At 50.7% G+C, this 57,671-nt stretch carries 56 protein-coding genes and 1 pseudogene (1 of these 57 running past the window's edge); 7 read left to right on the top strand and 50 right to left on the bottom strand.

Features of this window, described 5'->3' with window-relative positions:
* Positions 1-349: 349 nt before the first annotated feature.
* Complete coding sequence (locus tag WMO20_RS05575; RefSeq protein WP_349186079.1) at positions 350-3,055, bottom strand: restriction endonuclease; 2,706 nt, start codon at positions 3,053-3,055, stop codon at positions 350-352.
* A 175-nt stretch (positions 3,056-3,230) separates the two neighbouring features.
* On the opposite strand from WMO20_RS05575, the gene WMO20_RS05580 reads away from it, so the two are divergent.
* Positions 3,231-3,533 carry a helix-turn-helix domain-containing protein gene (locus tag WMO20_RS05580; protein ID WP_015538063.1) on the top strand — a complete coding sequence of 101 codons (303 nt, stop codon included), beginning with the start codon at positions 3,231-3,233 and terminating at the stop codon, positions 3,531-3,533.
* Between the two features lie 53 nt (positions 3,534-3,586).
* On the opposite strand, the gene WMO20_RS05585 is transcribed toward WMO20_RS05580, so the two are convergent.
* From WMO20_RS05585 to WMO20_RS05615, 7 genes are all read right to left on the bottom strand, one after another.
* Positions 3,587-4,825, bottom strand: a complete 1,239-nt coding sequence (locus tag WMO20_RS05585) for an abortive infection system toxin AbiGii family protein (protein ID WP_349186080.1) — start codon at positions 4,823-4,825, stop codon at positions 3,587-3,589.
* A complete protein-coding gene (locus WMO20_RS05590; protein WP_349186081.1) occupies positions 4,825-5,160 on the bottom strand; it encodes a hypothetical protein in 336 nt (111 codons plus the stop codon). The genes WMO20_RS05585 and WMO20_RS05590 overlap by 1 nt, the downstream gene beginning before the upstream one ends.
* Before the next feature lie 87 nt (positions 5,161-5,247).
* Complete coding sequence (locus WMO20_RS05595) at positions 5,248-6,759, bottom strand: recombinase family protein (protein WP_349186082.1); 1,512 nt, start codon at positions 6,757-6,759, stop codon at positions 5,248-5,250.
* A gap of 94 nt (positions 6,760-6,853) precedes the next feature.
* Positions 6,854-7,045 carry a hypothetical protein gene (locus WMO20_RS05600; protein WP_020225665.1) on the bottom strand — a complete coding sequence of 64 codons (192 nt, stop codon included), beginning with the start codon at positions 7,043-7,045 and terminating at the stop codon, positions 6,854-6,856.
* Positions 7,046-7,114: 69 nt separating this feature from the next.
* Positions 7,115-8,056 (bottom strand): MobV family relaxase, encoded by a 942-nt coding sequence (gene mobV, locus WMO20_RS05605; RefSeq protein ID WP_349186083.1) that lies wholly within the window; start codon positions 8,054-8,056, stop codon positions 7,115-7,117.
* A 182-nt stretch (positions 8,057-8,238) separates the two neighbouring features.
* Positions 8,239-8,634 carry a replication initiator protein A gene (locus WMO20_RS05610; protein ID WP_118731271.1) on the bottom strand — a complete coding sequence of 132 codons (396 nt, stop codon included), beginning with the start codon at positions 8,632-8,634 and terminating at the stop codon, positions 8,239-8,241.
* A 111-nt stretch (positions 8,635-8,745) separates the two neighbouring features.
* Entirely contained in the window at positions 8,746-9,159 is a 414-nt protein-coding gene (locus WMO20_RS05615; RefSeq protein ID WP_349186084.1) for a cysteine-rich VLP domain-containing protein, read from the bottom strand.
* A gap of 377 nt (positions 9,160-9,536) precedes the next feature.
* Between WMO20_RS05615 and WMO20_RS05620 the strand changes: the two genes are divergently transcribed.
* Genes WMO20_RS05620 through WMO20_RS05630 form a run of 3 tightly spaced genes read left to right on the top strand, consistent with a single transcriptional unit; the run spans position 9,537 to position 11,622 of the window.
* Positions 9,537-10,016, top strand: coding sequence for an imm68 putative immunity domain-containing protein (locus tag WMO20_RS05620; protein WP_020225661.1), 480 nt, complete (start codon positions 9,537-9,539; stop codon positions 10,014-10,016).
* Between the two features lie 34 nt (positions 10,017-10,050).
* Positions 10,051-10,851: a helix-turn-helix domain-containing protein gene (locus WMO20_RS05625; RefSeq protein WP_349186085.1), complete on the top strand. Its 801-nt coding sequence runs from the start codon at positions 10,051-10,053 to the stop codon at positions 10,849-10,851.
* A gap of 27 nt (positions 10,852-10,878) precedes the next feature.
* On the top strand, positions 10,879-11,622 hold the full coding sequence (locus WMO20_RS05630) for a DUF6882 domain-containing protein (protein ID WP_349186086.1): 744 nt from the start codon (positions 10,879-10,881) through the stop codon (positions 11,620-11,622).
* 460 nt (positions 11,623-12,082) lie between these two features.
* Here WMO20_RS05630 and WMO20_RS05635 read toward each other — a convergent pair whose 3' ends face one another.
* From WMO20_RS05635 to WMO20_RS05670, 8 genes are all read right to left on the bottom strand, one after another.
* Positions 12,083-12,613, bottom strand: a complete 531-nt coding sequence (locus WMO20_RS05635; RefSeq protein WP_349186087.1) for an abortive infection system antitoxin AbiGi family protein — start codon at positions 12,611-12,613, stop codon at positions 12,083-12,085.
* A 68-nt stretch (positions 12,614-12,681) separates the two neighbouring features.
* On the bottom strand, positions 12,682-12,906 hold the full coding sequence (locus WMO20_RS05640; RefSeq protein WP_349186088.1) for a hypothetical protein: 225 nt from the start codon (positions 12,904-12,906) through the stop codon (positions 12,682-12,684).
* Between the two features lie 288 nt (positions 12,907-13,194).
* On the bottom strand, positions 13,195-14,829 hold the full coding sequence (gene groL / locus WMO20_RS05645; protein ID WP_112091084.1) for a chaperonin GroEL: 1,635 nt from the start codon (positions 14,827-14,829) through the stop codon (positions 13,195-13,197).
* A 52-nt stretch (positions 14,830-14,881) separates the two neighbouring features.
* A complete protein-coding gene (locus WMO20_RS05650; protein WP_005923585.1) occupies positions 14,882-15,169 on the bottom strand; it encodes a co-chaperone GroES in 288 nt (95 codons plus the stop codon).
* Positions 15,170-16,129: 960 nt separating this feature from the next.
* Positions 16,130-16,606 carry a hypothetical protein gene (locus tag WMO20_RS05655; protein WP_349186089.1) on the bottom strand — a complete coding sequence of 159 codons (477 nt, stop codon included), beginning with the start codon at positions 16,604-16,606 and terminating at the stop codon, positions 16,130-16,132.
* A 56-nt stretch (positions 16,607-16,662) separates the two neighbouring features.
* On the bottom strand, positions 16,663-17,355 hold the full coding sequence (locus WMO20_RS05660) for a hypothetical protein (RefSeq protein ID WP_349186090.1): 693 nt from the start codon (positions 17,353-17,355) through the stop codon (positions 16,663-16,665).
* Positions 17,348-19,180, bottom strand: a complete 1,833-nt coding sequence (locus WMO20_RS05665) for a recombinase family protein (protein ID WP_349186091.1) — start codon at positions 19,178-19,180, stop codon at positions 17,348-17,350. Before WMO20_RS05665 ends, WMO20_RS05660 begins: the two co-directional genes overlap by 8 nt.
* A 10-nt stretch (positions 19,181-19,190) precedes the next feature.
* Entirely contained in the window at positions 19,191-20,171 is a 981-nt protein-coding gene (locus WMO20_RS05670; protein ID WP_173886587.1) for an AAA family ATPase, read from the bottom strand.
* A gap of 249 nt (positions 20,172-20,420) precedes the next feature.
* On the opposite strand from WMO20_RS05670, the gene WMO20_RS05675 reads away from it, so the two are divergent.
* Positions 20,421-20,762 carry a helix-turn-helix domain-containing protein gene (locus WMO20_RS05675; RefSeq protein ID WP_173702816.1) on the top strand — a complete coding sequence of 114 codons (342 nt, stop codon included), beginning with the start codon at positions 20,421-20,423 and terminating at the stop codon, positions 20,760-20,762.
* A 165-nt stretch (positions 20,763-20,927) separates the two neighbouring features.
* Here WMO20_RS05675 and WMO20_RS05680 read toward each other — a convergent pair whose 3' ends face one another.
* The 16 genes from WMO20_RS05680 to WMO20_RS05755 form a co-directional block, all read right to left on the bottom strand.
* Positions 20,928-21,104, bottom strand: a complete 177-nt coding sequence (locus WMO20_RS05680) for a hypothetical protein (protein WP_173702815.1) — start codon at positions 21,102-21,104, stop codon at positions 20,928-20,930.
* A gap of 114 nt (positions 21,105-21,218) precedes the next feature.
* Positions 21,219-22,025 (bottom strand): PD-(D/E)XK nuclease family transposase, encoded by an 807-nt coding sequence (locus WMO20_RS05685; RefSeq protein ID WP_173702814.1) that lies wholly within the window; start codon positions 22,023-22,025, stop codon positions 21,219-21,221.
* Positions 22,026-22,177: 152 nt separating this feature from the next.
* Complete coding sequence (locus WMO20_RS05690) at positions 22,178-22,573, bottom strand: hypothetical protein (RefSeq protein ID WP_173886588.1); 396 nt, start codon at positions 22,571-22,573, stop codon at positions 22,178-22,180.
* A gap of 215 nt (positions 22,574-22,788) precedes the next feature.
* Entirely contained in the window at positions 22,789-25,089 is a 2,301-nt protein-coding gene (locus WMO20_RS05695; protein ID WP_349186092.1) for a recombinase family protein, read from the bottom strand.
* A 34-nt stretch (positions 25,090-25,123) separates the two neighbouring features.
* Positions 25,124-27,340: a recombinase family protein gene (locus WMO20_RS05700; RefSeq protein WP_349186093.1), complete on the bottom strand. Its 2,217-nt coding sequence runs from the start codon at positions 27,338-27,340 to the stop codon at positions 25,124-25,126.
* Positions 27,341-27,654: 314 nt separating this feature from the next.
* Positions 27,655-29,124, bottom strand: coding sequence for a glucosaminidase domain-containing protein (locus WMO20_RS05705; protein ID WP_349186094.1), 1,470 nt, complete (start codon positions 29,122-29,124; stop codon positions 27,655-27,657).
* A 70-nt stretch (positions 29,125-29,194) separates the two neighbouring features.
* Entirely contained in the window at positions 29,195-29,899 is a 705-nt protein-coding gene (locus tag WMO20_RS05710) for a LysM peptidoglycan-binding domain-containing protein (RefSeq protein WP_349186095.1), read from the bottom strand.
* Positions 29,900-29,952: 53 nt separating this feature from the next.
* Positions 29,953-30,366, bottom strand: coding sequence for a phage holin family protein (locus WMO20_RS05715; RefSeq protein ID WP_227200431.1), 414 nt, complete (start codon positions 30,364-30,366; stop codon positions 29,953-29,955).
* A 128-nt stretch (positions 30,367-30,494) separates the two neighbouring features.
* Complete coding sequence (locus tag WMO20_RS05720; RefSeq protein WP_227200429.1) at positions 30,495-32,777, bottom strand: SGNH/GDSL hydrolase family protein; 2,283 nt, start codon at positions 32,775-32,777, stop codon at positions 30,495-30,497.
* Positions 32,778-32,939: 162 nt separating this feature from the next.
* Positions 32,940-34,730 (bottom strand): SGNH/GDSL hydrolase family protein, encoded by a 1,791-nt coding sequence (locus WMO20_RS05725; protein WP_349186096.1) that lies wholly within the window; start codon positions 34,728-34,730, stop codon positions 32,940-32,942.
* Positions 34,691-36,244, bottom strand: a complete 1,554-nt coding sequence (locus tag WMO20_RS05730; RefSeq protein ID WP_349186097.1) for a hypothetical protein — start codon at positions 36,242-36,244, stop codon at positions 34,691-34,693. Before WMO20_RS05730 ends, WMO20_RS05725 begins: the two co-directional genes overlap by 40 nt.
* A 22-nt stretch (positions 36,245-36,266) precedes the next feature.
* Entirely contained in the window at positions 36,267-36,935 is a 669-nt protein-coding gene (locus WMO20_RS05735; RefSeq protein WP_349186098.1) for a hypothetical protein, read from the bottom strand.
* Positions 36,935-38,890, bottom strand: coding sequence for a phage tail spike protein (locus WMO20_RS05740; protein ID WP_349186099.1), 1,956 nt, complete (start codon positions 38,888-38,890; stop codon positions 36,935-36,937). The genes WMO20_RS05735 and WMO20_RS05740 overlap by 1 nt, the downstream gene beginning before the upstream one ends.
* Positions 38,891-38,906: 16 nt before the next feature.
* A complete protein-coding gene (locus tag WMO20_RS05745; RefSeq protein ID WP_118524264.1) occupies positions 38,907-39,683 on the bottom strand; it encodes a hypothetical protein in 777 nt (258 codons plus the stop codon).
* Positions 39,684-39,697: 14 nt separating this feature from the next.
* Entirely contained in the window at positions 39,698-41,380 is a 1,683-nt protein-coding gene (locus WMO20_RS05750) for a phage tail family protein (RefSeq protein WP_349186100.1), read from the bottom strand.
* Positions 41,381-41,406: 26 nt separating this feature from the next.
* Positions 41,407-45,606 carry a phage tail tape measure protein gene (locus tag WMO20_RS05755; protein WP_349186101.1) on the bottom strand — a complete coding sequence of 1,400 codons (4,200 nt, stop codon included), beginning with the start codon at positions 45,604-45,606 and terminating at the stop codon, positions 41,407-41,409.
* A 198-nt stretch (positions 45,607-45,804) separates the two neighbouring features.
* Here WMO20_RS05755 and WMO20_RS05760 point away from each other — a divergent pair, with 198 nt between their 5' ends.
* Positions 45,805-46,128 carry a type II toxin-antitoxin system Phd/YefM family antitoxin gene (locus WMO20_RS05760; RefSeq protein WP_118574005.1) on the top strand — a complete coding sequence of 108 codons (324 nt, stop codon included), beginning with the start codon at positions 45,805-45,807 and terminating at the stop codon, positions 46,126-46,128.
* Positions 46,125-46,460 carry a type II toxin-antitoxin system RelE family toxin gene (locus tag WMO20_RS05765; protein WP_118574007.1) on the top strand — a complete coding sequence of 112 codons (336 nt, stop codon included), beginning with the start codon at positions 46,125-46,127 and terminating at the stop codon, positions 46,458-46,460. The genes WMO20_RS05760 and WMO20_RS05765 overlap by 4 nt, the downstream gene beginning before the upstream one ends.
* 197 nt (positions 46,461-46,657) lie before the next feature.
* On the opposite strand, the gene WMO20_RS05770 is transcribed toward WMO20_RS05765, so the two are convergent.
* From WMO20_RS05770 to WMO20_RS05855, 18 genes and pseudogenes are all read right to left on the bottom strand, one after another.
* Complete coding sequence (locus WMO20_RS05770; protein ID WP_173886593.1) at positions 46,658-46,822, bottom strand: hypothetical protein; 165 nt, start codon at positions 46,820-46,822, stop codon at positions 46,658-46,660.
* Positions 46,819-47,199 (bottom strand): hypothetical protein, encoded by a 381-nt coding sequence (locus WMO20_RS05775; protein ID WP_173886594.1) that lies wholly within the window; start codon positions 47,197-47,199, stop codon positions 46,819-46,821. Before WMO20_RS05775 ends, WMO20_RS05770 begins: the two co-directional genes overlap by 4 nt.
* Before the next feature lie 66 nt (positions 47,200-47,265).
* Positions 47,266-48,093, bottom strand: coding sequence for an SPFH domain-containing protein (locus WMO20_RS05780; protein WP_227200418.1), 828 nt, complete (start codon positions 48,091-48,093; stop codon positions 47,266-47,268).
* Positions 48,094-48,155: 62 nt separating this feature from the next.
* Complete coding sequence (locus WMO20_RS05785; RefSeq protein ID WP_118524258.1) at positions 48,156-48,770, bottom strand: major tail protein; 615 nt, start codon at positions 48,768-48,770, stop codon at positions 48,156-48,158.
* A 34-nt stretch (positions 48,771-48,804) separates the two neighbouring features.
* On the bottom strand, positions 48,805-49,122 hold the full coding sequence (locus WMO20_RS05790) for a hypothetical protein (protein ID WP_112483370.1): 318 nt from the start codon (positions 49,120-49,122) through the stop codon (positions 48,805-48,807).
* Between the two features lie 10 nt (positions 49,123-49,132).
* A complete protein-coding gene (locus WMO20_RS05795) occupies positions 49,133-49,510 on the bottom strand; it encodes an HK97 gp10 family phage protein (RefSeq protein ID WP_195455167.1) in 378 nt (125 codons plus the stop codon).
* Entirely contained in the window at positions 49,485-49,841 is a 357-nt protein-coding gene (locus WMO20_RS05800; RefSeq protein WP_227200416.1) for a phage head closure protein, read from the bottom strand. Before WMO20_RS05800 ends, WMO20_RS05795 begins: the two co-directional genes overlap by 26 nt.
* Positions 49,841-50,179 carry a head-tail connector protein gene (locus WMO20_RS05805; protein ID WP_107000219.1) on the bottom strand — a complete coding sequence of 113 codons (339 nt, stop codon included), beginning with the start codon at positions 50,177-50,179 and terminating at the stop codon, positions 49,841-49,843. Before WMO20_RS05805 ends, WMO20_RS05800 begins: the two co-directional genes overlap by 1 nt.
* 26 nt (positions 50,180-50,205) lie before the next feature.
* Positions 50,206-51,411, bottom strand: coding sequence for a phage major capsid protein (locus tag WMO20_RS05810; protein ID WP_270388925.1), 1,206 nt, complete (start codon positions 51,409-51,411; stop codon positions 50,206-50,208).
* A gap of 421 nt (positions 51,412-51,832) precedes the next feature.
* A pseudogene (locus tag WMO20_RS05815) lies at positions 51,833-52,384 on the bottom strand (head maturation protease, ClpP-related); the annotation flags it as partial.
* Positions 52,381-53,778: a phage portal protein gene (locus tag WMO20_RS05820; RefSeq protein WP_349186102.1), complete on the bottom strand. Its 1,398-nt coding sequence runs from the start codon at positions 53,776-53,778 to the stop codon at positions 52,381-52,383. The pseudogene WMO20_RS05815 and the gene WMO20_RS05820, both read right to left, overlap by 4 nt.
* Positions 53,778-53,993 (bottom strand): holin, encoded by a 216-nt coding sequence (locus WMO20_RS05825; protein ID WP_270203392.1) that lies wholly within the window; start codon positions 53,991-53,993, stop codon positions 53,778-53,780. The genes WMO20_RS05820 and WMO20_RS05825 overlap by 1 nt, the downstream gene beginning before the upstream one ends.
* 24 nt (positions 53,994-54,017) lie before the next feature.
* Positions 54,018-55,583, bottom strand: a complete 1,566-nt coding sequence (locus WMO20_RS05830) for a terminase large subunit (RefSeq protein ID WP_435387758.1) — start codon at positions 55,581-55,583, stop codon at positions 54,018-54,020.
* A gap of 59 nt (positions 55,584-55,642) precedes the next feature.
* Positions 55,643-56,122: a phage terminase small subunit P27 family gene (locus WMO20_RS05835; RefSeq protein WP_107000223.1), complete on the bottom strand. Its 480-nt coding sequence runs from the start codon at positions 56,120-56,122 to the stop codon at positions 55,643-55,645.
* A gap of 191 nt (positions 56,123-56,313) precedes the next feature.
* A complete protein-coding gene (locus tag WMO20_RS05840) occupies positions 56,314-56,691 on the bottom strand; it encodes a hypothetical protein (RefSeq protein ID WP_349186104.1) in 378 nt (125 codons plus the stop codon).
* 199 nt (positions 56,692-56,890) lie between these two features.
* Positions 56,891-57,175, bottom strand: coding sequence for an Nmad4 family putative nucleotide modification protein (locus tag WMO20_RS05845; protein ID WP_349186105.1), 285 nt, complete (start codon positions 57,173-57,175; stop codon positions 56,891-56,893).
* A 135-nt stretch (positions 57,176-57,310) separates the two neighbouring features.
* Positions 57,311-57,517 (bottom strand): hypothetical protein, encoded by a 207-nt coding sequence (locus WMO20_RS05850; RefSeq protein WP_349186106.1) that lies wholly within the window; start codon positions 57,515-57,517, stop codon positions 57,311-57,313.
* 128 nt (positions 57,518-57,645) lie between these two features.
* Positions 57,646-57,671, bottom strand: partial view of a DUF6900 domain-containing protein gene (locus tag WMO20_RS05855; protein WP_278543963.1) — the end only. It continues 166 nt past the right edge of the window; only the last 26 of its 192 coding nucleotides appear in the window; the start codon falls outside the window, past its right edge; its stop codon occupies positions 57,646-57,648.

The following is a 57,671-nucleotide window of genomic DNA, read 5'->3' on the forward strand; positions in this document are numbered from 1 at the left end:
CGGAGCTGCTGGATCTGCCGCCATTTTGCGCCAGATAATACCCAGTAGGATATGACGCACAGCATCATATCACTGGGCAAGGCGTTCCCCCTTGACTCCCTTCAAAGAGCTGGTCTCGCTTGTCGGCTCGGTCGGTGCTTCAAAAGGCCAGTGGCCTTTTGAGGTCGCCGCAGGCGACCCGCACCTCTCTGCACTCTTGCTCCGGGCAAGCTGTCCTGGAATGGACAGCTCGTCCTGTTCAATATGATGTATCCAACAGCTTTCATTTTTGTAACAGGCATAGCACAAAAAGGCAGCCATCTGCACCCATGCAGACAGCCGCCTTTGGTTTTATGCTGTATTCTATTTGTCAGTCTCTGAAAATCTTATCCAGTTCCCTTTCCATGGTGCCCGCCTTGGCAAATTCCAGCGTATCCGCCTGACGGATATGGTGGGCGGTGATGCCGTGACCCTTTGCAAAGCCCAGAATGTAGCTGATGGCAATGCGGTAGATGATCTCGGTCGGGGCAAGCCCATAGACCTGTTTAGCAAAGATATGTTCCAGCCGGGCGTTATCGTCCGGGAAGGCTTGCCGCATCTTCTCGCTGCGGTAAAGGCGCTTGACGATCTCCGTAATGTACAGGCCGGACTTCATGTAGGGGTCCAGGAAGGTCTTGCCGGGGTCATCGAAGCAGCCGGGGTTTTCCTGTTCCAGCAGGTCCACCATCTTTTTCACCACCCATTTGGGGGTAAAGATCTGGTTGGTTTTCTGGGGTGGGATGTAATCGAAGATATCCTCGGTGCGGCTCTCGTCAAAGTAATCCGCCAGCTTGACCTTCAGGTTCAAAAACTCCTTCACCGAATCGTCAAACACCACCGGATCGAACAGGTGGCCTGCAAAGTGCTCCTCCTGTCCGGTGGCTTGGTTGATGTACGGCCCGCCGTCCCGCAAAAAGCGGAACTGTTCCAGCGTGATGCTGGTGACCTCCTGAAAGACCTTGTCCGGGATAATCTGGTCAAAGTTTGCCAGTGTCACACTCTCGTCGCCGTAGGCCATGAGGAAGGACGGGATGGTGCGGGAGAAGCCCCGGAGATGGTCACGGACGGTGTCCTCGTAGCCCTTTTTCTCCTGCTCCTTCTGGTTGGTCTCCACAGTGCGCACGATGGTCTGCTGCATTTCCTGCGCCGTCTGCTGGATGGTGGATTGCAACGTCTCCATCAGGGCGGCGGTGCTCTGCTGCTGCTTTGCGTCAAACTCCCGGTTCACCTGCTGGCGCTGCTGGGCGGTGGTGCAGCCTTGCAGCTGCTGGGTGCGCTGGGTCTCCAGCTGGCTCTGGTCGATGCGGTAGTTGTCTACCACCTTGTTCACCGCCACGTCCATCTTGGCTTTGGCAGCGCTCTCAAACCGCTTCTGGTCGGACAGCTTCAGGTCGCGGCCATACTCCTGCTTTGCCTGCTCCACCATGGGGGTGATGATTTCTTTGGTGATGCTCTTTTTCAGGGGTTCCAGATGCTCTTCTTTGGCAGGAGCCGGGGCATCGGTCAGGTCTTGCAGGGCGGTGTCCAGCGCCGGGGTGCTTTCGTAGATCTTTGCCCCGAACACATCCGCTGCCTTGCCGATGACGTAGCCCTCGTCCAGATCCACCTCGCCCTTGTCGTTCAGGGAGAGGTCTGCGCCGGTCTCCGGGGTGATCTGGATGGGCTTTGCCTTTGCCTCACTGATGGGCTGGAAGTTTTGCAGAATGTCCAGCACCTCCTGCGGCGCACTGAACACGTTGGAAATATTCTGGAACAGGAAATTGCTCTGGAAGCCCATCCGCACCACTTCTTTGGACTTGATCTTCCGGGGGATGCTGAGGACTTTTTCTGCATCCAGCGGGATCATCTCCCCTTCCTCGTCCTCACCGATGACCGGGAAGAAGTTGAGCAGATTCTGGATGTGCGCCTTGCGCTCCTCGGTGTCGCCCTTGCCGCTGGCGGTGTCCTGTGAAAGGTCGTTGGCGAACTGCTCGTAGATCAGCAGAGTGCGGGCGGGGTCAAAGTCGAACACATAGGCGTTCTCTTTGCGGCGGAAGGTGCCGTTTTCGTGGAAAAGACAGGGGTTCTGGGCACGGAACGCCGCCTGCATATACAGTGCCGGGCTTTTCAGGTTGGAGAGCATCAGCACCGCCGACCACTCCGGGATGGTGACACCGGTGGTCAGCTGCCCCACCGACAGGGTGATGGTCTTTTCGTGGTGGGCAATGGCAGCTTTTACCCGGTCAAAACTCTTCTGGTTCTCGTCCGTGTCGTCCAGCTTGCCGTCACCGGCGGCAAGGATCACCTCATAGTCCCGGAATACCGGGTGTGCCTGCAGCTTTTTCGCCAGCGCTCTGGCACTGTCCACCCGGTTCAGCAGCCAGAAGGTGTGCTTCAGCTCGGCACGCAGTTCCGGGGTGGAAAACGGAAATTTGTTCTGGGTGGTCATGGCATCCAGAAAGCGGTCCACCTCGGCGTCGTGCTCAAAGCTGCCGCTGGGCTTCACCTTAAAGAACTCGTTCAGGTCAAAGGCAAATTCCTGCGTTTCGCCGTCGATCTCTACACCCTGCTGGATCTCGTCCCGGATGATTTCGGACATCTGGTAGGTGTAGAGGTTGAGCATGGGGATGTTTGCGTAGGGGTTACAAACCGGAAACTGCACCGGCGTTTCCACCGTCTGCCAGCCTTGGGGCAGCTCCACCGTGAATTGCCCGGCGCTCTCCTCTGCCCCCAGCCCACGGAACCAGTCGGCGTCCAGTGCGTTGTTCATCTTGTTGCAGACCCATGCGGGGCTGAACACCTCACCTTTTTTGCGGGTGCGCTGCTGCTGGGTGTCGGTCTGCTTCATCATCCGGGGCAGCACCACCTCGTAGTGGGTCAGCCCGAGCTGCTGGGTGGTGATCTGGGATCTATCCGTCACCGGCTCGTACATCACGGTTTGCAGCTCCTCCGGCGGGTCGGTAGCCCAGATGATGTTTTTACCGGTGGAGCGGTCTTTTAGAAGTGTATCCAGCACCGCCTGCACTTCCGGTGCGTGAAAGTCGATCAGTTGTTCCAACGGGGATTCCCTCGCTTTGCCTTAGCGTTGCGGCGGAAGTAGCATTTTTGTACTAGTTCTGCCCTATACTAGCATTATAACTACTTATTTGTACTATATCAAGCACTTTAAATGCGGCTTTCGTCAAAAACTAGTAGAATTCCCTATACTAGTAACAGGAAAGGTGGTATTGATAATGCTTGGAGAGCGACTGGCAGAGATTCGAAAGAACTATCATGACACCCAAAAGAGCCTTGCGGACAAGCTGGGGCTTACCGTTTGGGCTGTCAGCGCTTGGGAGCAGGGACGCAATTCGCCGCCCAGCGATGTGCTACTTGCCATCTGCAAGCTCTACGGCACCTCCGCCGACTACCTGCTGGGTCTGACCGACATCGACCCCTCGGACGAAGCCCGCAAACAGCGCCAGCGCCTGACCGAAGAAGAACAAAACGAGATGCACCGCTACGAAGAATATCTGTTGTGGAAACGCAAAAAATAAGCCGCCCAGCGAGACCGTAAGGTCGCTGGGCGGTTGTTTTTGCTATATCAATATCAGTTTTTACTTAAAATGGTCTGAATCGTCTGTGCATCTTTCAAGTCGTTTGCATGATTATATTTTTCCACATGTCCATATGCATCTAGCTCTTTCTCAGTCGCAAATGATAACACCGATGTGTACCCCGTTTTATCATCTGATTCATCGGCAAAAAACAATGTAGTTGTGCCATCCGCTACCTTTACATCCGCTAGCTTGCAGTTAAACATACCAAAAATAGAGGGACACTTAAACTCTTGTCCCATAATATTAAATTTCAGATCTCCTGTATACTGAAAATACCTTGGTTTTCCGATTGCATTTTTTATTCGATCCATGCTCTCAGCATTCCATTCAGATGATAGTGAGGTTATTTTATGCTCTTCACGTATAGGTTTTTTCAATATAATTGTTTGGTATAGTTTTTCAATATTATATATTGTTTCCATTTCGGGAACATCTTTCGTTGGCTTAAATGTAAGGCCTAATGCATTTTCTACTTTTAGCACTTTTTCCCAAAATTCCAAAGTTTTTTTATCGAATTTGTCTTTCGGTTCATCGGGCACCATATTCGATGGTATTTTTTCACCCATCAAATATCCTTTTCCATCTATAAAGGCATTAAAAATTTCCACGCTTTCTACGATTTCCTGAACAGATTTTGCACAATTCAAATTGTACGTTAGCTGAATGTGACTACTTTCTTTTTTGTCATCCATAGTTAATTTTAATTTCAGAGACTTTCCATCTTCACTTTCAAAATGTTTCTCGGTTAAACTTGCATAAGGATATCGTTTCATTTTCAATATGCGAGTGTATTTATCCGATGCAATTTTGATATCGGGCACTTCCGGAAACGGCTCTGGCATCAAGAAAAATTGCATATTCTTTTGCTTTATTGGATTATATATATTGCGGTGCAAGGCTTCTACTGGCAGTTCTTCACCATTAATAATAATATACCCATCTTTATTTAGGTTGACTTTTAACTCCATCTGCGCATTATAAACAAATTGATTAAACTCATCTTTGCTAAAACTTTCAACCTGTTTTTTTATTGATTTGGGGATTTCAAGTGTAAATCCACTGATGGTAAATGGCTTTCCATCTGCTATTAACGTTATGCCACCATCTTTGTCTTGAATATATCTTGTTCCTGTCGGAGCAGTTGAATTCAAATATTCCATCACAGCCTTGGGTATTGTTTTTTCTGCCGTGGGAGTGTTTTTAAAAGCTTTATTAAAATTTGGAATCATCAGAAATCCTCCTGCTTATCCGGCCAAATAATCACTTTTGATAAAATTTCGGATTTGTCTTCAAATTTCCACGAATCGATAGCCCTGCTCAATTCCTGATATTCTTCTTTTGTCTGAAGAACGATGTGCTTTATATCCGAATACTCAAAATGCAGGGAAACTTCTTCTCTAAAATTCATCGAGTTGCTGGCCAATTGAACATATCCTGCATTTTCCACGCCGGGATTTACTATCACTTGTTCAAGCTCAAGGGTAGCTACATCTGGAATATACCTCCATTCGCATTCATCCATAAGGCATTTGACCGCTATTTTCTTGGTTTTTCTGTTTTTCATTTTTCCTTGATATGGTTTATAATACATTAAAGTACAGTTTACAAGGGACTACACAGGGTAACGGTCTGACGGGAGGTGCGCCGCCCGTCAGATTTTCCATGTGATGTTCAAGCTGTCGCTTGTAGCGGCAACGTTGGTAATCATCAAATCTACCACCCGCCGCTTGTCGTCAAAGGATACATTGTCCCATGTGTCGAGGTAGCCGGAAATCTGGCTGACCTGTTCCGGGCTGATGGCTTCCACTGTCAACTCGGCTATCTGCTTCACAAGTTCCTGTTTGCGCCCGTCCAGTTCCGCTATCTTCACATTCACATAGGAGAGCAGAACATTGTTTGCACCCGTCAGACTGTCCACCAGCTTTTCAATCTCGCTGTCCACATGGAGAAGTTCCACTTGCAGGGCGGCAATTTTCGGGTTTGCCTTTGCCGCTTTCTTCCTGCCCGTCAGCGTCTTGTAGCTTGCCAGTTTCTTCACCATCTGCTGATAAACAACCGTTTCCAGCTCTGAAGTGATGATTTTCCCGCACCCGGCACAGCTTTTATTGTCCAGCCGCTTTGTGCAGCGGAGATATTGCTTTCCCACAGGATTGTTAATGCTCATAAGGGCATACCCGCAGTTTCCGCACTTGATTTTTCCCGCCAGCCATGTATGGGTGGCTTTCCGGGCAGACTGGATTTTCATGTTGTTCATCAGCTTCTTGCGGCAGGTCAGCCAGATGTCGGAGGGGACAATGCCCTCATGGGGAGCCAGCACCAGCATTTGGTCTTTCAAGTCGTTCTTTTTGCTGGGCTTCACATCCCGCCCTTGATACAGATAGCAGCCATTCATGCCGGTAAAATCGGCAGCGTCATTGACAATGATTGTCCCTTGACTTTTGAAAAATTCGTACACATCAAGGTCTGCCTGCACATAGACAGGATTGCGTAACATCTGCGCCAACGTGGGGCGTATTAGTTCCTTGCCGTTGAATAAAATTCCCTGTTCGGCAAAGTACCGGGTAATGTCCCCGTAGGAGGTTGTGGGCTGGGCGTACATCTCGAACATCAGCCGGATATTTGCCGCTTCGTCTGGGTTTACCACCAGCTTCTTTGTGTTGATACCGTCCATCTTGATTGGCTCTGTATGGAAGCCGTAAGGGGCTTTCCCGCCCATCTTGAAGCCCCGCTGACTGCGGGAGTAGTAAGCGTCCGTCACCCGCTTCTGTATCGTTTCCCGTTCAAGCTGGGCGAACACGATACAGATATTTAACATCGCCCGCCCCATCGGGGTGGAGGTATCAAACTTTTCCGTAGAGGACACAAACTCCACATTGTACTGCTGGAACAGCTCCATCATGTTGGCAAAGTCCAGAATGGAACGGCTGATACGGTCGAGCTTGTAAACCACGACTTTTGCAATCAAGCCCCGCTTAATGTCCCGCACCAGTTCTTGAAACTTTGGACGGTCTGTGTTCTTGCCGCTGTACCCTTTGTCTGTGTATTCCTTACAGTTCCCGCCTTTCAATTCGTATTTGCAAAACTCAATCTGGCTTTCAATGGAAATGCTGTCCTTTTTGTCTACCGATTGCCTTGCATAGATTGCGTCTATTCTGTTATTCATTTTGTCGCTCCTTTTCTTAAAAAAGAAACGGAGCTGCTGACAGTTCTATTATACCGCCAGCAGCCCCGTAAATCAACGATGGCTTCGGAAAACCTTACGCCCCGGCTTCCTCTTTCTGCCGTTTGTCGGCATACTTGCGGAACACCTCATAAAGCTGCTGCTCCAGTTCCCGGCGTTTGGCCACTTCCTGTTCCGGCGTGAACACCGGGGAGAGGTTTTCCAGCGTGATTTCTTTTCCCTGAAAAGTCACGACCTCTGTTTCTTTTTTGTATCTGATATGCTCCATAGAACCTCCTGTATTCAATTTTCAAGGTACAATGCCGCACAGGGACGGCGTAAAAATCTGCTTATAAAATCACCTTTCCTTTGTGTGCCGCTGTTGCCGCTTCAACTCCGCCAGCACTTCCGGCGGGATACGGTCAACCAGCCGCTGTAAATTGTCCAGTTCGCTTTTCAGCTTTGCCCGTTCCATCGTATCTTTCATCTTGCCTTTTTCACTGGCTTTTGCCCTTGCTTCCAGCTTTTCATTTTCCGCTAACAGGTCATTGATTGTGACCTTGTATTTTTTCAACTGCCCGGAGAAATTCCCCATCTGTGGGAACCACTTTTTCAGCATGGAGAGGGCTTCCTCTTTTTTCTTTCCGGCATTCAGCGGGTTAATGCCGTCCAGCGTGGCTTCAATGGCTCTTGCCTGTTTGGATAGATTGACCGCCTGCTTGAACAGACGGGTGGGGATATGCTTCCTGCCTGTCTTGCTGGCACTTTCCCCACGCTCCAAGTCAGGATATTTCTCCACCATATAGGCGTGAAAATCGTCCTGCCACTTTGTCAGGTTTGCCCGGTTGCCGATAATCTCCTTTGCACACAGGCGGTTGTCCTTTGTCAGCGGAACAAAGGTCAAATGCAGGTGGGGCGTTTTCTCGTCCATGTGTACCACCGCCGACACGATATTTTCCCGGCCTACCCGCCCGATTAAGAAATCAGCCGCCCTCTGGAAAAATTCCTGTATCTCCTTTGGCGACTTCTTCTTGAAAAACTCTGGGCTGGCGGTAATCAGCGTATCGACAAACCGGGTGCTGTCTTTCCTTGTACGGCAACCGGCCTGTTCGATACGGTTTTGAATAAAATGATAGTACCTGCCCTCTGGCTTGATGATGTGGAAATTGTATTTGCTTCGGCTGGTATCAATGTCGGGGTTGCTGGCGTATTGCTCTTTCTGCCGTTCGTGATGGGCTTCCAGCGGTCTTGCCGGGTTGCCCTTGTGCTTTTCAAATCGCAAAATTGCGTGTTGTGCCATTCTGCTCCTTTCCCCATCCCTTTCCTATCCGGGGTTTTCCACAGGGAAAATCTCACAGGAATTAGCTCGGATAGGATTGGACTGGATAGAATATAAATCAATCTTTTTATCTTTGTATTTCTATATACCGTCCGGTTTTCGTACTTCCGGGGAGTGATTTCCATACTTCATGAGTGCGGTTTTCAGTCCTCCGGCGTTCCATAACCGGATTTCTTGAAGTCGGTGTTTGGAGCCGCTTCATAGGATTTTGGGTAAATACAGTTGGGTTTTCCACAGCCCTGCTTCTTAATCTCAATCAACTCCGCATACTGCAATTCCCGCAGGGTGTTGACGGCTTTCTGCCGCCCACAGTGGAGCAGGGCGACTACCTCACAGATTGGATAGTACAGGTAAATGCGCCCGTATTCGTCCGCCCAGCCGTTCTTGCGGGATAGCTCCGTCCGGCGCAGGATAAAGGCGTACAGAACCTTTGCTTCGTTGGACAGGGGTGTGAATGTGGGGGCTTCAAAAAGGAAATTGGGAAGCCGGGTAAAGCTGACCGCCTTTTCCGGCTGATGAATATAAATGGTGTTTGTCATGGTGTGTTTTGTGGACGGTTAGAAGCCTGTTTCCGGGGGCAGACGGTAGTTTCTATTGCCTGCCCCTGTTCTGTGCTTGCAAAGCCTTGAAAATCAAGGACTTTTCAGCCCCTAACTGTCCACAGTAGACCTCCTTTTCCGTTCACTTTCTGTTTTCTGCCGCCTGTGAACTCTGGCGGCGCAGTCGGGACAGTATTTCGCCCGGTTGGATTTAGGGACGAACACTCTGCCGCAGACCGCACAGCGTTTCAAGTCCTTATCCCGGAAAATCTCTGCTTCCAGCGTCCCGATTTGCGGTAAGACCGACCAGCGGAACCACTTACAGCAGACCGAGAAAGAAATGGTCTGGGGGCAGGTGTGGGTATCCCCATCGTCAAGGAGCATACAGTTCCCGTCCTCGCAGTTGCAGCACTCCCGGCGGATCAGGGCGTTTGCCTGTTTCCTCTGTGCCGGTGTCATGTGGTAAAGGGAACCGTCCTGCTTGCGCTCTATGGGCGGCAGTCGTTTATATGGGTTCTCTCTCATGTGTTTCCTCCATTTTGCTTTCCGTTGCCGTTCTCCCCGAAAAGGCTTCCTGCCCCATTCCTGCGGCGTGTTCCGGCGTTGGCACGCTCCCCACAGCTTCGGGACAAGTTGTCCCGAAGTGACCTCTGGACAAAGTGTCCAGAAGTTGGCTCCTTGCGGTGCTTCCCCTGCCGGGGTATTCCTTTTCGGACGGTCATTCATTTTTCAAGGTGCAGCTCATCGATGAACTACCACAAGTCTACACTTTTTCGACCGCCTGTGCCGTATATCCGAAAGGTAGGAAATCAGCCCGGAAAACTCCCTATTTCCACGCTCTCGGAATTGTGATATAATAAAAAAACAGAACGACAAAGCGGAAGTGATAAGGAGGAGATAAAATGTATATTAAAAAATATTGGTATAACTATATCGGTGGCACAGACGATAGCCTGACCTTGGTGGACTACCTCTATGACAAAGGCAAAACTGAAATACCTCTGAGTGAGATATTCAATGATACTGGCCTTAGCAAACTAAACTGGAATTTCCATATCTCACCCAATTTAGAATACATTGATTCGGAGGGCCAATGTCACGAATTTTATTATGCTATTGATTTGGCAACTGATTTGGCAGCACTTATTCTTGAGAGTAAGAAAAGTGGTGGGTTCAATATAAAAAATCTGTTTGATGGGGAAAAACGAGATAGGTTTGTAAAAATCATAACTACGCCAGAGGAGGATCAAGCAATGAATCGGGCTTTAGCAGAGTTCTGTGCTTCTCCGCTCGAATATGATCTTCATGAAATGGTAGATGATGAAGATATGCTGGAAATGGCGAAAGACTGCGAAAATATCCGTAAGGAATTGTGCGAATAACTTCCAAATTATCAAGCAGACAAGGAGGGAGTGCATGGAACTATCCATACAAGAACGATTGAAAGACCTGCGTGTGGAACGAGGGCTGACGCTGGAACAGCTTGCGGAGGAAACTCACCTTTCCAAATCTGCTTTAGGCAGTTATGAGGGAGACAATCTCAAAGACATCAGCCACCATGCCCTTATCCAGCTGGCAAAGGTTTATGAAGTGACCGTTGATTACCTGCTGGGACGCTCTAAAACAAAAAATCACCCAAACGCCGATCTTGCAGACCTGTGTTTGAGTGATGATATGATTGAGCTGCTGAAAAGCGGGCTGATGGACAATTCTCTCTTGTGTGAACTGGCGACACACCCGGATTTTCCCCGGCTCATGGCTGACCTTGAAATCTATGTGAACGGCGTGGCGGTGAAGCAGGTGCAGGCCGCAAACGCCATAGTAGATACCATGAGCGCAACGATTATGAAGCAGCACAATCCCGGCCTGACCGACCCGCAGTTAAGGCAGCTTATCGCCGCCCATATTGACGATGACAGCTTTTGTCGCTATGTGATACAGCAGGACATAAACAAGATAGCCCTCGACCTGCGGGAAACACATAAGGACGATTTTTTCAGCGTCCCGGAGGATAACCCACTGGAAGATTTTTTGCAGACCGCCGAGGAAACCGCCAAAGAGGGCAGCGACCCGGAGCAAGCGTCTTTGGCATTTATCTGTAAGCGGCTTAAATTGAATTTGAAGAAGTTGTCCGAGGAAGAAAAGAAGTGGCTGAAAAAGATTGCACAGAAGTCGGACTTGCTGAAAAATCCAAACCCGCAGCGGGGGAGGAAATAAAAGAAATATATTACGGGGGAAATACAGATGAGATTTTGGGGCAAAGACAGAAAACAGGATAACAGAAAAAATATTTGGATTGAGCATCTCAATATTGATACAGAAAATTGGTTTCAAGTGTTTTCAGCTTGCTTAGGTAAAATGATAGCAATACAGACTGCTTGTAGTGAGCAGGTGGTAAAGGGGCAGGACTGGAATGTTGATTTTTCAGAGGGCGTAATACTTTTTGGAAATCAAAAGTATCCGCTTCAATTCATCGGAAGCGAGGCAACATCAAGTAACACATGGCTGTGGGGGTGGGAAAATATCAATGGATTTTCCGAGAAAATTATTCAGGTAGCCACACACGCAAAAGTAGTGGGGGAACGCTGGAATTTAGAGCCACTAACGACAGCAGAATTTACATTGGACGATACATTCAACGGGCATAACCTGTCTATCGTAACTTGCGGCTTAGTTGATAAGTATTGTTATTACAGAGGTCCACATTCTGGTGGAGCAATTTTTGTTGCATTTTCAGGTGTTCCTGATAGTGTGTTTGCCTCCGTCGATGTTCAAAAATTCGTATCTATAACGACGCAATGTATTCAACAATTTCAAGTTGATCACAAAATTTTTGTGGAGGGATTTCTCTCGTGGAACAATACGAAATATGAATGGGACAATCAAACATTACTCGCTCATTTTCAGCAAGATTTGAAAATTGAGTTTGAACAAGTAAATGATTTTTGGCGTATTTGCGCTATGAATACCATTTTATCTGGAAAATAGCAAAGCCAGCCGAGCCAGTCAACGGTCAAGATGAACGGCACATTTTATGTGCCGCCGTTGACAGTCCCGCCCGTCTTTGCTGATGGGCAATCAAGGCGGGAAAGCCCTAAAATGGCTTCCCGCCCATTTCAATTTTTGCGGGAGTATGTCCACAAGTTCGAAACATTTTGTCCCGAAGTCCGGCATGGGAAGAAGGACGGGAGTTTTCATATACGCCCTGTCTGCTGAGGAAACCAGCCTTGCGCTTGCGGCTCCACGCCACGCAATCACAGCCCTGTTTTCCTGCCGTTTCAAATGCCCTTGCCCTCCCCGGCGGCAACGGCATTTTCGCAGCAACGCCGACAGAGCGTATAACACACTACACTTTGCAAGCAAAGTCGTGTGCCAAAGGGAAAGCCCCTTTGGAAACCCCGGACAACAAAACAGGCTGAATATCTCGCACTTCCCCGGTGCTTGATATTCAGCCTTTATTTGTTGTCAGCAGCCCCCGTTTCGTGGTCTGCGTGTAGTTCCTTGTAAACTGACCTAACTCATGCAACAAATAGTTTTTAAGCATTTCATGGGTTTTAGAACCGGCCTTTTCCTCATTCAGGGCAGCTTTTAATACTTCTGTAATATCCTTTCTTAAATCGGATTCTTCATTTAAATAGTGCACTGGCTGGATATTATGCCGCATTCCCCATTCTTTGCTAAACGCAATTCCATAGTCACCATACCAGTCCATGTGAACTTTTAGCTTTTTTAGACTGATATCACAAAAACATTTCATTGGATAGGCTAAAGATTTTACTCTTCTAAGATTTAAGTATCGTACATCTTCTTCACAATACCGTGGAGAAAGCATTTTATGTTCTAAGCATCCCAAAAGAAATCCGAAATCTGTCATAAAAGTAAACAATGTATCTGGATGAACCTTAGATGGAATATGTTTTGGGACTTTGTTTCTTTGCTCATTCGGGTTAATTTTGCCTAAGTTAAGCGTATCCTTCATTATAGTTGTCCTTTGCTGCCACTTTCCTAGTATCTATCACTTTATATCATCGATTCGATATACTCCCACTATCCATCCAGTGCTCGAAAGCTACGATACTGCTCGTCGATTTCCTTCATGTTGTAGTCCATCAGGCCGGGAATCCCCATTTCGCCGCCGCATTCGTTGCAGAAAGCAGCCGTGATCTCAAAAGTGTATTTCTTTTCCCGGATGGTCTGGTTGATTTTGATTTTCTTCAGGGTGTAGCTCGTTTCTCTGCGGCATTTTGTGCAGAAGTCTCTCTGGTTTTCCACAGCGGCACACTCCCTTCCGGTTTTACATTCTTTTTTATTATTGTATCCCTACCTTTGTTTTTCGTCAACAATAAAGCCGCTGACAGTCTGCCGCTCGCAGAATCCATCAGTGGGTTTCATGAGTCTTCAAATCCCCTAGACACAAAAATCGGCACCCGCTTTTCAGCGAGTGCCGATTTTGTTACCCTATAGTGCGCTTTGATTTTTGGCGTAAGTGGCGTAAGTTTGGCGTAAATCCGCTTTTGCACGCTCCAAAAATCAAGCATTCATGCGGTTTTCAGGCAGTTATTAGTACATACCGCCCATGTCACCGCCGGCAGGTGCGGCGGGAGCCGGGGGTTCCGGCAGGTCGGCAACCAGGCTCTCGGTGGTCAGCACCATCTCAGCAACGGAAGCTGCATTCTCCAGAGCGGAACGGGTGACCTTGGTCGGGTCCACGATGCCAGCGGCGATCATATCCTCGACAAAGACCTCGTTCTGGGCATCGAAGCCGTAGTTGGGCTTGTTGGCAGAAACGATCTTGTCGATGATGACGCTGCCCTCCAGACCGGCGTTCTTGGCGATCTGGCGCAGAGGAGCTTCCAGAGCCTTCAGCACGATCTTGGCACCGGTGCGCTCGTCGCCTTCCAGCGTGTCGCACAGAGCGCGCACAGCGGGGATGGCATTGATGGGAGCGGTACCGCCGCCGGCCACAACACCCTCCTGCACAGCTGCCTTGGTAGCGTTCAGAGCATCCTCGATGCGCAGCTTCTTGTCCTTCATCTCAACTTCGGTAGCAGCACCGACCTTGATGACAGCCACGCCGCCGGCCAGCTTAGCCAGACGCTCCTGCAGCTTCTCGCGGTCAAAGTCGCTGGTAGCGGCCTCGATCTGGCTGCGGATCTGGGCAATGCGGGCTGCAATAGCGTCCTTGTCGCCTGCGCCGCCCACGATGGTGGTGTTTTCCTTGGTCACCTTGACCTGACGGGCATGACCCAGCAGCTGGACGGTAGCGTCCTTCAGCTCATAGCCCAGATCAGAGGAGATCACGGTGCCGCCGGTCAGGGTAGCGATATCCTGCAGCATCTCCTTGCGGCGGTCGCCGAAGCCGGGAGCCTTGACAGCCACGACATTCAGGGTGCCGCGCAGACGGTTGACGATCAGGGTGGACAGAGCCTCGCCCTCGATATCCTCAGCTACGATCAGCAGCTTCATACCGTTCTGCATCACCTGCTCCAGCAGGGGAACCAGATCCTGAATGACGCTGATCTTCTTATCGGTGATCAGAATTGCAGCGTTGTCCAGATCGGCCACCATCTTGTCGGTATCAGTGACCATATAGGGGGTCAGGTAGCCGCGGTCGAACTGCATACCTTCCACGATCTCGTTGTAGGTCTCGGCGGTGGTCTTGTTCTCCTCGATGGTGATAACGCCGTCAGAGGTGACCTTCTCCATAGCCTCGGCGATCAAACGGCCGATCTCGGGGTCACCGGCAGAGATGGTGCCGACGCGGGCGATATCGTTGCTGTCCTTCACCTTCTGGCTGTGTGCCTTGATGGTCTCCACGGCGGTGGCAACGGCCTTGCTCATGCCGCGGCGGATATCCATGGGATTTGCACCGGCGGTAACGTTCTTCATGCCCTCATTGACCATAGCCTGTGCCAGCACGGTAGCGGTGGTAGTACCATCGCCTGCGGCATCGTTGGTCTTGGTTGCGACCTCACGCACCAGCTGTGCGCCCATGTTCTCGAACTCGTCCTTCAGCTCGATCTCTTTTGCGATGGTCACGCCATCGTTGGTGATGACCGGTGCGCCGAACTTTTTGCCCAGCACCACGTTGCGACCCTTGGGGCCGAGGGTGATCTTAACGGTGTTAGCCAGGGTATCAATACCGGCACACAGTGCCTTGCGAGCGTCCTCGCCCTGCTTGATCTGCTTTGCCATAATACATCGCTCCTTTATAATATAAGCTCAATTGAAAAGGGAAAATTCAGTTTTAGTCTTCCACAACAGCCAGAATGTCGCTCTGGCGCACGATGGTGCACTCTTCGCCGTCCACCTTGACCTCGGTGCCGGAGTACTTGCTGGTGAGGACCTTGTCGCCGACCTTGACGGTCATCTTGACTTCCTTACCGTCCACGACACCGCCGGGGCCCACCGCGATGACCTGTGCGACCTGCGGCTTCTCTTTTGCGCTGCCGGTCAGGATCAGGCCGCCCTTGGTGGTCTCCTCAACTTCAACAGTCTTAATGACAACACGGTCTGCAAGAGGAATGATCTTCATAATTCTTGCCCTCCAATTATATTGAATTTATTTGAAACTTTGTTGCGTCCTGCGAGGGCTTCGTGTGTGCTCCGCAGTAGTTTAGCACTCCTTTTCTCTGAGTGCTAAGTGTATTGTACTCATCTTGCCCTGAAAAATCAAGGGGTTTTGCGATTTTTCTTTGTTAAGAATTTATGACGCCCAAAAATCGTACTCTGGTTCTGCCTGAATGGAGTGGCTTGGTATCTTTCGGTGCAGGCTTTTCTGTATGCCATCTTTCCCACGCTTCTCGCCGTGCTGAAAAAGGCCGATGCCCGCAGACTGCGCTGCATTGCCGCAGCAATTTTCTGCGTACAGTGCCTTTTCTCCCTTGCGGTCTGGAACTGTAAAATATAACGGATTTCAGTGTTGCATATAGTGTGCAAAACAGGCACTTTTTTGACTTAGCTACGTCAATATTGTTTGTTGAGTAGACATTTCTGCACTCAAATTTGTTCGGAGAAGTTGCTCGACGGTGGCGTATAAAGCTCACTTATTGCCATATGTCGCTACATACCCACTTTTCCGGGCATAAAAAAGAAGCCGCCGATTATTGACTAATCGACGACCTCAAAGTACATCAGAGCGTAAAATATTCACTTTTTTTCCTTATAAGTGATTAAGCTCACTTATTTCAGTTTGTAATGATTTTCAGTGATTATAATCACTTATTTTTACCAAATGATAGCATCACCCAAAACTCCGGGTGGCGTAAAAAGCTCACTTTTTCTAAGTGAACAAAATCACTTATTTCCAATAGCCATAAGTGAGCTTAATCACTTATTTTTTACGTTCATAGGTGCAAAAGTGATTTTATTTACTTGTTGAGTAGACTTGTCTGTATAGCTCCTGCCCACCCGGTCACCTTCCACCTTGCTGCCTTGCAAGCATCCTGGATTCTGACCCGATTGGCTGCCTTTTGCCGACTTCGCCACACACCCCTCACAGCGCCCCACTGTCGCGTTTAATTGGCGAGGCCGAGGAACTTTCCGCAGCGGACAATTCTTCGCCACACAGGGGCTTTGTGGGGCTTGGATTTTCGTCCAGAGCTTTCCCGTTTTCCACCAAAAACGGAATGTCCAGATCGAAACTCACAAGTTGCTGTCTGGGGACGCTTTTCCCCTCCAGACGATATGTATTGTTCCGGTTCCACCGCATGTCCCGGTAGATCATCCGCACCAACGCCACGCACTTGACCTCGCAGCTGTTGCTCACAGTCAGCTTCGGTGTCTTATGAGCTCCTGCATCCTCAGCCGTACAGTTCTGCACAGCTACCTGTTTTGCCTCTCGGTTGTACAGAAAGCGATAGTGGGTTGGCCAGCCTAATGCTTCCAACGTGCTGCGGAAGATTGTGATCCTTCCATCCTCGACATTAAAAGTCAGACCCAGCATCCGCTGGTTCCATATTCTTTCGTTCACTACTCTCCCCTCCTTAAAAATGGGCGCACTTCCCCCTTGGAATCCTGGTGGCCGTTTTAATCAAGCCCGGTGTCGGGGACGGTCTTACCCGTCAGCATCCCCACTGATACATAGCCATCCATTTGCTTAACTTCAGATTCTTTCAGATGTTCTTCTACAGGTACGCCAAAAGTACCTGCAATATCATCTGGGTAAAATCCCTTTCTGGTATTTGCAGGCTTTGTCTCTTGCGCATTTTTCTGGTCTGTTTCATTTTTTCGCTTCTGGCCTTCATGGAAGATCTCCGGCACAAGCAGGTCAAAAACATACAGAGTTTCCCCTTCAAATGAAATTCTGTATCCAAGCATCTTATACCGGCATTCGGTATCCCAGCCCATTTCCTTATACACCAGTTCTGAAAAAGGCTTGCAGGTCATCTTCCGGTTTTTACGTTTATCTGGCTTGGCGATGCACCAGCGCAGAGCGTCCTTGTCGTTTTCATCACAGCCGCGTACAACAATACGCTTCAAATCACTGTTGAACATGACGTGTACATAAACCACATCTTCCAGCCCGGTGATGCAGGCCGTGTTAAATGTGATGCTGTCCTTGCGGATCACGATCGCGGGGTCACGGAGATGTGCAAACAGCTCCTTCCGCACGACCTGGTATCCATCATAGGAAAATGTACTTTCTAATTCTTCCGCTCTTGCGTCTCTATCATTTTCTGCCTGCTCTTCCGGTGGCATGGCGTTCGTATTTTCATTCATCTGTGTCAGTCCATCCTTCCATTATTTTTTCCGCTTCATGGAGCAGAGCATTCAGGCCATCTGCGGTAAAAGTATTCATTTCTTCTATCTCTGCTGCCGACCGGAGCACATCCCAGTTTCCTGCATAATGTTCCAGCTGCAAAATGCCAACCTGTGCAATACTTGTGATCGGTTTTCCAAAAGTACCTGCCCATTCTGGCGGGAAGATATAGATCGTCTGCTTGACGGTTTTTCCCTCTTCATCCTGTTCCTTGGATGGCAGGACAATTTCTTCCACCTTAACCATTTCCGGCTCATCCAGTTCAAACAGCATCAGCTTGTCATCGTTCTGTCCCACGAGCTGCCCACGGAAACGGTATTTCAAACCTTCTTCCCATTCCATCATGTCAAAAAGGGCTTTTGCCAGACCGCGGCATCCGAGTGTACTGGCGCACCAGCGTCCCTCTTTCAGTCTGCCCCAGCGGATTGCGTTCGGATTATCCTTTTCGCATGGGCGAATGGCAATGCAGCGGTCAACCGAATTCAGGAGCAGTTCTACATACTCCACATCTTCAAACTTTTTCAGGCAGGCTGTATTAAAACGCAACTTGCCATTGGAGATCGTCATAGCCGGATTCTGTAAAGTAGCAAAATACTGTGCCCGCACAACTTCATATCCGCTGAGGTCTAAACGGTTCATGACTTCTACCGTATCCTGCTGTTTTTCCCGCATGACGCTTTCAGATGCTTCCCGGTATTCTTCTGCCGAAAAGCCGGTCCAGTCCTTATCAAAAGGCACATATCCGCGTAAGATTCCATCATCCACCACACTCAGGACTGGCAGTGGGCGATTTTTCTTTGTATAACTCCGGGATGCCCGCAGATGATTTGCCGCATTATAGACTTCCCTGGACACGATTGCCTCATGATGATCTCTCTGCCGGTACTGCGTCCGGTCGTTATTGTTTTTCTTTGATTTATGCGTCAGGAAATTCGGTGTGAAGGTCTTCCTTGCCAATACATCCCCACAATGGCGTTCATTAGCAATGACACCTGCAAGAGTGCCGGGATTCCACTCCGTATTCCCCAGTTTTGTCTTCCGGCCATATTCTGTCAGGAGTTCTGCAATCTCGGTGAATGAAAATCCATTCAGGTACAGATAGTAAATCACCTTTACCGTCTGTGCTTCGTCCTGATTCACCACAAGGCTGCCATCCTCGTCCTGGTCATATCCGAGCAGGGTCGGCGTAAGGAACAGTCCACGGCTGAACCTGCGGTCAATGGACCAGTTCATAATGATAGACTTGGAATGAGATTCTTCCTCTGCCACGGATGCCAAAATCGTCAGGATCATGCGCCCGTTACTGTCCAGTGTGTAGATGTTGTCCGCTTCAAATTTTACACCCACGGGCGGGTCAAGATTTTTCAGTGTTTCAATGACGGAAAGGCAGTCTACAATGTTTCTGGCGAATCGGGCGATGGACTTTGTGAGGATCAGGTCAATCTTTCCGGCCTTACAGTCCTCGATCAGCTGTTGCATTCCTTTACGATGCTCCAATGATGTACCGCTGATGCCTTCATCATCATAGATTCCAACGAATTCCCATCCCGGCTGTGCCTTGATATAATCCGTGTAATAATTTTTCTGAAGTTCATACGAAGAAGTCTGTTCATCATTATCAGTGGAAACACGGACATATGCGGCAACACGACGGATAGAGGTGCTTTCTCCAAGCCCCTCCACAGTTTTTGCCGGGATAACTTCCAACTCAGAAGTATCCACGCCTTTATATCTGTCTCTGATTCTCTGCTTGCGGTCTGCCGCCTCTGCTCCACTGCTTATCATTTGCTTCCTCTCATTCCTCCGGCTTCATGCTCCAGTACCACTGTCGCATCTTCCGATAACTCCGGATGCCGAGTTCTTTCTTTGTATTTTCTGCTGTCCTGCGGCTGATACCTTCATCGCTCATCCGCATATAGATTTCTCTGGATCTCATGTCACCCCCGGAAAGCAGCTTCTTGATCAGATACGCCGCCTTCTCAGATTTTGACTCAAAAACTGGTGTTTCCGGCTCCGCTGATGGATCTGGCTTAATTTCACACTCCAGCCATTTGAAGCCCTGCTCCGCTGTTATCGAGAATTTGATTTCACCATCTGACGGAGCCAGACTGTTTTTTATCTGCCGCACAATGCGGATATCTGACTTTTCCGCATCCCGTTCTACTTGTAGAACGCTCCGGGCAGCGGCAACAACATCGATGCTGCCAAGGCTCCGGTAAAGACCCTTTGTTCCCTCTTTTTTATTAAGGTGTCCGATCAGCACAATGGCACAGTCATACATAGATGCCCACATGCCAAGACGCTGCATCAGCCTTCTGGCTCTTCCTGCAATCTGGAGGTCGGAATCACTTCCAAGATATGCCTGGATCGGATCGATAACTACCAGCCGCGGCCGGAATTCTATAATAGCCTGCCGGATGCGCTCATCATCCAGTGTCAAGCCACTGTATGTTTCTTCATTTATGAAGGCCACATTTCTGCAATCTGCCCCACATTTTTCAAGCCGAGGCTTAATGGTATCTGAAATGCCATCTTCTGAGCACTGGTAAATAGCCCTTTGCGGCATTCCGATGGTTTTACCATCTGGCAAGGTTCCTCCCTTAGACAGCTCGGCTATCAGGTGCATCATCATTGTGGATTTGCCATCACCGGGGTCACCTTGCAGCAATGTGATCTTTCCAACTGCTATGAATGGATACCACAGCCAACGAACAGAAGTCGCCTGTACATCACTGTATAATGTAAGAATTCCTTTTTCTTCTTTGTTCGTCATCATCGTCCCTTTCTGTGTGCAGTCTTTTCTACATTTATATTATAGAGTATGTGTGGTGTTTTGACTGCCACCCATCAGGTGGCACATCATCGTTTTTGCCACCCAACAGGTGGCAAAACAGCCTTAGACCACATAACAGATAGAGGTGTAGACCTTTGCGGCCTTAGAATTCCTGTAATCAAGTTGCTATGTATTTTTCTCTGCGGGATAATCGTAACAGCCTTATGCGGGTACACATAAGGAGGAACATACATGGCATTAGATTATACTGCACTTGGAAAGCGTATCAGCACTTTCCGTAACGCATCCGGATTAACTCAGGAACAATTTTGCGAAAAATTGAATGTATCTCGCAAACACATCAGTCAGATTGAAGCGGCAATCAGCCGCCCCAGCCTTGAAACTCTGGTCGACATTGCTAATATTCTTAACATCTCAGCAGATGATCTTCTTGTAGACAGTTTGGCGCACTCCGCGTCCACTGCCGATTCCGAGATCCACCGTCTGCTTTTAGACTGTAATGCAATTGAGCAGGAGATTCTCACCCGGATGGTAAAGGAGATGAAAGCAATTTTATACGGCTTAGGAGTTTGATTTTATAACTTGTTGATCATATAACAAAAAAGCCCGCATAAGCCACAACTGCACTTTGGAACACACCGAAGTGCTGTCTGTGGTTTATGCGGGTAAGGACAAAAAAAGAAGCCCACCAGCGGACCATGTAGGAATCTACACAGTGCGCCAGTGGGCTGGTATGTTTTATACTGCTTCTGCTGGAATTTGGTTCATCTTCTCTTTAAATTCTTCCACAGTCATGTTCAAGTCCTCAGCAGCTTCTTCAAGGGTAATCTTGCCCTTTTTATAATACTTTACTGTCGTTCTAAGGTCGCCAATGTCGATGCCCTCAAGAATACTCTCATTTCTTAAATCTTCCATCTGCTTGCACACTTCGCTCACTCTTTCAGTTTTTTAGACATCTGGTTTTCTCTGCCATCAATGGAAAAAGCATATCAATAGTTACACACTGCACCGGTAGGCGATGAGTTTCAATTATGCACTTCTTCTCTCATCTAGTTCTTTTACCTCATCAACTGTGAGTTTCGTAGCTTGCGCTATTTCCTCATAAGTTAGCTTTCCAATCAACAGCAAGCTACGGGCTGTTTCCAGAGAGTTTTCTCTTGCAGCTTCATTTCTCATGTCTTCCATAACCTTGCACATAACCGCCACTCCTTTCTCATCTTCTTTGAAGTACTGTACTCGATTAGCTAATACTTCATAATACATATCTTTTGCACTTGTACAAGAAAAGTCATGCATCAGTTTTCCAAGTGCCGTTTCATTTTTGATTTGAGAGTTCACATATATAATATGCGATTCGTCACCAAATGATTCTCCTGTTTCTTTAATCATACGGTCAATATGATATATCGGAAGTCCTCTTTTAAGAACATCATTCTCTGTGATGAAAATCACATAAGTTTCATTCAGGTATTCATACTGCTCGCCTGGTTCAGTAACATTCGCATCGATTATACCGCTGTTATACCTAGCTCGCTTAACACCAGCACCTTTATCATTTCGCTGAATTTCAATATTGTATACACGGTTTTCCCTATCCACTGCAAGAATATCCAACCGCACAGATTTTCCCTGTAAATTTTTAACGCTATACTGGCTATTGGATTTTTTCACTTTCAGATCGTCTCGATTCAGAATAATCTGCAACAAAAATTCTGCACACTTTATATCTTCAAAGACTTTGCTCATGAAATCATCATCCAAAAGCCTAAAACCTCGCAATCTTTGAAGATCTTCTTCATGCTTTCGCTCGAAATCCAAATCTCTACACTTATTCATCGGATATCACCCTCTTTCAGGTTGTGAAGAATAAATCTCCCCATCAATATCTTACCATCAAAACACGCTTATTTCAAGCGGTCATGCTCTTCTAAAAAAAAATAAACAACCCTATCCAATACCTTGGAAATGATTACCTGTAAATTTTTCCATTAATATTCACGCCGACGCAAACTCCTATATACATCCTCGATAAAACTCATGAACTCCACGCTGGCACACTTGATCAGACATTTTCCATCCACGGCTTTCAGCTTTTCCATAACCATTTCTGCCAATGCATCCCCACGCCCTCTCATCTTCTGAGCAGCAAACACCACAGACTCATCGATGAACGCAGCGTACTTTGCACCATCAATATTGCTTTGTACCGGCACGCCTTCGCCACTGTCAAGCATGATCACTTTTGGCTCATACACAGCCCTTACCTTTCTCAGTGCCTCTGCCGGCTCCATGCTCTGGAGATATAATTTCATAGCACCGGCCGCCACAATTTCATCAGCTGTTGCACCATATTTCTCTGCCAGCATCCCAGCTACATCTTTCATTCCAAACACTCCTCGCTATGTGTATTTTCTGTCGTATGTGTATTTCTCGCCACCCACAACATATAACAGGATTCTGCACATAGCAATCCTTACGGGTAAAAAAGGCCAGACAAAAAAGCAGGCAAAATAGCAGCACAATAAAACCTTAAAAACAAAAAAAGCCCTGCCTGATGCAGCCACAAAAACCACACCCGGCAGGGTCCTGTCTCCTTCCATCACACCGCTTCTTCCCTCTCGCGCTTCGCTGCAGTTGTCAGGTATCTGCGGTACTGAATGCTGAATCCGTACACCTTATAAGGAGCGTCCACATAGACCACATTGCCGTCCATGTCACTCCGCTTATAGCCCATGAAGCTGTCGAGCGTTCTGCGGTTGCCCTTTGAGGTCAGTGTCACACCGAAGTTTGTCTTATAGGTTGCCACATCCCCCTGCAGTACCCCGCTCTCAACAAAAGCACAGTAGATGCCTTTTTCAAAGTGGAGCATATCTGGTGCTTCTGCGATCCGCTCAGGAGTCAGCTTGAGCTTTCCGCTGGTGATGGCACGTTTCCGGCCTTCGATGGCATTTCCGTCCACATCCCGAAGCAGGGTTCCCTGTACATCCAGACCGTTGACTCTCAGCGGCATTCCGCCTGCATTGGTATCCGGCAGTTCTTTCAGGCAGGCAAGGAAGTATTCAAAGTTCTTTTTCATGATCGCCAGCACACCCTGTTCCTCCTCGATCGTCTGCCGTTCCTGTTGGAGTGTTTTCAGCCGTTCCTGCAGGTCGTTCACAAGTTCTGTATAAATCTGGGCTTCCGAGCCTTCCTCCGTTTCCGTCCCATAGAAGCTCACTCCGATGCTTCCCGGTGTCAGTCCGCTCCGGATGTCCAGGTCGATGTCGTCAATGGTCACCTCCCCGTTGGAAAGGGCTTCATTCAGTTCCACGTTCTGTTCCAGTGCAGCTTCCCGAAGCGCCGCCACCTGATGGCTGATGGCATCCTGCAGGCGTTCTTCCATCTCCTTGATCTGATTTTCCACCGTTGCCATCCTCTGCACCGAGATGCTGTTGTTATTCGCCAGCCGGACAGCCTGCTCATAGGCATTGTCAAACATCGCCACGATCATGGAGGCATCTCCGTGTTGTTCAAAATCACGCTTCATGCTGTAGAGCAGTTCCATGAAACTCTGCTCCAGCGCACACTCATGGTAGCGTTCTGAGGGGCAGCGCTTGTTTGCAGCTTCCTTTTCCTCATCTGACATGCAGCCTTTCTTGCTCCGGCAATACGCTTTCTGGTCGGGAGAACCGTTCTTCGGCGGCTCACCGTCCCGCTCCCCGACCTTACGCTTGCACCGCCAAACGGGATACGAATAAGTGTATTTTTCCAGATACTCTCCGGTATCCTCACCAGTCGCCTTAAGACTCCGCTCATCGCTGTAACCATTTGCCACACCCGTGTAGGTTGTACGGAAGAATCCTTCCCCGCAGGGTTTTCCGGCATCCGGCCCATTCTCCAGGATCGCACCGCAGCGCAGGTTTCCAAACGGAGAACCCTTAATGCTCTTTACCTTTTTCTTGCCGGGGCCTTTCGTCATGTCTGCCCTCGGCTTCTCGAACAGCATGGTCTGCACTTTGTCCCAAGTCACACGGTCGATGATACCCACATGATGGTTCTTCACATAGTAGCGGGGTGCTTCGCCCTTGTTGATGCTTGAACGGTGGGTAAGGAAGTCTTTGGTGATGGTCTTCTGCATCTCGATGTCGCCCACATACTTCTCATTCCGCAGGACGATCAGGATCGAGCTGGCACTCCATTTCTTTCCGTTGACCGTGAACTTTTCCATCTGGTTCAGCTCCAGTGCGATCTTATTCGCCGTCTGGCCTTTCACGAAGCGGTCAAAAATGTACCGGATGATCTCTGCCTGCTCCGGCACGATGACCCACTGCTTATTTGCCCCAAGCTCATATCCCAGCATCCGTTTCAGATTGATATGCGGGACACCAGACTGGAACTTCTTCTGGATGCTCCATCGGATGTTATCGGAAATGGAACGGCTCTCATCCTGTGCCAGTGCAGAAAGAATCGTAAGGATCAGCTCACCTTTGGCATCCAGTGTGTCGATGTTCTCTTTCTCGAAATAGATACCCACGGGCGGCTTCAGCTGCCGAAGCTCACGGGTACAGGTCAGGGAGTCAATAGTGTTTCGTGCAAATCGGGAAATGGACTTTGTAACGATGTAGTCCAGCTTTCCATCCATCGCATCTTTTATCATGCGGTTGAATTCCTCTCGATGTTCCCGGTTCGTACCAGATTTTGCTTCATCCGCGTAGATGCCGGCAAAAATCCAGCCGGGCTTCCGGGTGATGAGGTCTTTGTAGAATGCTTTCTGTGTCGTGTAGGAAGTCTGCTGACTCTCATCTCCCGTGGAAACACGGCAGTAAGCCGCCACACGGATGTTGCTCTGGCTTTTCAGCTGCCCGCCGTTCTGTACCGAGCGCACACTGGCGGGGATCACATCCACTTTTTGTCTTGTCATAATCTGCTCCTTTCTTCCAGCCTTGCAACTGGTCTTATCTTACATGCCTCTTCCGCTGGCTGCCGTCGCGCATCGTATGCCCGTCATAATAGCTTGCGGTATTGCGGTAATCTTCAATATTGGAATCCATCTCTACCTCGGTCTTGGTGTCATCGAACCAGTGGACCGTAAACTTCAGCGGTGAATGGATCGTGATGGAGAGGAGGAAGGCCTTGCAGTGTTCTTCGGTCACTCCATTTAGAAAGGCCATCGTACCATCCCGCCCCGCCGGAAGTTGCTTCATCCACTCGATTGCCTTTTCCCTTCGTTCATAGTCGCCCTCCAGTTCTTCCCAGTAGTCTTCCATATAGTCGAGCTGTTCGGTCAGTTTCTGCTCAGTGTCCGTGTCCTTCTGAATATCACACTCCAGTTTCTCAATGAGCTTTTTCTTCTCCTCAATAGAAGCAGGGTCGATCATCTCGTCACCGAGAAGTTCCAGACGGGTCTGCATCACATCCACCTGACTTTTCAGGAGCCGGATCTTCTTACTGGTGCTTTCCACACTGGTGTGTGCGGCCGCTATCTGCTTTTTATAAAAAGCACGGTCGCGTTCCATAAAATCCAGCTTCTGAATGCTCTCCAGCCGTGCAAGCATCTGGCTTACAAAAGAATCTGCTTCCGGGGTGAAGTTGTCATACTGCTCTTTGAACCGGCCGCTCATGATGTCTGCCACAGCCACGTTGTCATGGATGGGCTTAAGCGTCAGCCGGAACCGCTCCAGAACTGCTTTACGGAAGGCTCGGACAACCTGTTCCTCGTATACTTTTTCTGCATGGCAGATACGGTTTCCTGTCGTCCGGCTGCTCGTCGGGCACCGCCAGATGGGATAGTTCCCATTTCCGTTTGTCACATGGAAAAAGCGGCCGCACTCCCCGCAGATTAGTTTTTGGGAAAACGCTCTCGGCTTCTTGCCGGATCTTGTCCTGTTATATAAATCGCTGTTTACTTTTACGACTTCCTGTGCCTTTTCAAACAGGTCCTCGTCAACGATTGCCGGATGATGGTTCCGGACAAAATACTGAGGAACTTCGCCTTTGTTGTCCCGGACTTCATGTGTCAGGTAATCCGATGTGAACTTCTTCTGGATAAGGACTGCACCCATGTACCGCTCGGCACGGACGATCCGCGTGATATTCCCGCCTGTCCATCCATCCAGTAGATCACTGTTTAACTGCCCTTTCTTGGATTTTTTCTTTCTTACTCTCACTGCGTCGGTGACAGGAGCCGGAATCTTGTCCATGTTCAGTCCCCTTGCAATCTCCGTATAGGCTTTCCCTTCCACGACTTCATGGAAAATGCGCCGGACGACCCTGGCTTCTTCCTCAACGATCTCAATATCTTTATACTCATATCCGCTCTCGGAGGTAACCATCTTCCCATTGTAGCGGTATCCGTACATGATCTTGTTTGGAACATCCCCCTTCGGAAAGCGCATCTTCTGCCCCAGCCGGATGTTGCTGGAAATGCTGCGGCTTTCTTCCTGTGCAATGGCTGCCAGTGTCGTAAGGATGAAGTCGCTGGTCGGGTCTGCCGTATCCAGATTTTCTTTCTCGAACAGAATCGTTACCCCGCAGTCATGCAGGACATCCAGTGCACTCATAAAGTCAGCCGTGTTTCGGGCAAATCGTGATATGGACTTGCACACAATGCGGTCGATCTTCCCGTCCTTACAATGACGCATCAGTCGGCGGAATCCGGTTCTCTTTTCCTTGGAAGTGCCGGAGATGCCGTAATCGGAGTACACACCGACTGCATTCCATGCCGGATTATTTTCAATCAGCTGGTTAAAGTATTTTTCCTGCGTTTCATAGGAGTTCTCCTGGTCGCTCATGTCCGTAGAAACGCGGATGTAAGCTGCCACATTAAGGGTTCCGGCTTTCTTTTTAGTAGCCCGGAAGGTCGCCGTCGAAACGAACTTGTTATCCTGCGGTTCTTCCGGTGTGAAGAGCTTCATAAACTCACTCTCCATACTGCTCTGCAGCCGTTCTGCAATGTCCGGCTCTGCCATGACCTTTTTGGCATCCAGAGCTTTCTGGATAAGAGCTGTGATACCGGCGTCCACGATGTCTTTTGATTTTTGGGGTGTCTGTTTTTTATCTGATGCGTTTTTTGGTTTTTGTTGAGTAGACCTGCCTTGGTGCGTATCAGCCAGTGGTAAAAAAGAAGCTGTGGCAGCATCCGTACTTTGACGAACATCTGCCACAGCTTCCACAGGTTTCTTTTTTCCAAGAGCGGCTTCCAGTAAAGCCGAGACATCCACAGCAGATGCATTTACTCTCTTCTGCTGTTTCTGCTGTACTGTATTCTTCACAGTCTTTTTCTGCAGATTTGCAAGGAAATCCGTACCAGTACTCATAGTTTTCGCTCCTTTCCTGCCCGTTTTCTTCTCTTTGGGCAGTCACATATTCCCTCTGTTTCGTGATATTATCAAGTAATTTCGGCGCAGAAAGACGGAGAATAATCTGGGAGATTATTGTCTTATCTGCACGATATGTACGCCCCGCCCGGTAAGGACGGGGAGTGTTTTTAGATACGGGCCGCAAAGTCAAGTGCGATCCACCCTGCACCGGATTTCAGCTTGCCCCAGCCCTTCGCAGAACCAGCACCGGCAGATTCTGCCACGATAGTAAACACGCCTTTCCCGGTGTAATAACCGGTCTTACCGTAATTCGTGCCCGGTCCCTTGCGGATGTTGAGGTCTTTAATGGATACACGCACAGTATACGGGACTGAAGACTTCGGTTCCGGGTAGACGGCCTTACCCGCCGGGTCAAAAACATAATAGCCCGGATTCTTATCTGCACACTGTTTTGCATAGGTGAGGTCGTGGAACGCACCTTTCTGGGAAGCGGCATTCTGCCAGCTCTTACGGACACGGTACCAGCCGGAAATAGTGGTGCTTTCAGAATCCTTTATCGCATCATACTGCGTCAGGTTCCAACGCTCGATGATATTGCAAAGGTTCTGAACATAGGTGTGGCTGGTAGCATAACCACCATCCTTGATGATCTGTGCCGCTTTCTTGTAATCGGTACAGCCTGCCAGACCCTCATAGCGTTTCCTGCTGCCACTCATCGCTCCGAGCAGATATGCTGCATGGTCGGCAATGGAGTCTTCCACACAGGCGTACTTGCGGAAGTCAGCAGTGATCGTCACATAGCTGCCATCGGTATTCTGCTCCTGCGTTTTCTTGGGATAGACAGACTTGCCATCCCAACTGCTGCCGCTCCAGCTGTTCCCGGAAAGCGAGGTCTTCATGCCGAAGCAGTTATTGGCATTTTGTGCCAGCTCAGATTTACCGTAGCCGGATTCCAGAATGAACTGTGCCATCGACACGCAGGCAAGGATGCCAGTGGTTTTCTGGTTCGCAGTAAACAGCGGGCCAATCTTTGCCACTGCCTCTGCTTCCGAGAGATTTTTCAGCGAAGAAGCCTGCATGCCGGATGAGGATGAACCGCCCAGTGCTGCAGTTACCCTTGCGGCCAGATCACCCAGGCGGGCATACAGCCAGTTTCCAGGGCAGCTTTTATTCGCAAACCAGCGGTGAACGGTCAGCACCATTTCATCTGCCGCCGGAGCATAGTTGAGTGTCTTATTTTTATCACCCAGCCACAGGAGCTTCTTCTTCCCGTTACGCTTGCAGATATCAATGCAGAGCTTGACCAGAGAGTCATATACGGCACTGTTCATGGCATACGGCTCATTCATGTCGCTGGCGCATTCGATGGTGACCGCCCTCTGGTCATTGGCATTGCTGGACGAACACCAGCTGCGGTTCTTTTCTTTGACACAAAGCGACACACGGCCGTCTGTGCCGATGCCGTAGTTGCAGCTTGCCTGACGGCTTGTGCTGGTGAAACAGCCGCAGATGCTTTCCGCAGAAAGCTGACCGACCACACAATGCGGTGTGATGCGGTCGATGCTGTGTGTCCTCTGCCCGGAATGGTTCGGGGAGAGCTTAGTGTAAACAACGAGTGGACTATTGGTATATCCCATAATGATTTCCTCCTGCTAAAAAAATTGAGGTCCAGATCACTCTGAACCTCGTACTGTGGTTATTCTGTTGTTACGGAATCAGCAGTTTCATGCCGACCCGGATGGCATTGGAAGTCAGACCATTCAGCACACGGATATCTGCACAGCGGCTGCCGCTTCCCAGTTCCTTATCTGCGATTTTCCAGAGATTATCACCGGGAACAACGGTATAGATTCTGCCAGCTGTGAACGCATAGGTGTCCGCACTGTTCAGGACATATGCGACACCGGCCTCTGCTTCGGCACATTTGATCTTCAGCCAGCCATCACAGAACTGCACGACTTCCACAAGGGCATTCTTCTTGTAGACCGCTACGACCTCTGCATCCAGACTCGGCTTTTTGCGGATGTTCATGAGGGTCTTGAGCTTGCCGTAGGCAATGGTCGCCGGAAGCTCCTCCGCAGTCGGGAACTCATTCTCATCCACTTCGTCTTCAGCTTCTTTCTCCGCCGGGATATCTTCCACAGGGGTTGTGTTTTCCGGCTTATCTTCCGGGATATCGTCCACGACTGCTTTCTCCTCGTTCTCATCTGCACCAGTATCCGGGACAGCCTCTTCCGGATAGATCACGTTGCCGTCATTGTCGAACACTCGGCTGCCGGGGTTCTCATCACACTTGGCTTTTGCATTCGCCAGCAGACGGTACGCGCCAAACTGGGATGCCTCATCTTCCCAGACTTCTCGCACACGGTAATAACCGGTCGTCAGTTTTGCGGGATACTCTTTCTTACTCATGGTTCATTCCTCCTAAAATTTGAGGGAGAGGCTGTTACACCTCTCCCCATTGATCAATCGTCCTTATTCTCTCTTTCTTCCTTCAGCTGTGCCAGCATCTCCTTGAGCTTCTCCGGCACGGGAAGACCGATAACGGCTGCGTTTTCGAGGCAGCTCAGGCCTTCATTCGCCAAATAAAAGAACACCACTGCTGTACGGATGGCCGCTCCATTCTGGAGGATCTGTGTGTCGATGATGTTGGCAATACCAACCAGCACAAAGATACACACCTTCTTGGCGATGCCCTTAAAGCCAACTTCAGAAGAAAGCTCATGCTTGATCGCTGCCGCCAGCACCCCGGTGAAGTAGTCACAGACCACGAACACCACCAGTGCATACAAAAAGCCGTCAAACCCGCCAAAGAACCAGCCCAGGAAACCACCCAGACCTGCGAACATCCATTCAATCTTGTCGATCACATTCTGCATAATCTTGTCCTTTCCTGCCCATTTGGGCATAAAAATAGACGGTCAATGCCGCCTTGTGTATACTCCTTCTATAATGAACACCGTTTCACAGGCATTTGGGAGGTATGTCTGTCAGGGACGGTGGAAATTTAATAGAATTTATTGTCCAATCCAATAAACTCAATCTCACGGAACTCATTCGGATTCTTCTTCATGATCCAATCAATATAGGTAGAAATAATCATGGCACAGATAAAGTACCCGACTGCATTGTAATGACCGCCACGTTTCTGCTGATAGAGAAAGCCAGAATTATACAAAGCTGTTCCATAGGTATACAGATCAACCAGATAGACGCTCTTAAATATTCCTGCAATCTCCCGAACTGCCGAATTGTAGCCAGCATTTTCTACAGATTTTAATGGATCAGTCAGAATAAAAATTTTAGCTTTCGGCTGCATTTCCTGAATCTTCTGAATGATCTTTCCGTAATTGCCATAATAGGTGTCTGGATTCTGTGTGTAGTCGCCGAGATTGATATCTTCCACCGTACCAATCTTGTACTTTCGATTGTTTTCATTTTGTCCAAGACCGATAATATAAGCCTCGCACTTATGATTTCCATCAAAGCACTCCGTTGCAAGCGAACTGGAAAGGAACGTATCACAACGCAGTCCACCCTTAGACCAGTTGTAATAGGTATTCCCGGTCATTCTAGCAAGATACTGTCCCCAGGAATATTCAAACAAATCCTTCCCTCCTGTGGTGCCATCGGCTTTTTTGTATACTGCTTCTCCGCTTGCAAGGCTGTCACCAATGCAGCCCACATGACGAAATACGGTCATTAAACCAGCATCATTTCGAATCCGTTCCAGAGGATTATCTGAGAGATTCAAGCCTAACAGATCATTGATTCCTGCTGTCAGTCTTTTTTGGATATCTTTTTCCAATTTGTCTTTTGTGATTGCTTCATCAGCAATTTTCTGCGTAGTAATTGCAGCATCTTGTACCTTTCCGGTAGATACGACCGTATCCATAAACCAAATCTTGGCAAAATCTTTTAAATTTTCTTTATACATGGTCAGGCGGATATACGCAGTACCCTTGGGGCAGATAAAATCCGTGTAGCTTAAAATACCACCCTTTTCCTGATTGTACTTCAATCCTGAAATATACTTTTTGTCCTGATCATAAAAAGCAAGACCTGAAACATCAGTGGAAGCTGTACTCATACTTGCGCGTAAAAGGCATTTACTTCCACCATACGGGAACGGCAGATAGTCCTCTGTTGCAAAATAGGTGTTTGTTCCCGGTGTATAAGTCCGCAAATCACCCTTCGCACGTGCAATATACAAATCCGGTGTCAAAACAATCTCCAGCGGGATTTCCAAAAAGGCAGCATTTTTCACCTGCACAGCGTTGTCACACAGTTTCTCTGATGTTATCGCTTCATCCGCGAGATTATCCGTTTCAACACTTTTTTCTGCCAATTTTTCATGTGTTACCGCACGATCCACCAGATGCCCCACTGAGATTCTATAATCATCCAACCAGATACCCACGCCATTGAGATTGTCCTGCCCCATACAGCTCATGCGTATATAAGCAGTTCCATCTGGGCAGAAAATTCTGCGAAATGCCAGTTTCTTAGTTTCCCGATTGTAATCGCTTCCGCTGATAAATTTCTTATTTGCATCATAAAATGCAATACCTGATTTATCGCTTTCAACTGTGGACATGGCAGAATATACTTGAAGCCAGCAGCCTCCATATGGAAACGGAATATAATCCAACGTGGCAAAATAAACATTTGAGCCCTGAGAGAAATTATCTAGCCCACCATATTTTCTCGAAATATACTTATCTGCAGTCCAAACCAGTTCTGGAGTAATGTCCAAGAACGACAGGCGGCTTCCATTTACTGCACCTTTCAAAATACCCTTGCCACTTCCAATTGCTCGAATATGGGAACCGACAGAACCGTATTTCGTTCCCTCTTCATCTACTCTTGCATCCACAACCTCTGCTGCATAGTCCTTATCCTTGTCAGTCGAAGCAGACACATTAGCATCCAGTCGCTTGTCCAACGTATCCATACGGCTGTTCAGCTCTGCCTTGTTGCTATTAGTAAGGCTTTCAGCAGAATTCACCCGACTGTTCATGTTGGATTCTGCGGTATCCACATACTGGATGAGACGTGCTTCTGTATCTTCCATTTCCTTGACAGCCTCTGCGATCTGCGCACTATAAAGACTGTATTGCATCCAGTAAATTTCATCCGAGATTGCAGTACCGACCGGCACAGGTCTTCTGCTGATATAGCTCTCACCGGACGCCTTATCCAGAACGATACTGAGTTCTTCGTATTCCTTATTGATATCCCATACACCATCGTGTTTCGGAACAATTCTTCTTCCAATAAATTTAGACATAGGATTCTCCCTTCTGCCGGACAATTCCGGCTACAACTACTATCGGTTCATCCAGCAGATTGGGAGGCCCTGTCTTGGGAAAATCAAGGGTTACATAGTACCCCCCCCCCCGAATTTTCTGACGATTCATCATATTGTTTCCTTTCCCGGCATAATGCCGTTTTATTTGCTGTCTTCCGTCAGCCATGCACGGATCTGGCAGTAATAGCCGTCTGCCCATGCCTGATAGCCTCTTCCGGACGGGTGGATGCTGTTGGTCAGCGTCCGGCTGGTTTCCGTGAATCGGTTCGTCACCGGCTTATCCGAATACGGAAATGCCAGACGGCGGTCCGTGCGAAGACCGTGGGCAAAACAGGTCACGTTTTTGCGATACTTGCCAGCATCAAATGCCTTGATCAGTGCAAGGTTCAGCGTGTTGATGCTCATATGGAAGATACCCATGCTGGAACCGCACTGATAAGAATAATCCGAGCCGGGACCACAAAGACCGATACCGATCTTGCAGTTCGGGAAGCCCGTTTCCTTATCCAGCAGCGCATCGATGAACTGCTTCGCCTGATCCACGAACTTCTGCACCTCTGCTTCCGTGCGGTACAGTGTAGTGCCCTGTGACACATCATTGGTGCCAAGTGCGATCAGAAAGTAATCGATGCCCTCATAGCCGTTGGTCTCGCAGTATTTCTGGAAATCCAGACGGCCTTTGATCTTGTCCCAGAACGCATTCGTTTTGCCGGCGTAATCCGTATCTGCCAGATACCGGGCAAAGGTCCAGCTGCCGCGTCCTTCGTGCTTGCCGCCAGACGGTCCTCTCGTTCCCAGCTGGTGGATCACGCAGTCATTATCCTCTGCCAGCAGACGGTACACTTCCGTTGCCACAGAACCATTGTCCACGAGAGAGTCTCCACAGATGCAGATATTCTTCGTGAGCTTGTCCTTCAGCTTATGGTGAACCCTGACCTGGACAGGTTTGGACGATACCGTATGGCAGTCATCTTCATCCAGACGGCAGACGGTCAGTGCAAAATCCGTACTGTCCTTCGTCGGCGTGTAGTTCATGCAGTACTCGTTCCGGGTCAGGCTCGGTGCATTCGTGCCTCTGGCGAGCACATACAGATTTTCCTTGCCATCGTGGCGGGAAAGACAGTCAAAGAAGATGGAAAGCTGGCGTCCCTCCATGCAGTCCCAGTGGGACGGGGTCACGATGTCATCCTCTACAGCCGGAGTAATGGCTTTCTGCACATAATCCGTGATACGCTTCGGGATGAAAGATGCCGCGTTATCTGCGAAGAGATCACCCGCTTTGTATTCCTTACCGCCCACAATGAACTTCACATCCGGGTGAATGTGCGGATTATACAGCTTGCTCTGATACCAGGATGCAATATAGAAACCATTCGTGCCCAGCTTGCGGAACAGGCTGGTATCGTACAGGTTGATGGTTCTCGTGCCAGCATCATAAGCAAGGATGCGCATCGGCATACCAAATGTCGAGCTGGGTGTGTTAAATGCCATCTCTACCGGATCGCCTGCCATGATCCACTCATAGTGGAACGTATCCGGAACACCCAGACACTTGGTACTGACCTGGATCGTACCGGCATCCTGGTCAATGGTAATACCGCCGCTTGCCAGATACATATGGCGGGAATCCTTACCGGCAAGATCCGTGCGGAGCTGCTGAAAGCGGTCCTCATACTTCTTTTCGATATAGGAATCACGCCGTTCTTCATCGAAAAGCTCACCAGCCTTATAAGTCGTGCCATCCAGCACAATGCTGAAAGAGGAACCCATGTGCGGATACCAGAAATGGTTTTCATACCATGCAGCGATATAGTAGCCGTTTACTCCCAATGCCCGGAACTGTGCAGTGTTGTAAAGATTGATCTGATCTATGGACGAGTCATAGGCAAGGATCAGCATGTGATGCTTTTCTGCTTCCGTACTATCCAACATCGGTACCGGCTCCTCACTAGCACTGATCCAGTAGTAAGCACCGTTATCGACAACCGCCAGGATACGTTTCGTGACCTGAATGGTGCGGTTGACCGTATCGATCGCAAACTGGCCTGTAGCGAGGAACATCTTTGCTGAACGGTACTTGTGCCAGGTATCGCAGTATTCGCAATCTTGGCTGGATTGCCATAATCAATCCCGTTGATGACTGTACCGCTGCTCGAAGGAGCTGCGTACACCACATTCCAGTCAAAAAAGACCGCAAACACAAAGCGGCCCTTTGTGAATAGATCGCCCCAGCTATCGCCGCTTGTATTTTCCACCTTAATGACAGGGACTTCTGTCTTTTCTCCCGTCTCGTTTGCGGATGCTTCCGCACCATCATAGTAGATCGCCCACCATTTTCCCACTACTGCAAAGTCAAACGAGGTACTGTTTTCCGCCACCAGTTTCGTCTGCTCGTACTGTATACCATTTGTACGGCGGCAGACATACACGCTCTTTCCCTCCGGGAATGTGACTGTCACCTTGCTGCCCGTGAACCTGATATCCACGCTGCCGTTCATCCACTGCCAGCCTGTTGCGTAATTTGACAGCAATCTCATCGGGAGCATATTGTCATAGAGGTACACCGAGAGCTTCGAGAACAGCTTTTCATTGGTGGTGACAGAGATGAAACGGGTATTCGGAAGCAGTGTGATCACATAGTTGTCATAGACCTTGCCGCTCTCTGCCCGGAAACAGCCACCGAGGAACTTACGGTCCATGTCATAGCAGACCACGTTGTTATAGTCATCCCGGCCGCTCATATAGCCGAACTGACCGTCCACCAGAATCGCATCACCGCTGACCGGGACCATGTGCGCCACGCGCCAGCTTTCCGAAGCTACAAGGTTGCCGTTCTGGTTTGCGTAACCATTTTTGATCACCCAGTTCTTCATGATATTCTGCATGGAACGCACCCTGCCGACCGCACGGATATTGTCACCGGCTGTGGGATAAGTCTTTCCCTCATCATCCACACGGGCATCTACAAGCTCCTGTGCATAGTTGGCATTTTTATCTGTAGATGCCTTGACGTTGGCATTGATCTGGGCTTTCAGCGTTTCTGCAGTCTTATCCATCTCGGACTTACTGGCCGCAACCGCACTGTTTGCGGCATCGACCTTCTGGGTGATATCCGCTACATCCTGTGCGGTCATCTTGCGCAAGGCTGCCACATCTGATGCAGTATCTGTACGAAGCTGCTCTACATCTGCCGCAGTATCCTTGCGGAACTGCTCCACTTCTTCTGCCGTATTCTGACGGTACAGAGCCATCTGTTCCGAGAACCGGGAACACATCGCCCAGTATTCCTCCTGTGACAGAAGCGTTCCGGCCGGTACAGGTTTCCGGCTCATATAGCTGTCGCCTGTGGATTCCTCATACACAATGGTAAGAGGCTCATATTCTTTTGCTTTGTCCCAGACACCATCATGGCGAGGGACGATTCGGTTTCCGATATATTCCGACATATTTTCCCCTTTCCCGGCTCTATCAGCCGTTTGTAAACTCTACGATCAGCCGTCCGTCACCGCCCATTGAGAAGATGAGCTTCAGACCGTCTTCAGTGGTGAAAGCAAGATAGCCGTCATCCGTAACCGTACAGTTCAAAAGATTTTCAATGAATTTCTGGATGGTGCTGGATTCCGACTTGTCACTGAAACCGAGTCCATCCTCCGACACAACAGCAAAATAGCCAGCATCCGTGATATACACTTCCAGCAGTCCCTGACGGATGGCTTCCACAACACCGGCGTAGGTATAAGTGGCGATCTTGCCGTTGTTGATGGCTGCCCGCTCCACCTTCAATGTGAGGGAAAACGAACCAAGAACATCCCCCGCTGTGCTGAGCATAACAACATCCAGCGGAAACCGCCCGGCCTGCGCCGTCATGAAGGTCGTGATTGTAAAGACGACCGCCCCATTTTCAACAAACACAAGGTCGGATGCCGTCTCGCTGGTGTAATGAAAGATCGTGCCGTCCGGTCTGGTACCGGAACAGGCAACGATACAGTCCTGCGGTACAGAATACTGTACCGAGTTGTTATACAGGACACATCTGACTTTCCGTGCCCTGTTATCATACTGTTTGACCGGGACTGTCACCGGGATCAGATTCTCCGTCAGTGACAGCTCCACTTCCTGATAAATGCTTGTGATCATTACGCACTCCCTCCTTCCTGATCCGTCTTCTTGTCATCTGTTTCTTCTTTGTTTTCCGTATCCTTATCTTCACCACCCGGCTTTTCGATATCTGGTGTTTCTGGCTCGGTCGGTGTGGTCGGCTCGGTCGGTTCCGTCGGCTCATAGCCAATGGTCTGCCACCGTTCTCCATCCCAGAGCTTTAACCGAAGGTTCTTCTTATCGACCCAGAGCGTATCTGCTGCCGGGGCCTCCGGTGCGGTTTCCGATACCGGGATACTCGGCTGGTACTTTTCATCCAGTTCTTTTTCAACCTCTTCCGACAGCTTCTTCGCCACACTGTATCTCTCGTCCAACTCCTTTTGCAGATCTTCTGAGATTTCCGTAAGGGTGCCATACCGCTGATCCAGTTCCTCATACAGCTCTTTGGACAGCTTTTTGGCAGTTTCGTACCGCTGATCGAGTGTTTTCTGAAGCTCGGCAGAGATAGAGGTCGCTGTTTTGTACCGCTCATCCAGTTCCTTCAGCAGCTCCTCGGAAAGCTCCGTGGCTTTCTTGTAGCGGTCATCCAGTTCCTTGAGGGTTTGTTCCAGCAGGATCGCCGTCCTGACTGCCGTGTCATCCGACTCCCAGCCATAGCCCCACGTTTTACCGCCATCCGTGGATACAAACAGCCCGGCAGAGCTGTTCTTCCATGCGACCGTGGACTGTTTCAAAGTCGCCGCATTGAATGCATAACGGGTCGTGTTTCCCTTGCTGTCCGTCTCATTTTTATAATGTAGTCCAAACAGCGCAGCAAAAAGCGTACCGTCATAAATGATGGATGCCGTGATTCCACCGACCTGCTCTCCCACTGCTGTCTCCGCACGGACTGCCGTATCGTAGGCAATCGTTGCTGTATTCCGGATGCTGTTGAGCGAACCAGTCAGAGAAGAATTCCGGCTGCTGACCGTGGAGTTCGACAGCGTAATGCTGTTATAGCGTTCCAGCAGCGCATCATACTCGGTTTCGGTGACTTTGGAACTGACCTCAATGCCCAGCTTTGAGATATACACATGGACCGTATCACAAAGGGAGACACGCTCTGCTTCCACGATGTCCTCATACCCCGGCGTATTCCAGAGCTGTAAAAAGTCGATCTTGATGTCGATCTCCGGCTCCGTTAAGTCCGTGGTGTCGATATAGTTCTGTGCGTATTCCCGGAGTGCCGCTTCACTCGGCTTTTCCTGAAAATTGCTGGTACAGTCCAGCACGGTAACCTTCTGGTAAGGAATTGACCGTTTGCTTTGCAGCACCACCTTCTCCGGCAGTTCCATAACCGCCTGGGTTTCATTGTCCACCCAGTACGGATGCACACCAGTGATCGTGTTCTCGATGGATTTCTCCATCTTGAAGTCTGTCAGGTTCTTCCCGTAGATGATGTGGACATTGTGATCCGCACCTCTGGTTTTATGAAACTTGACCGTGTAGCGATCCCACTCAAATTCACCGCCGAAGGTATCCAGCACGGAAGCATCCATGCCACCCAGACAGTTACGGAAGGACGATGGAACGCCCAGCGTAAAAGTTGCACTGGAGTCCACATCCGTCCAGACATCGAAAGGGCAGTCAGAAGCAGCGTGGCTTTTCAGCCCCTGCATTGCTCCCGCACACCCAGTCACTGAGAACGGGGAAACTGTGATGAAGTTCAGCTGGTAGGAAATGTGCCGAGCCTGAACTTCCAGCTTTCCATCTATCGGGGTCGTGATCTTGTAGATGCGGAACGGCTGAGACTGCATGGTATCGGATGGCTTGGCAAGGATGATATTCCCCTCCTCCAGCATCTCTGCATGGATGCCATCTGCCGGACAGACCAGCTTCAGTTCATAGCTTCCGTTTCTCTTTTCCGTTACGGTACAAGACTGTGCATCTGCCAGCTTTCCAATACCGTTATGATTGAACTTCATCTCTGTTGATGCATATAAACATGGGATCACTGGCTGCACCTCCCTCTTACAGCGTCCACCAGCGTGGAGTCACCTCCACCGCCGTGATGCCGCCTGTCCATGCGATTTGTGTCTTTCCCTCCGGCAGTTCCGGGAAATCATCCGAAAGGATGGTCTCATTGCAGAAGCCGGAAGCGTTGTAAGCGTTGTGCGTTTCACAGTTGAGCAGCACGTAGTCCTTGATGCTGTGGATGGTGATCTTCTCCTCACCCACATACAGTTCGCCGCCAGAATCCCCGTAGATCTTGAAGATAGGCTGTGCCGGAAAAGCGAAGGGGTTCTTTAAGGTCGACCTGCCATCCAGCCGGATCACCCTCTGCCCATCCACGCTCCAACGCTGGGGCTTACAGTTGAATGTCAGCTCCATCTCAGCGGCTTTCTGGGCTGTCACATCAAATTCCAGGGCGTCCTTGCAGACTGCCATCCGGAAGAAATCCGGGTCGTAGGTGTCCTGCAATTTCTGATACCCGATCGGAGATAACAGCCATGCCTTGACCGCTGCGGTCTTGGCAGGCAGACCGTTGAAGAAAAATGCCTTATACTTGATATCCACGTTCTGATACCTACGCCTGCCTGTCCTTGCATTCTCGGTGATGATGTCCCCGTTCCTGCCGGGTACGGAGGTGCTCTCCACATCCGCAGCCGGGGAATCATACACACCGGGACCAGACAAATATAAAAGGAAGTCCTTGCTGGACTTCCCGGCAAAGGACAGATACTGTCTGGCATATCTGCCTTTGAGCTGAAACTGTGATACTGTCTGCTTTGGGGTGTTATAGCCCATACGCATCTCCTCCTTTACTTGAAGACCGAATCATCCTCGTGGATCATGCCGTTGATCTTATCGGCAACGGTCTGTGCGAGTTCATCATCGTTCCGGGCATTGTAGCCGTTGACCGTGATATATACGCCACCAAGGTTGGTCGTCCGGGTGGTACCGCCTCCGGCCAGAGCCGCCTGCGGGAAGTTCCAGCCAGAGCCATCGAAGTGCGGCAGGGTCAGTTCCGGCAGACTGAAGGAACTGATGCCCTCCATACCCTGCTGCACCTTTGCTGCCATCGACCTGATCTGGCTGATTAGTCCGCCCTCGCCTTTCTTGATGCCGCCGGAAAGCAGCTTCATAAAGTCTGGCATATAGGTGTCCGCATCTGCCAGAGGTCCTTCATCCGGCACAGAGAAGTGCAGGAACGAACGGATACCGCTTGCCACACTCTTGACCGCACTGCCGACCCAGCTCACACCCTTTTTGATGCCTCCTGCAATACCGCCAACGATATCCTTGCCCCAGCTGACTGCCGAGGAAGCCACGTTCTTGATACCGCCCCAGATGGACGATGCCACGTTGCCGATGGCAGAAGCCGCATTGGAGATACCGTTCTTGATGGCATTTACTCCATTCGAGAATACCGAAGTGACCTTGTTCCAGATATTCGTGACTCCTTCCCGGAAGCCATCGCAGTTTTTCCAGAGAGCGGTCAGTCCAAGACCGATGCCGCCAACGGCTGCCACTGCGATACCTGCAGGACCCGCCAGGCCAGCAAGTGCTGTGCCTGCGGATGCGAGGAAACCACCTGCGGAGCTTGCTACGCCTGCAAGAGCCGTACCCGCACCTGCCGCCAGACCAGATACGGCCGTGCCAACCGAGCCGAACAGTCCTGCGATTGCGGAGCCGGCAGAACCAGCAATTCCGCCCAATGTGGAACCCACACCAGACAGAAGCCCAGAAAGACTGCCGCCTAAGCCACCGATCTTCGTCACTACACCGGAAAGCAGCCCGCCCAGATTCGACAGGATTCCCCCACCGCTGGAGCTAAGGCTTCCCAGCTTCGAGATAATGCCAGTGATGCCTTCTCCGAGGCCGCCCATCTTGGAAGTCAACCCGGAGATCAGGTTGCCAAAGTTCGACACGATCTGACTGCCATCTGCACTGCCGATTTTCGACAGGAAACTGCCGATGTTGGACAGCAGGCCGCCGCCGTTCTCTGTGCCGAGAACATTGCCGAGGTTCTGCATCGTACTTCCAAGGTTTCCGATGGTGTTCTTCATGGAACCGAGCTTGTCCACAAGCCCCGTGACCGTATTGACCGTGTCACCGACCTTGCTGATGCCGTTGCCGAGGCTCTTTAAGAAATCCGAGTTGAAGGTATCGCCAAGGCTGCGGATCGCATTCCCAAGGGAACTGGTCTGAGAACTCAGCTCTCCGATGGATGTTTTCATATCCGCAAAGCCCTGCTTCACCTCATCGCTCATATTTCCGACAGCGGCTTTTGTAATCCCCTGCAGGTCCGTCCAGAGCTGCTGGAACTGGGTCTTCACCCCGGAAAGCCCGGACATCAGCTGAGACTGGATACCGCTTCCCACATCCCTTGCAGCACTACCGATACCGCTCTGACTTTTCTTGATCGTAGTAGCAAAACTGCCGACCACGGAATCCATCCAGTCGCCCAGAGAATCTACCGGGGTCGTAAGGTTGTTGCTCATAGACCCGGCAAGTCCCTGCACGGCTTTCACCACCGACTTGACATTTTTTTAATGCCGGTCGCCAGCAGCTTCATGAAGTCGGGCATATAGGTATCTGCATCAGACAGAGGTCCTTCATCTGGTACAGAGAAATGCAGCAGACTTCTGACCCTGCTTGCGACATTTTCCGCCGCTGCGATCACGGAACCGGCCGCTGCCCGGACACCTGCCGCCATCTGGGAACAGATATCTGCGCCCCAGCGGTATGCAGAAGAAGCAATCGAACCGAGCGAGTTAAAACTGCTCCTGATACTTGCAACACCGGAAGAAACCGTGCTGCGCAGGCTGGACATTGCCGAAGACACCGTGGACTTGATGCTGTTGAAGGCAGAGGTCGTGGTGGATTTCAGTGTGTTCCAGCCGCTTGTGGCCGTACTGCGAACTGCGGATACAGAGGAAGTTGTAAGACTCTTGATGCTGTTCCATGCAGTCGTGATGACCGTCTTGATACCATTCCAGCTGGTGTTCGTCAGAGTTTTCACTGCGTTCCATGCGCTTGTCATGGAAGATTTGACAGAAGCAGTTGCCGAAGTAGTCAGAGACTTGATTCCATTCCATGCTGTGGTGATAACACTCTTGATACCGTTCCAGCTGGTCGTTGTCAGCGACTTTACCGCACTCCATGCACTGGTCATGGAAGATTTGACAGCTGCTGTCGCAGAGGTCACATTGGATTTCACCGCCGCAAAGCTGGTCTGGATGGTGGTCTTGATGCTGTTCCATGTGCTCGTGGTACTGGTTGTAATGGAACTCCATGCGGATCTCATCGCGGCACTCACACCTGCCGTTCCGGTCTTCACCGTCTGGCTGATGGCCGCCCAGCTCTTACTGTATGCCTGCTCCACTCCCCTCATGGAGTTGGTGATGGAAGTAGACAGCGTGGTGGACAGATTCTCTGCCGCCGCAGTTACAAGGCTGGTGTTGGTCGTGATGCCGTTTGCCAGTCCCTGCATGAAGTCCGGCATCCAGCTTTCCATATCTGCCAGAGGCCCCTCATCCGGCACAGAGAAGTGCAGGAAAGAGCGGATACGGTCCGCCACTCCCGATACGGCGCTTGCCACATCCTGAATCCTCGACTGGATACCGGACACAATGTTGCCGATCATGTCCGAGCCCCACGAGAATGCCTGTCCAGCCAGACCCTTGATAAAGGAAACTGCACTGTTAAAGCCGTTCGTGATGGTGGACTTAATACCGGAAATGGTAGAGGAAATCCCGGATTTCATCGAGTTAAAAGCTGTGGTCGCCGCGCTCTTGATGCTGTTACTGAGGGACGAAACCGTAGACTTCATGGCATTCCAGCCGGAAGAAACCACCGATTTGATACCATTTACCACACCGGAGATTTTGCTGCTGATGGCGCTCCAGATGGAAGAAACCGTGGACTGGATTGCTGAAAGGACAGTCGAAATGACCGTCTTGATTGCATTCCATGCCGTACTCATCCGGGTCTGAATGCCAGTCAGCAGCGGAGACAGGAACGATACAATAGCGTTCCATACAGTTGTCACCGCGGTCTGGATTGCAGTTAGCACCGTAGATATGGCTGTCTGGATCGCGGACCAAACCGTAGAGAAAGTCGTCTGCAATCCAGTCAGGATCGGAGTCACAAAGGCGACGATGGCGTTCCAGATGGAAGTGATCTTCGTCTGGATCGCAGTCAGTGCTGCACCGATCAGGATCTGAATTGCCTGCCAGATGGTTTCAAACAGATATTTGAACGCATCCAACAGAGGTTTCATGGTGTTGTAGATGCCATTCCACACCGAAGTGATCGTCGTGCTGATGGTGTTCATGACCGTAGAAATCGCAGTCGAGATCGCCGTCCACACAGTTGTCACCGTGGTATGGATCGTATTCAACACAGAAGAAACGGCTGTGGAAATGGCAGTCCAGATGGTGCTGAAGGTCGTCTGGATACTCGTAAGGACAGTCGTAAAGAAGCTCGAAACTGCAGTGAACACAGTCGTTGCCACACTCTGGATAGCAGAAACTGTGTTTGAAAAGAAGCTGCTGATTCCGCTCCACACGGTCTCAAAGAAGCTCTTGATACTGCCCCAGACCGTCTGCCAGTCCGTACCGAACAGCCCAAGAAACACATCCAGTGCGCTCTTTAATGCGGTAAGAGTCGTAGAGAATACAGACTTCACGCCATCCCAGATACTGGAGAAGATACCCTTCACCGCTTCCCATGCGCCACTCCAGTTGCCGGAGAACACATTGGAAAAGACATCGAACAGACCCAGTAAGGTATCCAGAACGACGCCGAGGATGGTCGAAATATTCTGGAATGCTCCCTCAAACAACGGGGCAAGCACCTGACAAAGGCCATCCCAGACTGCTTTCAGTACCTCGGTGACATCCTTAAAATCAAAGCCCAGCCCATTGATCCGCTGTGTCAGCTGATCACAGAACCCTTTCACCTTGGAAACGATGTCGTTCCAGATACCGGTAATGGCAGTACGGAACTCCTCGTTCGTATTCCAGAGGTTCATGAACGCCGCCACCAGTGTGCCGATGACCGCCACCACTGCTACGACCGGCCCGGACAGACCACCCAGAACCACACCCAGCTTGCTGAACACACCGCTGGCACTGCCCACATGGGTGATAAGAAGCCGGACACCCTTTGCAAGAGAACTGAATCCCCGCATCGCTGTGCCGACGGTCGATATGGTCTTGCCAAGCACAATGAGCAGCGGACCGATGGATGCCGCCAGGAGCCCGATCTTGATGATCGTTTCCCTGGTACCCTCATCCATGCTGTTGAGCTTGTCCACGAACTGCTGCACGGCAGATACGATCTTGCGGATGGTGGGCATCAGGATATCGCCAAAAGAAATAGCCAGCTCCTCCAGCTGAGATTTCAGGATGGTGAGCTGACCATTTAAGTTGTCCTGCATGGTTTCTGCCATGCTCTCGGATGCGCCGTCACAATTTTCAATGGCACCACGCAGTTTGTTGATGTCCGTCTCGCTGGAATTCATCAGGGCAAGGAAACCGGACATCGCATTCTTGCCGACCAGTGCCTCTGCATTGGATGCTTTTTCAGATTCGGTCAAGCCGGAGAATGCTACACGGCAGTCTGCGAGGATATCGTTCAGGCTCCTCATACTGCCATCTGCATTGCTGGTGGCAATCGTAACCTCACCGATGTTCTTGCCTGCAAAGGTCACTTCACCGGAAAGGTTGTTCATGATGGTACGAAGGGACGTACCAGCCTGCGAAGCCTTGATACCACTATTTGCCATAAGTCCGATGGCTTCTGCGGTATCCTCTGCCGAGAACCCCAGCGCACCGGCAATAGGCGCACAGTACTTGAACGTCTCGCCCATCATGGAGACGTTGGTGTTCGCATTGGAGGAAGCGGCTGCGAGGATATCGGCAAAATGCCCAGAATCCGCAGCGGATAAGCCGAACGCGGTAAGGGCATCGGTAACAATATCTGAAGTCGTAGCGAGGTCTTCACCCGAAGCGGCCGCGAGGTTCATGACGCCCTCGATGCCGTTCAGCATGTCAGAAGTCTTCCATCCGGCCATGGCCATGTATTCCATCGCCGAAGCTGCCTCGGATGCAGAGAACTTGGTCTTTGCACCCATCTCACGGGCTTTCGCACGGAGCTGGTCAAAGTCATCCCCGGTCGCACCGGAAATGGCAGAGACCTTACTCATCTCGGAATCAAAATCGGCTGCGGTCTTCACTGCGGCAGTGCCAAGACCCGTCACAGCGGCAGTCACCGGAAGGAACTTCTTGCCTACATTCTCCACAGAAGATCCGATGTTCTGGAGCTTTTCTCCAGCTTCATCGATCTTGGCAAGCGTCGCATTGGTAGTAGCCGCCTGATCCTGTAAGGATCGCAGATTCTGTTCGGTCTCCACGATCTCACGCTGAAGAGCATCGTACTGCTGCTGGGTGATCTCACCGTTGGCAAGCTGCTCATTAGCCTGCTGTGCGGCAGTTTTCAAAGTTGCCAGCTTTTCCTTAGTGGCTTCAATGGCATCCTTCAGCATCTTCTGCTTCTGGACGACCAGTTCTGTATTGGAAGGGTCCAGTTTCAGGAGTTTGTTGACATCCTTCAGTCCGGACTGCGTCCCCTTGATTGATTTGTTTACACTTTCCAGTGCTTTGGAGAGCTTTGTGGTATCGCCGCCGATCTCAACGGTGATGCCCTGGATTCTGGATGCCATTTGCGTAACCACCTCCTCGCAGGCATGAAAAAAGCCCATCTGCACGAAGCAGACAGGCTAAAGGAAAAAATGCTATTAGCTGTGTATCAAAGTCATCCTTTCAGCATACAATATATTTATCAGTAAATTTATCGACTAACCGGTTGATATTTTTGCAAACGTGTGCTATAATGCAATCAAAGAAAGGAGTTGACGATTATGGCTTCTGTTATGAGTGCTATTACCAACACTGTTCCAATCACCCAATTCAACCGTGGTCTTGCCGGAAAAATATTTGAAGATGTCAAGCAGTGCGGTGCCAAGGTTGTTATGAAAAACAATGCTGCCGAATGCGTTCTCATCTCCCCGGACGAATATGTCCGTTTAATGGATGAATTAAATGATGCTCGTCTGCTGGCTGTTGCTTCTGAACGTATGGCACACTTTGATCCCACCTCTTTGATTTCTGAGGAAGAAATGAACCGCCGTCTCGGTGTTACAGAAGACGATCTCGCCGGTTTTGACGAGGTAGAAATCGAATGAGCTGGAAAGTTGAATACCTCCCTGAAGCAGAAAAAGACCTCAAAGGTTTAGATGGTAGCCAGCGCAATCTTGTTCTGAAAGCCATCAAAAAAGTTCAGCAAAATCCACTGCCTGTTGATGAACAGGGCTACGGCAAACCGCTCGGCAATCACAACAGCACTAACCTTGCAGGACTTCTGAAAATCAAACTCCGCTCTGCGGGTCTGCGCATTGTCTATCAGCTTCGACGTACTGAGACATCTATGATGATTATTGTCATTGGAGTCCGTGCTGATGAAGAAGTGTACGAACTTGCCCAGAAGAGAGTTCTGAAGCACGAAAAGTCCGATTGACTTTTTCTGCCTAATCGACTATACTTTGATGATGATCAGGTTTCGGTAACCTTGCGAGGTCCGAGACCGGGAAGATGACCTTCGGGCCACCTTCTTTCTCCCCCAGTTGTGCACGGCTGGGGGATTTTTTATACCCATTGCCAGACGATTGTGCTTATTTCATTCACAATATAAGCACGTTCGTCTGTTTTTTCGCCTTAGAACCGGTCAAAGTCCTCCTGCGATGCCAGTTCCTTATACGGATACTCGTCGTTCTGCCGCTCCGTAAACATATCATTGACCAACCCGATGGTCAGCAGGTCGAGGTCGGCGATGCTGATACCGAGCTGTACACAGCGCAGCAGAAAGAGCGGGGTGGTCATTTCCCGCTCACTTTTTCGAGGTTTTTTCTGGATTCCACCTCCGTCTGCACGTTCAGACCCCACAGTTCGATCAGCTGGGGCAGGATCTGGTAGATGGAGAAGGTGTTGAACTGGTCCAGAAACTCCTCCGGGCTGTCCGGCACCTTTGCCGGGTCCGCATGACGAGCCATCAGCCATGCCAGGTCCTCGAACATCTCCAGACTGAACAGGTCGAGGTTGGAATTGTCCTCATCGTTCTCCCCCACGCTCTTTTCCAGCTGGCGCAGGTCTTTATAAATGTCACGGCCAAACTTGATGCGGTACAGGCGCGGCACGGCGGCACTTGCCTTAAAAGTGACTTCCTTGCCATCGATCTCGATTTTCTTCGTAACTGCCATAATCGTAATCCTCCAAAATTTCATGTAAAATTGGCAGAGCCGAAGCCCTGCCGTATATCGTGTTTCTTACTCTGCCGGGTCAATGCTCACCAGTGCATTACCGCCGCTCACAGTAGGCAGCTTACCATCCCACTTCTGGATCTTCTGGTACTCGATCAGCGTATCGGACAGGCTTTCTGCCAGTTTGCGGTTTGCCTCTGCCTGTGCTTCTGCGGCAATGGAAGTCTTCTGGGCTTCCGCCTCTGCATTGGTGATTGCCACCTGCTTATCCGCTTCTGCCTTGGCAATGGCGGCTTCATTCTCGATCTTCTGCTTATCTGCATTCTGCTGTGCAATGGACTTCTGCTGGATGGCTTCGTTATAAGCATCCTCGAAATTCATGTCGTTGATGACGACCTTGTTCACAAACACAACGTCCTCACCATATTTCTGCACAAGGGATTCTGCCAGCTTCTGTTGTGCCAGAGGCTCAATCTTGGTGCGGTTTGTCACCTCATTGGGGCCAAGTTCAGCCATCGCAGACTTGATGGCAGATGCCACCAGCTCATCACCAACCAGATTCTTGATGTCGGACACATTCGCATACAGCCATGCACTCTTCTCAGGAAGCACCTGATAGGTCACGATCACATCAGCGGCATACACAGGGGTCTTGTCGGAGGCTTCGCCCCAGACCTGCGCTTCGATGTGCTTATCCTGCTGCTTGTTGTTGACCTTGTGGATGCTCTGCACAAAGGGAATGCAGAAGTTGAGCTTGCCGCTCTGAATGGTGGTTTTCTGGATCTGACCGAAGCTGGTCTTCACGCCCGTGTAACCGGTGGGGATGATGTGGAACGAGCAGACAGCCAGCACCAGAACGATGATCACTGCGAACAAAGGAAAAAACTTCTTCATAATCGTATACCTCTTTATAATAATGTAAGCAGAGCCGAAGCCCTGCAGTGTGTGTCGGTCACTTAGCCCTGCGGCTCCTCGGTGTGACTGGTGTCTTCGGTGTCCACAGCTTCTGCCTGCGGCTCGTAGACCGCATCGTACCATTTGTTATAGACATCATCGGTGGTGTTAGTACCGGTCTTTGCCTTGACATAACCGTTTGCCAGAGGGGTTGCCTGCAGGTTCAGAGTGTCCGTCTTGACTTCCTTACTGTCCTCATTGGTCTCACCCTCGATGGACGGACGGCTTGCCACACAGTTGTACAGCACATGACGGATGTGGCGCTGGTCGCCATCGAACTCAAACAGGAAGGCGAAATGCTCCAGTTCCACATTGGCGTTCTCAGCAAGCACGCCGTTGCCATCCAGCTCCTCGTGCATGATGTCCGTGAGGAAGCTCTCCGGGATCAGTGCGATTTCCAGATCACCCTCGTAGCCGGAGTTGTTATTCACGACATAGTAGGCGATATTGTCCGCATAAAACGGCTCGATCTCGCCATTGGCATCCATCGAAAGACTGACTGCACCGGGGATGCGGACCGGCTTCGCATAGGTGACACTGCCATCTTCGTCAAAGGTCGCCTTTGCATAATGGCAGTTTTTCAGGCCAAATTTGACCTTATTGCTTTTCTTCGACATAGTGTTCCTCCCATAAAAATATCCTGCATGAGCATCACACAGTCAGCTCATACAGGACTTCATACATTTTTTCGGTTTCGATCCAGACCTCGCTTTTCTCATAGTAGAGTTCGTGTGCGGTCAGGACTTCTTCAATAGTTGCTTCCATATCCGGGTCTTTGTAATCGGTGTACACCTCGATGTCCAGCCGGTTGAAATGGTGGTACACAAGGTTATCTGCGCCGAAATTCTCGGCTTTCGGATACAGGAAGCAGATAAACGGTGGATCAGGACTCTCCCCTTCTGCGAAATGGTCATACGCATAAGGAAGCCCCATTTCCTCCACCAGAGCTTTTACTTCTTCGTGGGTCATTGGTTTCTCCTCACTTCAGTGCCTTTTCGATAAGGGACTGGAGCTGCTCGATACCGGCCTGTTCTGCCGGAGCAATATGGGGTCTTCCTGCCACACGACCGCCGCCGCGCTTGGCATGACCCTTTTCCAGCAGATGTGCCAGCTGGTAGCGGTTCTTGGAATGCACCACCATCTGAAGGCTCTGGCTGGATTCCGACTGTTTGGTCGCTACCCAGCTTTCCTTGTACCGCCCGGTTCTGGACGGTGCGCCGGACTGAATCTGCTCCTTGACGGTCTTGGCAGATTTACGGACAGCTTTCTTGACCTCGGTGGAGGCAAGGGTCGCATACTCTTTCAAGCCCTCATTGATGGCATCTGCCATTTCATCGATGTTGACAGTTCTGCTCATCCGGCTGCCTCCTTTCCAAACGGCAATGAATCTTCAGCGTTTTCTTCTGGAAATTCATCGGGTCAACGGATTCGATATTGTAGAGCTGCTCCCGGAAACGGATGCGGTAGCCAGTGGAAGTCAGGCCTCTCGTCTCACTGCACCAGCGGACCGTGAACACCACACTCTTCTGCTCGGCTATGACCTCACCCTCTTCTTCCTGCGCCTGATAGGTCGAAGCGTAGGCAAAGCAGGTGAAATATTTCTCCCATGTGTTCCGATGGTTTCCGACCTTATCGGTCACAACCGTGCTTTTCTCGATCGTGATCCGCTCATTCAGCTTCTCGATCATCAGAACACCCCCTCCCTCACAGCAAACAGAATGGAACGAAGCGTCAGCATCAGCTGGTGATGGTCGGCTTCGTCCCGGTGCTCATAGAGATACCCCAGTGCATACAGAATCGCCACACGGCAGGTGCTGCGCAGGGCTTCCAGTTCCCTTGTAGGCTGTACTCCGTTCTCGGCATCCCGATCAGCGGCATTGACTGCCTCCCACTGGTCTTCCGATAAACGGCCCACATCCTTGCACATCTGCTCCGCAGAAGATAAAAGGATGCCGATTAAGGCATCTTCATCGCTGCTGTCTACCCGGAGATAGGTCTTCGCTTCGTATAGCGGGATCAGTGCCATAACCGGCTCCTCCTTTCCTGGCTTTCTTAGCCCTGCGGTGCCATCTGCAGAAGCTGTACGGCTTCCGGCAGGATCAGCTTGCCATCCACACGCTGGGTGGTCAGGAAGCCGACCTGATCAGTACGGGCATACAGCTCGTTCAGACGGCGGAAGGTGCGGTTCTGGCGGTCAGCCACCCAGTAGTAGCTGTAATCGCCAAAGGCCATGACCTTGCTGCCACCCTTGATCTCCGGCATGAAGGCGGAAGTCTTCAGCGGACGGTTCAGCAGGGTATCAGGCTTGCCGATCTCCAGACCAGGCTTCCAGATATAGTTGCCGTTGTTGTCCTTGATGGTCATCAGCTGCAGCACCAGGGCTTCGTTGCAGAGGAACTGTGCCTTCTTGCGGTACGGAGCCTTCAGTGCGTAGTAGAGCTTAAAGATCTCATCGAAGGTAACGGCATCCTTCTGGGCAGCGGTCACACCGACCTTGGCACCGCCAGTCTCAGCCAGCAGACCCAGAGGCTTGCCCACACCGTCACCGGTGATAAAGGCGCGCTCCTCTGCGTTGCCCATACGCACACCGAAACGGCGGGCGATATAGGTGGCAAGGTCGAATGCGGAGTCGTTCAGCAGCTCATTGGAGATCTTGATCATAGTGCCCAGCTTGTACGCAGACAGCATGGTCTGACCGAAGGTGGTATCGCTCTCCGGGATTTCCTCGCCCTCATCGATCCAGCTTGCCTCACCGGTATCCTCCGCGATAGGAATCTTGCGGGTGCCGGAGCTGGTGCGGATGACCGTTGCCATGCCACGGAAGATGTTATTCTCTTCCAGTGCCTCCACCAGCTTCTTCTCAAACTCATCGGGAACGGTAAAGCCGCCCTCAGTGTCCTCACCCACAGACAGGGCATTGCGGACTTCGCCGTAATGGCCACGGTTGCGGATCATGTTCCAGAAGTTCTCGGCATACTCGGCAGTGGCAGTCGGCTTGACATCCTTCTTGGCACCGCTCTTCGGGTCAGCGTGGACAGGGCTGGAAGTCGGTGCGGACAGCTGTGCCTCGATCTGTGCCTGCTGCTCCAGACGCTCAATCTCTGCACCCAGGTCCTTGACCTCCTGTGCCATCTTGTTGTACTGCTCCACGGCCTCAGCCTTTACCAGACCGTTCTCGCCGCGGTTCTTCTCCAGAAAGTCCTTGGTCTGCTCCCAGAGAGTGTTGCGCTTGGTGCGCAGTTCCAGAATCTTACTCATAGTACGTTTCCTCCATAAATTTGTGATGGTTGATTGGATATAAAAACAGCCTGGATGCACATCACTTCATGCACTCAAGCTGTTTCATCAGGATATTGTAAGGGATGCTGCCATCCTCGGTCTTGCCGTCCATGTCAAGAACAGGTCCCAGATTGGCAGGCGGTTCTGCCGGAGGGGTCGGCTCTGCGGACGGTTTCGGGTCAGCTGGCGGCTCGGCATCCGGTTTCTTTGGTTCAGTGTATTTCTGCCCCACATCTTCCGGCTTCACACCCAGACGGTTCAAGACGATTAGATCCATCTGACGGCTAGAGAAAAGGTGCCCTGCCGTATCCTTCTGGAACGGCTTCTTTTCTTCGCCCTCGCCCGGTTCACTGTCAGGGTCTTCTTCCGGATTTTCCGGGTCTACCGGGTCACTGTCCGGCTCCTCCTCTTTCTTTGCAAAGAGGATCTCGTCTGCAAAGCCCAGCTCCACCGCCTTCTTCGCATTCATCCAGGTCTCATTGCTCATAAGGTTGGCGATGCGGGCGTGGCTGAGGCCGCTCTTCGCTGCGTAGGCATTGATGATGCTTTCCTTGACCTCGGTCAGCACCTCGATGGCCTTTTCCATGTCCTTGGTGTTGCCCATCGCAACGGTGCTGGGGTCATGGATCATCAGCATGGCAACAGGACTCATCTGGACAGTGTCACCGGCCATCGCCACAACGGATGCAGCAGATGCCGCAATCGCATCGATCTTGACCGTGATACTGCCCTTGTAGTCCTTAAGCATGGTATAGATCTCAGCAGCGGCGAACACATTGCCGCCCGGAGAGTTGATCCAGACGGTCACATCCCCCTCGCCGGATTCCAGCTCATCCCGGAACATCTGCGGCGTTATTTCATCGCCCCAGAATGATTCCTCATCGATGGGGCCTTCCAGCCGGAGGATTCTGGTATCGTCACTGTTTTTGATCCAGTTCCAGAATTTCTTCATCGGGTTCTCCTTCCATTTTTCCGTGGCTTACTCTCACTCAGCCGATTATCGCTGTCAGGTTCTTCTTCCGGGTCGGGCTGTGTTTCTTTCGGCTGATTCTGCTGGGCTGCGGCAGCTTTATTCTGCTGTGCCACCCCTGCATCTTTCAGCTTCACATAGCCGCCGTTCAGGTAGTAGTCGTCACCGCCCTCCTCTGCCGGGATGAGATCCATGTTCTCCAGACGATGCACATCATTTGGAGAGAGGAAGCCGTTGCTGATGCCGGTCGCATAACCGTTCATCCGGCTCTGGTAATCGCCACGGAGCAGACCATCCACATTGAATTTCGGGAAGTAGGTATCCTGCTCCTCCTCCAGCAACAGATCCTTGATGATGCCCTGCTCGATGCGGACAAGCCACGGGGTCAGGGAGTGCATCACGAAGTTCAGCGACTGGTATTCAATGTTGGAGAAGGTCGCCCTGGACAGATCGGCTACCAGATGCGGAGGCACACGGAAGATACGGCAGATCTCCGTCACGGAAAACTGCTTCGTTTCCAAAAACTGGCTGTCCTCCGGCGGCAGGGAGATCGGTTTGTAGGCCATGCCTTCTTCCAGTACAGCCACACGATGGGCATTGGCTGCACCGCCATAAGCCGCCTCCCAGCTATCCCGGATACGGTTCGGGTCTTTCACAACGCCGGGATGTTCCAGCACGCCACTGGGCTGTGCGCCGTTCTTGAAGAAAGAGGAGCCGTATTTATCCACGGCAATGGAAGTGCCGAGGCTGTTCTTCATCATGGCGATCGGTGAGAAACCGATCAGACCATTGAAGCCCAGTCCCGGCACATGGAAGATCTCGTCCCGGCGGAAGTAGAGGTCTTTATTCTGCTCTCCCGGAACTTCATCCGTGTATGCGTGGTAGATATAGTAGAGCTCGCCGCTCTCATCCCGGTCCACTTCGACATTTTCCGGTAAAAGCGGATACAGACCCAGTACCGTATTCTTGCCATCCCGGACGATCTGTGCGTAGGCGTTGCCCCAGAGGAGCAGATGGGTCATCAGCGTTTCCCAGAAGACAAAGGATGTCATCTCCGGGTTGGGCTGGCGATACAGAATCTTGTACAGCGGATGATCCCGCGCCTTTTCCTTGTTTCCATTATCGTCTGTCACCCGGTAGAGATGCAGCGGCAGTGCCGCAATGGACTCCGCCAGCAGACGAACACAGGCATACACAGTCGGGATCTGCATGGCGGCTTTCTCATCCACCTGCTCCCCGGCATTGGAACGTCCAAACACAAAGGTCTGCCCGGAATCGCGGACGTTATCCGTGACCTTCGGCAGACCTTCTTTTGGCTGTTCTGTTTTGGGAGAATCCCTTGGATTCTCAAACCCCATCCATTCCCAGAATCCCATTAAGCCTTATCTCCTTTCTCCAGTTCCGGCAGGCCGGCAAGGCTGGTACCAAGGGACGCAACACCTGCCACAATAGCCGCGCTGCCAACTGCAACCCAGTCCACAGTGCCGCCGGGCATCTGTGTCACGACCAGAGCCGCACCAGTCTGGAACATCGTCTTTGCAGCACGGATGCCGGCTGCCTTCCACCATTCTGCACTCATCAGATACTTCATTGTGTTTTCCTCCAAATCTTCATATCAAAAAACGATCATGTCACGTTCGTCGTAGACGCTTCCCTGCTGCTGACCTTCATTTCGGATGCAGCGGTCCAGTGCCATGATCGCAGCGACGATACCATCGATCTTCTCCGGCGACTTCGCCTTGGTCGGCTTGATGTTGCCAGCCGGGTCGGTATCCACGACCACATTCCCCGCCATCCATGCCATAACCGGATTGCCGCCGTGGATGATCCTGCCTTCCATCAGGAGCTTGTAGAACTCCTTGGTAGGCGGGCTCATATCTTTAAAGCCCTGACCGAAAGGAACGACTGTGAATCCCATCCCCTCAAGATTCTGGGTCATCTGCACGGCTCCCCATCGGTCAAAGGCAATCTCTAAAATATGGTAGGTCTTGCCTAGTTCCTCGATGACCTTTTCAATAAATCCGTAGTGGATGACATTGCCTTCTGTCGCCATCAGGTAGCCCTGCTGATACCAGACATCATACGGAACGGATGCCCTGCGCACCCGCTGGGGGATCGTATCCTCCGGTATCCAGAAAAACGGAAGCATGATGTACTTCTCCTCTGGAACTCTGGGCGGGAACATCAGCACAAAAGCCGTGATATCTCCGGTGCTGGACAAGTCCAGTCCTCCATAACAGTCACGGCCTTTGAGGGCTTCCATATCGATTGGCTGATTGCCGAGGTTGTAGATGTGTTCCGGTATAAACCGGGTCAACGAGGACACCCACATATTCAGACGGAGCTGCTTGAACACGTTCTCCTCTGCCGGGTTATCCAGTGCTTCCTGGTATGCATCCCGGACACGCTGGATCTGGATGGTCTGGCCGAGAGAGGGATTGGCTTTATACCAGTTGGCTTCATCGTGCCAATCATCCTCATCGGTCAAACCGTAGACCACGGGGTAGAAGGTGTGGTCGATCTTGCGTCCGGCCAACAGGTCAAGTGCTTTCATGTGGAGCTCGTAGCAGATGCTCTCCTTGTCCGTGCCGGCCGTGGTGATCAGGAAGAACAACGGCTGCTCACGGGCATCACCGGAACCTTTGGTAAGGACATCGTAGAGTTTTCGGTTTGGCTGGGCATGAACCTCATCCAGCACCAGACCTGACACGTTCAGACCGTGCTTCGTACCAACTTCGGCAGACAGAACCTGATAAAATCCTGCGTTCCCGTAGTTCACGATGCGCTTGGTGGCTGCCATGATCTTGCACCGTTTCAAAAGTGCCGGGGTCATCTGCACCATCTGGTGGGCAACATCAAAAACAATGGATGCCTGCTGGCGGTCAGCCGCCGCACCATAGACTTCGGCAGATGGCTCATTATCGGCAAAAAGCAGATACAAGGCCACCGCAGCGGCAAGCTCGGATTTTCCATTTTTCTTGCCGATTTCGACATAAGCCGTGCGAAACTGACGGTTCCCTTTTTCGTCCACGATGCCGAACACATCCCGGATGATCTGCTCCTGCCAAGGAAGCAGCCAGAACCGCTTGCCCGCCCACTTGCCTTTGGTATGACGCAGGTTTTCGATAAAAGTCACTGCCCGGTCTGCTTTTGCGGCATCGTAATGGCAGGTCGGAAGCATGAACCGGCTGGGTTTGTAGTCCTTCAGTTTCGGATAGTTTTGGGGTCTGCACTCTGCCATCAGCTTCCACCTCCTCCCAGCAGATTCTCCATCTCATCAGCTGCATCCGCAGGACCGCCGTCCGAAGCAATGATCCGGCTTCGGGAGGACGGGGTCAGACCGAACTGCTCTGCAAACTTGTTCATGATCTTCAGATAGGTCTGGGCGATGGACACCTGCGGCACCTGCTGCCAGTACCCGGACGGGGTCTTGACGATAGTGCCGTGCTGGGTGATGAACTCCTCTGCCTCCTTCCATCGGGCATACGCCTGACAGTAACCGGCAAAGGCCGCCATGTCCACTTCGGTCAGGATGCCGATGGCTTCCATCTGTTTGGCAAGTCTACGCCACTCTTTCTTTGCTTCCGGCTCCAGCCACTTCGGACAGGCCGGTGCTTTCTTATTGGGCTTCGGTTCGCTGGTGTTCAGCGGATGCTTGCCCGGATTACCTTCCAGTTCCTTCATGGCGGTCGGCTTTGGTTTTCTGCCTCTGGTAGCCATTGGCATCTCCTCCTTTCTGCAAAAATGGGTAAAGAAAAAGGACCTCCAAAGAAGTCCTCGAAATATCATTTTCCTAAGCAAGAAATTTTTCTGTATAACTAACAAATAGTTTCCCATTTCGGCAACTTTATATAAAACACATCGGATACGAGGCACAGCCCCTTTTCGGGGCGTGTACATTTTGGGTGCTGTTAGGCGTTGGGGTTGGCTTCCTTCCAAGCCTCGTATTCATCGACCAGCTCCGCTTCCTCGATGACCTGCCAGACGCTGCAGAAGCGGCTTCTCTGCTGCTCGATCTCCGCTTCCGTCCGGTCTTCCGGCTTGCGGCTCATGTCGTGGTAGGCGTCCATCTCCGCTTTCGTCCGGAAGAAAAGGATCTGCTTCAGCTTCAGCGTTTCCTCATTGTTACGCAGGCTGTACCGCCTGTCTTCTGCCGCCCTGCAAAGGCTTCCGAGGTCGCTGCAGCTGAGGGTCATGTCCTGCTTGAAGGCGATCTCGATGCCAATTAGCTTCTTCTCGGTGTCGGCTCCCTGAATGTTCTTAAGGTAGGTTTTTGCTTTGTTCGTCATGGTCTGTATCCTCCGTGTGTTTTGTTTTCCGTAGGGCTTTCCCCTTCGTTGTGACTGTATATTACCGTCACTGCCCGGACATAGCAAGCGGCTATGCTGCACAATCCTACACACCTCTTTTTGTCGGATTTATGTGTATTTCCACACTGGAAGAATCCACCACTACGAGCAAAAGCCCCCGAAGGAGCTCTGCCCTTTTTCAGTGTGCGTTCCTGATGCACCACTCGATTGCGTGACCGGCATCCGTGTAGGTCTCATCGGAAATCTTCAGAAGTTCCAGCCGGCATTCAATCGGTGACCAGCCTTCCTCCGGGTCTTCCACAAAGCCGTATACCGCTCCCTCCAGCATGCCATTCCAGTTCATCTGGGCAACCAGAACCCGGTCACTAAACTGCATGATGCTATCGTAGCAAGGTCTGAGCCGGTCGTAGAAGCTCTCGATGCTGATGTTGTTTTCCGGGAAGTCGATCAAATGCTTTTTCATGGTGAATTCCTCCGTGTTTTCGTTTTTTCCTTGGGGCTTTCCCCTTTCGGTATGTGCATATTACCGTCAGGTGCAGCAGATAGCAAGCGGCTAAAGTACACGATCTTCTGCCCGGAATACCAAGCAGAATGTACATCACTCTGCATCCTGTTCCATGAGTTCCACAATGGTATCGTAGAAGAACTGCGGGTCATATGCCAGCGGTTCCCGTCCGGCTTCCTTATCCATCCTGATCTGGTCTTCCACCATATCTTCGGCATCCTCCAGCGTGAAGGCATCCTTATCGCTGTCGTCCATGTGGTTGTAGATTTCCACGATGGTATCCATCATCCGTTCTTCCATGTGCTTCTCCTTTCTGGCGCATCCACGCCGCCACATCTGCCCCTGTGTTGGACGTTGTCGGTTCATTCGGATCGTTTTGCCACCCATGGCACAAGCCCCTGTGTGGGGCTGTGTCGGGGGCTGTCGGTTTATCTGGTCATCCGTCCCAGCAGGT

Origin of the sequence: Faecalibacterium intestinale, assembly GCF_040096575.1 — a bacterium.
Classification (GTDB): Bacteria; Bacillota; Clostridia; order Oscillospirales; family Ruminococcaceae; genus Faecalibacterium; species Faecalibacterium intestinale.

What these genes read in the sequence shown, in the direction of transcription:
- WMO20_RS05580 (WP_015538063.1), top strand. Translation starts at nt 3,231, where the DNA reads ATGCTTGGAGAGCGACTGGCAGAGATTCGAAAGAACTATCATGACACC.
- WMO20_RS05585 (WP_349186080.1), bottom strand. Translation starts at nt 4,825, where the DNA reads ATGATTCCAAATTTTAATAAAGCTTTTAAAAACACTCCCACGGCAGAA.
- WMO20_RS05590 (WP_349186081.1), bottom strand. Translation starts at nt 5,160, where the DNA reads ATGAAAAACAGAAAAACCAAGAAAATAGCGGTCAAATGCCTTATGGAT.
- WMO20_RS05595 (WP_349186082.1), bottom strand. Translation starts at nt 6,759, where the DNA reads ATGAATAACAGAATAGACGCAATCTATGCAAGGCAATCGGTAGACAAA.
- WMO20_RS05600 (WP_020225665.1), bottom strand. Translation starts at nt 7,045, where the DNA reads ATGGAGCATATCAGATACAAAAAAGAAACAGAGGTCGTGACTTTTCAG.
- mobV (WP_349186083.1), bottom strand. Translation starts at nt 8,056, where the DNA reads ATGGCACAACACGCAATTTTGCGATTTGAAAAGCACAAGGGCAACCCG.
- WMO20_RS05610 (WP_118731271.1), bottom strand. Translation starts at nt 8,634, where the DNA reads ATGACAAACACCATTTATATTCATCAGCCGGAAAAGGCGGTCAGCTTT.
- WMO20_RS05615 (WP_349186084.1), bottom strand. Translation starts at nt 9,159, where the DNA reads ATGAGAGAGAACCCATATAAACGACTGCCGCCCATAGAGCGCAAGCAG.
- WMO20_RS05620 (WP_020225661.1), top strand. Translation starts at nt 9,537, where the DNA reads ATGTATATTAAAAAATATTGGTATAACTATATCGGTGGCACAGACGAT.
- WMO20_RS05625 (WP_349186085.1), top strand. Translation starts at nt 10,051, where the DNA reads ATGGAACTATCCATACAAGAACGATTGAAAGACCTGCGTGTGGAACGA.
- WMO20_RS05630 (WP_349186086.1), top strand. Translation starts at nt 10,879, where the DNA reads ATGAGATTTTGGGGCAAAGACAGAAAACAGGATAACAGAAAAAATATT.
- WMO20_RS05635 (WP_349186087.1), bottom strand. Translation starts at nt 12,613, where the DNA reads ATGAAGGATACGCTTAACTTAGGCAAAATTAACCCGAATGAGCAAAGA.
- groL (WP_112091084.1), bottom strand. Translation starts at nt 14,829, where the DNA reads ATGGCAAAGCAGATCAAGCAGGGCGAGGACGCTCGCAAGGCACTGTGT.
- WMO20_RS05650 (WP_005923585.1), bottom strand. Translation starts at nt 15,169, where the DNA reads ATGAAGATCATTCCTCTTGCAGACCGTGTTGTCATTAAGACTGTTGAA.
- WMO20_RS05660 (WP_349186090.1), bottom strand. Translation starts at nt 17,355, where the DNA reads ATGAATGAAAATACGAACGCCATGCCACCGGAAGAGCAGGCAGAAAAT.
- WMO20_RS05665 (WP_349186091.1), bottom strand. Translation starts at nt 19,180, where the DNA reads ATGATAAGCAGTGGAGCAGAGGCGGCAGACCGCAAGCAGAGAATCAGA.
- WMO20_RS05670 (WP_173886587.1), bottom strand. Translation starts at nt 20,171, where the DNA reads ATGATGACGAACAAAGAAGAAAAAGGAATTCTTACATTATACAGTGAT.
- WMO20_RS05675 (WP_173702816.1), top strand. Translation starts at nt 20,421, where the DNA reads ATGGCATTAGATTATACTGCACTTGGAAAGCGTATCAGCACTTTCCGT.
- WMO20_RS05680 (WP_173702815.1), bottom strand. Translation starts at nt 21,104, where the DNA reads ATGGAAGATTTAAGAAATGAGAGTATTCTTGAGGGCATCGACATTGGC.
- WMO20_RS05685 (WP_173702814.1), bottom strand. Translation starts at nt 22,025, where the DNA reads ATGAATAAGTGTAGAGATTTGGATTTCGAGCGAAAGCATGAAGAAGAT.
- WMO20_RS05690 (WP_173886588.1), bottom strand. Translation starts at nt 22,573, where the DNA reads ATGAAAGATGTAGCTGGGATGCTGGCAGAGAAATATGGTGCAACAGCT.
- WMO20_RS05695 (WP_349186092.1), bottom strand. Translation starts at nt 25,089, where the DNA reads ATGACAAGACAAAAAGTGGATGTGATCCCCGCCAGTGTGCGCTCGGTA.
- WMO20_RS05705 (WP_349186094.1), bottom strand. Translation starts at nt 29,124, where the DNA reads ATGGGATATACCAATAGTCCACTCGTTGTTTACACTAAGCTCTCCCCG.
- WMO20_RS05710 (WP_349186095.1), bottom strand. Translation starts at nt 29,899, where the DNA reads ATGAGTAAGAAAGAGTATCCCGCAAAACTGACGACCGGTTATTACCGT.
- WMO20_RS05715 (WP_227200431.1), bottom strand. Translation starts at nt 30,366, where the DNA reads ATGCAGAATGTGATCGACAAGATTGAATGGATGTTCGCAGGTCTGGGT.
- WMO20_RS05720 (WP_227200429.1), bottom strand. Translation starts at nt 32,777, where the DNA reads ATGTCTAAATTTATTGGAAGAAGAATTGTTCCGAAACACGATGGTGTA.
- WMO20_RS05725 (WP_349186096.1), bottom strand. Translation starts at nt 34,730, where the DNA reads ATGTTGGATAGTACGGAAGCAGAAAAGCATCACATGCTGATCCTTGCC.
- WMO20_RS05730 (WP_349186097.1), bottom strand. Translation starts at nt 36,244, where the DNA reads ATGTCGGAATATATCGGAAACCGAATCGTCCCTCGCCATGATGGTGTC.
- WMO20_RS05735 (WP_349186098.1), bottom strand. Translation starts at nt 36,935, where the DNA reads ATGATCACAAGCATTTATCAGGAAGTGGAGCTGTCACTGACGGAGAAT.
- WMO20_RS05745 (WP_118524264.1), bottom strand. Translation starts at nt 39,683, where the DNA reads ATGGGCTATAACACCCCAAAGCAGACAGTATCACAGTTTCAGCTCAAA.
- WMO20_RS05750 (WP_349186100.1), bottom strand. Translation starts at nt 41,380, where the DNA reads ATGAGCAACAACCTTACGACCCCGGTAGATTCTCTGGGCGACTGGATG.
- WMO20_RS05755 (WP_349186101.1), bottom strand. Translation starts at nt 45,606, where the DNA reads ATGGCATCCAGAATCCAGGGCATCACCGTTGAGATCGGCGGCGATACC.
- WMO20_RS05760 (WP_118574005.1), top strand. Translation starts at nt 45,805, where the DNA reads ATGGCTTCTGTTATGAGTGCTATTACCAACACTGTTCCAATCACCCAA.
- WMO20_RS05765 (WP_118574007.1), top strand. Translation starts at nt 46,125, where the DNA reads ATGAGCTGGAAAGTTGAATACCTCCCTGAAGCAGAAAAAGACCTCAAA.
- WMO20_RS05770 (WP_173886593.1), bottom strand. Translation starts at nt 46,822, where the DNA reads ATGACCACCCCGCTCTTTCTGCTGCGCTGTGTACAGCTCGGTATCAGC.
- WMO20_RS05775 (WP_173886594.1), bottom strand. Translation starts at nt 47,199, where the DNA reads ATGGCAGTTACGAAGAAAATCGAGATCGATGGCAAGGAAGTCACTTTT.
- WMO20_RS05780 (WP_227200418.1), bottom strand. Translation starts at nt 48,093, where the DNA reads ATGAAGAAGTTTTTTCCTTTGTTCGCAGTGATCATCGTTCTGGTGCTG.
- WMO20_RS05785 (WP_118524258.1), bottom strand. Translation starts at nt 48,770, where the DNA reads ATGTCGAAGAAAAGCAATAAGGTCAAATTTGGCCTGAAAAACTGCCAT.
- WMO20_RS05790 (WP_112483370.1), bottom strand. Translation starts at nt 49,122, where the DNA reads ATGACCCACGAAGAAGTAAAAGCTCTGGTGGAGGAAATGGGGCTTCCT.
- WMO20_RS05795 (WP_195455167.1), bottom strand. Translation starts at nt 49,510, where the DNA reads ATGAGCAGAACTGTCAACATCGATGAAATGGCAGATGCCATCAATGAG.
- WMO20_RS05800 (WP_227200416.1), bottom strand. Translation starts at nt 49,841, where the DNA reads ATGATCGAGAAGCTGAATGAGCGGATCACGATCGAGAAAAGCACGGTT.
- WMO20_RS05805 (WP_107000219.1), bottom strand. Translation starts at nt 50,179, where the DNA reads ATGGCACTGATCCCGCTATACGAAGCGAAGACCTATCTCCGGGTAGAC.
- WMO20_RS05810 (WP_270388925.1), bottom strand. Translation starts at nt 51,411, where the DNA reads ATGAGTAAGATTCTGGAACTGCGCACCAAGCGCAACACTCTCTGGGAG.
- WMO20_RS05820 (WP_349186102.1), bottom strand. Translation starts at nt 53,778, where the DNA reads ATGGGATTCTGGGAATGGATGGGGTTTGAGAATCCAAGGGATTCTCCC.
- WMO20_RS05825 (WP_270203392.1), bottom strand. Translation starts at nt 53,993, where the DNA reads ATGAAGTATCTGATGAGTGCAGAATGGTGGAAGGCAGCCGGCATCCGT.
- WMO20_RS05830 (WP_435387758.1), bottom strand. Translation starts at nt 55,583, where the DNA reads ATGCTTCCGACCTGCCATTACGATGCCGCAAAAGCAGACCGGGCAGTG.
- WMO20_RS05835 (WP_107000223.1), bottom strand. Translation starts at nt 56,122, where the DNA reads ATGGCTACCAGAGGCAGAAAACCAAAGCCGACCGCCATGAAGGAACTG.
- WMO20_RS05840 (WP_349186104.1), bottom strand. Translation starts at nt 56,691, where the DNA reads ATGACGAACAAAGCAAAAACCTACCTTAAGAACATTCAGGGAGCCGAC.
- WMO20_RS05845 (WP_349186105.1), bottom strand. Translation starts at nt 57,175, where the DNA reads ATGAAAAAGCATTTGATCGACTTCCCGGAAAACAACATCAGCATCGAG.
- WMO20_RS05850 (WP_349186106.1), bottom strand. Translation starts at nt 57,517, where the DNA reads ATGGAAGAACGGATGATGGATACCATCGTGGAAATCTACAACCACATG.